We start from the raw sequence: 55454 nt of genomic DNA on the forward strand, positions 1-55454 counted from the left end.
AAATTATGGAATATCTAAGGGGATATACATCAGGACTTGCAATACCCACATATGTAATAAATGCACCAAATGGAAATGGAAAAGTTCCTGTTTTGCCTGAATATGTAATATCAAGGGGTAAGGATTATGTAAAAATAAGGACATGGGAAGGAAAGTTTTTTGATTATCCTAATTTCTGTACAAAAAATATTAAGGGCTTGTATGAAGATAAAGAATAAATTCATTTTATAGTTTCCAACAATAATTAAGTGTCCCCAGAATTATAAGTGTCCCCAGAATTAATTCTGAGGACTATATTTTTTAGCCATTTCCTGTTGATACAGGGATTTTAAATAGTATATAGGCTGTTTATAACATCTTGAAATACCTTCCCACTCACCAGAGATATTGGATTGTCTGCAAAGTTCCCTGAAATTGACTTCAATTAAATAAACATTTAAATCCTTATCAAGACCAACATCAAAGCCTAAATCACAAAGTTTTAAATTTTTATCTAATATATTACAGATATCAATGCATGCTTCCTTAATTTTTTCAATTGTTATATCCATTTTATCCTTAGAGGCTTCACGAATAACTTTTAAAGTTGAAATGGATGTACCACCAGCTGCAACATTTGTAACTGCATTATTCTGTGATGCAACCCTTGATCTTGACCATGATATATCCCAGCTGCCCTTTGAATTCTTCTGCATAACAAACCTCATATCAAAGGGCCTGCCATGATAATCTGCCAGTAGAATCCCTTGTTGAATAATATAGGTCCTTTTTCCCATAATGTCTTTTAGCTTAGACATAACTGACTCTAAATCCCCAGTTATTTTAATATTCTCTCTATCTTTGTTATAAAAGGCAGCATAACCGTACTTTTCATCCTTAATAACCTTTATAACTCTTGAGCCAAAGCTGCCGTTAACTGGCTTTAAATACGCTGCATCAAATCTTTGAAGCATCTTCTCAATATCATTTATGCCTTTAAATTTAAAAGTTTTAGGAATATATTTTTTAGTGATTTTATTTTGGGATAATATTTTTGCAACCTTAAGTTTATTAATTCTGGTATATCGATTCATGATTATAGTGCTGTTATTTAGTTTTTCAAGGAGTTTAAGCTTTTTATTCATACTGCTAAAGGGTGAAACAACACTTCTATTGTAAATTACATCAGGCAAAGGCAGAGTTTTTCTGGTTAAATAGGCATTAGAATCATCATCATATTCAACAACCCACCCCTTTACCTGCTTTTTATTTAAATCTAAATCTTTAATTTTAAAAATATAAGCGAAGGCACCTATTGATTTAGCGGTGTCAGAATAAATTTCAAATTTTTCTTTGAATTCATTTCCATCAATATACCCTTCAAGAAGATTTTTATCAGCTAATATACCTATAAAGGGCCCTAATTTAATAACTGAAGTGTGGAAAATAACTTCAACTTCAATATCATCTGGTATTAATAAAGTATCAAGTAAATCCCTATTCATACATAGAATTCTCTGAGAATAAGGACATTCCGCACATACAATTACAGTAACATCAATTTCCCTTCCACCACAGATAAGTTTTGTTTTTGTATTGTTTTTAAAACTTATTTCCTTTGCAAGGTCAGGGGATATATATACTGTATTTCCTGATGAATTTTCAAATGGACTTTTTTCCTTTATTCTGCATATTAAACTTATCAAGATTAACACCACCATTATTTTTAAACCTGATTTTATGCTAGTCTTTAGTATCCTTTGCTATTTTTTCTTCATAAAGATGTTTTAAAAAGTAAATAGGTTTATAATACATCTTTTCCCAGCCTTCCTCCTGGCCTAATTCATCATTATATTTTTTAAAGTCTCTGAAATTAACTTCAATTAAATATGGGTTTCCATTTTCATCTATGCCTATATCAAGACCTAGATCACCAATATCCTTAATCTTTTCATCTAAAGCTTTGCAGATAACAAGAGAGGCTTTATAGATTTTATTTAAGGTTAATTCTGTTTTGCTGCCAAGTGAGGGATATAATGCCTTGGTTATTTTTACTCCCCTGCCGCCAGAAGAAACGTTTGTTACAATACTACCTTCGGAAGCTACCCTTGCATACCACCTGGATAAGGTCCAGTCAGCAGAAGAATCCTTCTGCATTGTAACCCTTAAATCAAAGGGACAGTTCTCAAAGGTTGTTAATTCAATTCCCTGCTGAACAATATACAAACGTCTGCCCATTATTTTTTTCAGGTTATCTAAAATAAAGTCTATATTACCCTGGATACTTAAATTTTTACCATTAAGGTGATAATATGCTTTAAATCTATCAGAAGATAATTTTGTAACCTTGATAACCCCAAGCCCCAGACTTCTTCCAACGGGTTTTAAAATAACAAATGGAAATTCTTGAAGCATGTCTGTAATATTCTTTGAAGATTTAAGTCTTAAGGTTTTTGGTAGATAGATACTTACGGACTTATCCTTGGATAATATTTTATAAATCTTCCATTTATTTATTTTAGTAATTCGATTTATTATTTTAATATCAGGAACAGACCTTTCTAATTCAATAAGTTTTTTATCATTTATACTTCCCTTAGCTACAGCAAGTCTGTTGTGGATAGCATCAGGGACAGGGAGGGGCTGTCTTTTTATATAGGAAAAACCCTTTTTATCCCTTATCCTGACTAATCCATTAACAGATTTATTAGTAAGGTCTATATCATCTAAACTAAAAAAATAAACTAAAACACCTGATTTTAGCCCGGCTTCTGAGTAAAAATCAAGAGACTCTCTGACCTTAAGGCCCTTTGCATATCTTTGGAGAAGTTTTTTACCTAGTAAAACAGCAATAACGGGACCAACTATAAAAGTACCATTTTTAAAAACAACATCATAGTCCATAGACTTTGGAAGCAGGATTTTTTCATAAACCCCTGATGAAAGGTAAATATAAGAATTATTCTGCTCATTTATAGGTAACACCTGAATTTTAACTTTGATTTGCCTTAATCCGCACTTTAACTTTACCTCAGAGCCATTGGTCAGTGAGAATTTTCTTGCATTATAAAGGGAAATACCTATCTTATCTTCAGAGGTTGAATCTAAAGTACTTGGCAAAGATGTGCATCTTATTTTAATCATTATAACACCACCACAAAAACTAATAGGAAATAGGATTATTTTCTTTGAGATATTTACAATACTTGATTATATTGCTATATACCTCATGGATTAATTGTCTGTTATTGGAACGACGGATGCAGCTTTTAGCAGGTTTTCCGTTAACCTCAAGAAGATAGAGTCTACCATGAATGTCTAAGGCAACATCAATGCCAAGCTCCCCTAAAAGGCCATAATTTATTTCAAGACAATTACATATACTAAGGAGCATCTTGTCTAATTCCTCATTAATCTTTATATTTGAAATAGGAAAGAGCTTGGGAATAACATCTGCAAATTTTTTAACTTCCCCTCCATTGCTTATATTAGTAACAGGGGAGTGTGGTGAATTAGCAATACGAATGGACTTATCGCTAATTATCCATTTTCCTGAGGCGTCCTTTTGAACAAGGATTCTAACGTCAAGGGGTTTACCCTGAAAATGTGCTAAATTTATTCCCTGCTGGAGAATAACCTTCTTTCCATATAAGCTGCCATTTATAATTTTTGTGTAAACATCCTTAGGGCTCATTTCATTCATATAAATCTTTCCAGATTTAACATATGAAACAATTAAAACTCCATCTTCCCTTGGATAAACTTTATAAATGTTTTCGCCTCTACTGCCACCTGAATCCTTAATATATACTACACCGTATTTATTTAAAAACTTTATTAAGGTTGCAGGATGAGTACAAAGAGCAGTATCGGGTAAATATTTTCTTGTTTCCCTACAAGATAAAAGTACTTTATGGGTTTCCCATTTTGGAAAGTAATGTCTATTATTTAAGAAAGGAATTTTATACTCATTTTTAAAACGTTGTCTAGAAATTTTACCTATCTCCTTCTCCCTTGAGGAAAAAAGGGACCTGTCGTATATAACATCAGGAAAGGGGGATATTTCCAAAGTCCATTTGCCTTCCTCAGTATATACAAGTGCATTTATGCTTTTATTCCACCAATCTATATCATCAGGAGAAAAGGCAATTAACTTAATCCCTTCATTAATTGATTCTTCAGCAAGGAATTGAAGACCGGATACGTTGGCTCCTCCAGCTATTTTTTTAATCATCCTTCGGCTAAAAAGTACTCCTAAAATCATATATCAGCCTCCAGTTCCAAGTCAGATGAATGAAAACCTGTTAGAAAAACAGCATACTCTATGGGACGGTTGTAGCAGCGGTCCATTATTATTGGATTATTAAGCCATTTTAAGCTCACCTTTAAAGGTTTTCCATTTACCTCTATAATCCATATTTCACCATTAACATCTATTGACATATCAAGGCCTAGCTCAACACAATCACCAAATTCTTTTTCTATTGCGAGAACAACTGATTTTCCTATATCAATCAGATTTTCATATAAGCCATCACTTTCAGTAATATCCTCCTGAAATACTTCCCTCAGTATGGTTGAAATTTCTTCTACCGCCCCACCACTTCTAGGGCTTGTGATTATACTTCCAGCCCCAAGCCTTACTGCAATGCCGCTTACAACCCAAAGTCCCTTCCAGTTTTTCTGAAAAAGCACCCTTAAATCAAAGGGATAGCCCTTAAAGCTTGCCTTTTTAATTTCCTTTTGTATCAGATAACCACCACCTGCTGCCCTGTACTTATTAAGCAGCATATCTAAATTTTTAAGGTTAGATAAATGAATGATTTCATTGTCATGGGTATTGCGATGTTCAACAATATAATTATTTTTTTCATCTAAGCTTACTTTGAAAACACCCTTACCCTTATATAAAAGATCTGGCTTTAAATACAGGGCTTTATATTTTTTTAAAGCCAATTCAACATCTTCATAGGAATGATACTGACTGGTTATTGGAATGTGGCTTAAAAGCTTTGGGTTTTTTCTTAAAGCCATGATGGTTTCCCATTTAGCCAGTTTAGGCATGGAATTAATTATTTTAAAATCCTTTCCAAGGGCATTTCTTAATTTAAGGCTGTTTTCTCTGCCGTATTTTCCAAAGCATCGGTCGTAAATAACGGTAGGAATCGGCATAATACGGCTAACCCATTTTGTATCCTCAAGGATAAGGGCTTTAATTAATTTTTTACTCCAGTCAATATCACCAAAGGAAAAGAAGCTGCATATACTTAAGCTGCCTTGTTGCATTGCTTAATTTTTCATAAACGCTGTCACCCTTTCCCTCACCCATAATAGCAGCCTTTACTGAGCTTATAAAAACACCGATATAGGGCCCTAATTCCAGGGTGTCTTCCTTTAAAATTCTAACCTGCATTACCATATTTTCAGGTAAGTGAATAAGATTTTTAAGATCCTCTGAAAGTTTAATAGTATCTTCATCATCTTTTTCTAAAACAGTTATATCTGCATCAATTAAAAGGGAACCGAATTTTAAAGTAATAGTCTTTAAATTATCTTTAATGTCAAGTGTTTTCATTTGATTTTCAGTAAGAAAACAAGATTTAGGAAGATTAGAGGAAATATATTTAATTTTTATCTGGTTCATTATTACCGCCACCTCCTAGGGTTGCATAAAGTCAAAGATTAACGTGATTTTCAGGTGCTTTTAAAAGAACAATTGTATTTTCATTCAGATATGGGAGAATAAAATTCCTTACATATCTTCCCTTAGGTATAAATATAACCTTATCCTTATCCATACCAAGCTCAAGGGCTTTTTTCCCTATATCAACTGGAATGCTGCCAACTACAACAATGAGATCAACTCCCACTTCAACTGCCTTTTTCCCCATTTCAGCATATTGCTCCATGGCGTATTGGCTGGTACCAAGATTATACATATACCCTAAGATTGCTATTTTCTTCTTCTTTCCTGCAATATCCTTTAAAACCTCTAAAGCTGCCTTTAATGCAGGAGGAGTGTTGTTGTAATTATCATCAATAATTATAGAACCCTTTGGACCTTTTCTAAGCTGAAGTCGGTGTTCAACGGGGTTAAAGCTTTTAAGGGCACTTAAGGCATCGGGGATGCTTATACCCAGGGAAGATACAGCAGCTATTGAAGCAAGGGCGTTATATACATTATGCTTTCCAAGACCTTTAATAAAGCCTTGGTAGATTTGATTCCTATAGTAAAATGAAAATTTTATTCCATTTTTATAATAATCAGCAGCTTTAATCCTGAAATCAGAGCTTTGGTCATATCCAAAATAAATAATTTTTTTAGCCCTGCTGATATCTATTGTTTTTATTCTTTCATCGTCGGCATTTAAGATTAAAATATCATCATCTTTCATTCCATGAAGTATTTCAGATTTAGCTTTAACATAGGCCTCAGGTGTTTTGCAATGCTTCAGGTGATAGACGCCTATGTTTAATAGAATTCTTATCTGAGGCTTAAAGTGTCTCACTGTATATGACAGATTACCAGGTGAATTAACTGCCGCTTCATATACCCCAGCCTCAGTCCTTTCGTCTATATCTAATAAATAGGAAAGGCTGTTATAGGCACTGTTACGGTTTTTTACAGTTCCTTTGACATTGTATTTCCTTCTCAATATGTGCTTAATCATTTCCCTTGTAGTTGTTTTTCCACAGGTTCCGGTTATAGCTACTATTGGTATAGGAAAAAGATTTCGGTAATAATCCACAAATCTCCAATAGGCTTTTTTAATATCAGGAACTTTAACTATAGTTGTTTTATTAAAAATTTCTTTAAAAATCCAGGGATTTTCAGTGATAATAGCAACAGAACTTAAGTTATTCAGTACATCTGCTTTTATTTTTCTGCTTTTATTGAAATGAAAGTATAAAGTATTATCATAAATTCCATAAGGTTTTGTGGTAACATTTTTAACAATGAAGTTATCATTTCCCGAAAGAACAACTCCCCCAATTTTTAAAACAATATCCTTAAGCTGTAAAGGCTTCATCAAACCACCCTTTCAAATAAATAAAAAGCTCAAAGTTGATAATATATAATACGCATATTAGACAAGAAAGAGTGACAGATAATAAAAATTCAGGGAAAGAATTTATTTTATGAAATTTTCTAAAGTAGTAAGGCTTGAGTATATTTAAGGAAACCTCAATAAATTAAGGTTGATTTTTGTAATTTCCATATTATTGTGTATAATAAGTTTGTATAGTTAAGAAAGGGAGAGATAGGAATGGTAGAACTTTTAGCTCCTGCAGGAGATTTTAACAGTTTAAAGGCTGCTGTGTTAAACGGTGCCAACGCAGTTTATCTTGGTGGAAAGGAATTTTCAGCAAGGCAGTATGCCGGTAATTTTGATAGAGAAGAGATGATAGAGGCAGTTAAGTTCTGCCACTCATATAACGTTAAGGTTTTTGTAACCTTAAACACACTTCTTGATAATTTAGAGTTAAAGGCAGCCCTTGAATATGCAGCATTTTTATATGAAATTGGGGTTGATGCTTTAATCATTCAGGATATAGGTCTGTTAAAGATTCTCAAGGAAAATATTCCTGAATTTGAGCTCCATGGTAGTACACAGATGACTGCCCATAACCTTGAAGCAGTAAATTTACTTCACTCCATGGGTTTAAAGAGAGTTGTTCTCTCAAGGGAATTAAGTCTTAAGGAAATAGAATACATATCAAAAAACACAAAGGCTGAGCTTGAGGTTTTTGTACATGGAGCACTGTGTATCGGCTTTTCAGGACAGTGTTTAATGAGCAGTATAATTGGAGGAAGAAGCGGAAACAGAGGCAGATGTGCCCAGCCATGTAGAATGGAATATTCAATAGATGATAATAAAAAACAGCATTATTTAAGTCCAAAGGATCTTTCTACTTTAGAATATATAGAGGAAATAAAAAAGACAGGTGTATACTCGCTGAAAATTGAAGGTAGAATGAAAAGACCAGAATATGTTGCTACAGTTGTTTCTTCATATAGAAGGGCACTTGATAATATGTCAAAGAAGGATGATATAGACAGGGTAACCCAAGTCTTTAACAGGGGAGGTTTCACATCAGCCTTTTTATTTACCCCACAGGGAAGGGAAATGATGAGTTACGAGAGACCAAAACATTGGGGAGTTTACCTTGGAAAGGTTATAGGCTGTAAAGAGAAATTTGCAGACATTAAACTTGAAAAATCTTTAAAGGTTGGGGATGGAGTTGAGATATTCGGAAAAAATATTGGGGCACCAATAAGCAGCATAAAGATTAACGGAAGAAATGTTGAAAGTGCAAAACCAGGGGATATAATAAACATTTATCTTGAAGGTGCTTCAAAGGGCGATAGAATATATAAAACCCTTGATGCTGAACTTTATAAAGAGGCAGAGGAAAGTTTTAAAGGAAAGGATATAAAAAGAATACCTATATGGGGTAGTTTTAAGGCTAAATCAGGGGAGATAATTGAGTTTACTGTCTTTAATCAGGATGGGATAACTTCAATTGCAACTGCAGAGGAACCTGAAATTGCACTTAAAACTCCAACAACCTGTGAAAGGGTAGCAGAAGCCCTGAATAAAACAAAGGATACTTCCTTTTACTTTGAAGGAATTGAAATAGAAATGGATGATAATCTGGCAATTCCTGTTTCAAAGCTGAACTTATTAAGGCGTGAAGCAATTGAGGGATTATTAGAAAAACTTCAGGGCAAAAGGGAAAAAATAAACGTCAATATAGACTTCTCAAAGACAAAAAAGAGTGTAATTCCCAAAATAGCAGTAAAAACAGGAAGTCTTGAAATTGCAGAATCATGTATAGATGCAGGCTGCGATGTTGTTTTCCTTGGAGGGGACCTGCTAAGGAAAAATAAAGAAGACTTTAATGAGTTTCCAAGGTTTATAAAGGAAAATAAAAAAGTTTATCCATGGTATCCTGAAATAATCCTTGAAGAGTTTGAAACACTTAAAAAACAGGCTATTGAATTAAAGGAGAAAGGTATAGATAAGGCACTGTGTGGAAATATGGGTATGTATTCCTTTTTAAGGGGTATTGGATTTGATGTATATCTTGACAGCGGCTTTAACTTATTTAACTCTAAATCCTGCGAAACCTTTAAAAATTCAGGCTGTCATCTCTCACCGGAACTTACAATAAAACAGCTGTCTAATGTTATATCAAATACAGAAAGTAAAACAATGGTTTTAGCACATGGAAGAATAAAACTTATGACAAGCAGACACTGCTTTGTAGGAAGTTCAATGGGACATGGCAAAAAAGACTGCCCTGTATTATGTAAAAATCAGGTTCATTATTTAAGGGATAGGATGGGAGAGGTATTTCCTGTTTATACAGACGTAAATTGCAGAAGTCATATCTATAATTCAAAAATATTATGCACAATAGAGCATATAAAGGATATAATTAAATTAAATGCGGATTTTCTGGTTCTTAATCTTCTAGATGAAGAAAAGGATGAAGCTGCATTAGTTGTTAAGGCATACAGGGAGGGAATTGAAAGAGCTTTTAATAATGAATTTAAAATTGGATCTTATGGAGAAGAACTTTTAGAAGAATTAAAGGGAAATATAACAAAGGGACATCTATACAGGGGTGTTCTATAAAAAGGTGGGATAAAAATGAATGAGAAAACCTTCAGGGTTTTAGAATACGATAAGATTATACAAATGCTTTCCCAAAGGGCAGTATCAGCCATGGCGAAAAATATGTGTCTTGAGCTTAAACCTTCACACAACATCTATGAAGTTAAGGAGAGACTTGCAGAAACAAAGGAAGCCTTTGAAGTTGTTTTAAAGTGGGGAAGCCTTCCCTTAGATGGTATAAAAAACATTGATGAAATAATAAAAAAGGCAAGAAAGGGAATTACTTTAACTCCAGGAGAACTTCTATATGTTTGTGATATTTTAAGATGCTGCAGAAGGTTGAAGGCATTTATGAAGGATGGCTCAAAAAATGAGTCATATCCAATCATCTTTGAAATAATCGACAGTCTGGTTCATATAAAAAGTCTTGAAGATGCAATAGAAGCTGCTGTTATAAGTGAGGATGAGTTAGATGACAGGGCAAGTGAAAAATTATACAGCTTAAGAAGGTCAATAAGGGATAAAAACAGCAAAGTAAGGGAAAAACTCCAGTCTATGGTGGTAAGCTACGGTAAATATCTTCAGGACCCAATAGTAACAATAAGGGGAGATAGATATGTTATACCTGTTAAGGCAGAACATAGAGGAAGTGTCCCAGGGTTAGTACACGACCAATCCTCAAGCGGCTCCACATTGTTTATTGAACCTATGGCAGTAGTGGAATTAAATAACGATATTAAGGAATTACTTATCAAAGAAAGAGTTGAAATTGAAAGAATTCTTGCAGAGTTAACTTCAAAAGTTGAAGATAATGCAGATGTTTTAGAACATAATAATATTAATCTTGCATTTTTAGATTTTTTAATGGCTAAGGCTAAGTTTGGTTTAGATTTAAATGGAAGTATTCCAGAAATAAACGATAAGGGTATAATTAATTTAAAAGCTGCAAGACATCCGTTAATAGAAAAGGATAAGGTAGTACCTATTGATATAAGGCTTGGTGAAACCTATAATTCATTGGTTATAACGGGACCTAATACTGGTGGAAAAACTGTAACATTAAAAACAGCAGGTTTATTGACATTAATGACAATGGCAGGTCTTGCAATACCTGTCAGAGATGGCTCTGTTGTTTCTGTATTTAAAAATGTTTTTGCGGATATTGGAGATGAGCAGAGTATAGAACAGAGCTTATCGACCTTCTCATCCCATATGACAAATATAGTGGATATAATTAAAAATGTTGATGATAAATCCTTTGTTCTGGTGGATGAATTAGGAGCCGGTACTGATCCAACGGAGGGTGCAGCCCTTGCAATGGCAATACTTGAAACCTTCTTTAAAAGGGGAGCAAAGACAATTGCAACAACACATTACAGCGAAATAAAGGTCTTTGCAATGGAAACACAGGGGTTTGAAAATGCATCTGTTGAATTCAGTATAGAAACATTAAGACCAACCTACAGGCTTTTAATTGGAATTCCAGGAAAATCAAATGCCTTTGAAATATCAAAGCGTCTTGGTTTAGTTGAAGATATTGTTGACAGGGCAAAGGAATTTATCTCAAAGGATGCGGCTAAGTTTGAGGATGTAATTCAAAACCTCCAGAATAAGACTGTTCTTGTAGAAAAGGAACTTGAAGAGGCTGAAAGGGAAAGAAGGGAAGCCTCAAGTATCAAGAAAGATTTACAGGAGAAAAAATATAAGCTTGACACCCAGAGGGATAAAATTGTTAGGGAAGCACAGGAAGAAGCAAAGCGAATAGTTAAACAGGCTAAGGCAGAAGCTGATATGATAATTAAAGAGCTGAATGAACTTAGAGGCAGAATAAATGACGCAGCCGCAATGAAGGAAGCTGAGGAGGCTAGAAAGAAACTTAAGGATAAACTAAACAGCATTCAGGTTAAGGATGTTAACACACTTCCAATTAAAGATGGCATGGTACCAGTTGAAAAGGTAAAGGCAGGAGAAGAGGTCTATGTTACAACCCTTGGTCAAAAGGCTGTAGTTTTATCTGAGGCTGATTCAAAAAATGAAGTTATGGTACAAATAGGAATAATGAAGGTTAGTGTTCCAATAGATAAATTGATGAAGGATGTTACAAAGAAGAAGGAAGTTAAGAAAACAGGAACAAGCGGATTAGTAAAACAAAAGACGATGAACGTATCATCCTCAATTGATCTTAGAGGTCAGACTCTTGATGAGGCCCTTTATAATATAGACAAATACCTTGACGATGCTTTTCTTGCAGGCCTTGAAAGTGTTTCTATTATACACGGTAAGGGTACTGGTGTTTTAAGGGAGGGTATACAATCAGCCTTAAGAAAACACCATCATGTAAAGAGTATAAGAATGGGTGATTTCAGCGAAGGTGGAAGTGGAGTTACTGTTGTGGAGATAAAAAAATAAATATAAGGACTTAAAACCAATAATTTAGCCCCATGAATGGTCTGCAGGATATCTCTTCAGAAATCTATTCATGGGGATTTTGTGTAAAGTCAGAAAAACTTAAAAGAGGTGGGAATATGTATTTAATAAGTGCATGTCTTTGTGGAGTTAATTGTAAATATAATGGCGGAAATAACTTTAATGAAAAGGTTTACAGATTATATAAGGAAAACAAGGCACTACTGGTTTGCCCAGAAGAACTAGGGGGACTGCCTACTCCAAGAACTCCCTGTGAGATTGTAGAAGGAAGTGCTATTGAAGTTTTAAATGGAAAGGGAAAAATTTTAAATAAAGATGGTTTAGATGTTACTGAAAATTTTATAAAGGGAGCTAAGGAGGTTTTGAAAGTTGCAAAGGCTGAAAATTGCAAATTAGCCATTTTAAAATCAAAAAGTCCCTCCTGTGGTAAGGGACAAATATATGATGGTAGTTTCAGTGGAAAATTAACAAATGGTAATGGAATTACCGCTGAAATCTTAATTGAAAATGGCGTAGAGGTTTTTACAGAAAACGACATTTAAAGGACAAAATTGAAATGAATAAATGTAGGCTAATTGCAGAAAATTTTGAAAATAAAAACAAAAAAGTTTTTTACAAAAAATCACTTGAAATTTTTCTCCTTATTGTATAAAATAAAAAAGTCGAAAAAAGTAATAAATTCATGAATTTCGACGAACAATAAGAGCAAGAAATACAGTAAAGGAGGAGAAACAACTATGGAACAAAAGAAACAGGTTGTTGAAACTAATGCAGATGCTGGCCTTAGTAAATCCGTAGGTCTGTTCGAAGCTATGGCGATAGTTATCGGTATGGTTATCGGTTCAGGTATCTTCGTTAAGCCAGCAATAGTTTTCAAAAATGCAGGCGCTCCAGGAATGGGTATCCTTGCATGGATTCTTGGTGGTATTATAACAATGGCGTCAGGACTTACAGTAGCTGAAGTAGGTGCTGCTATTCCAAAAACAGGCGGACTTGTAGTATATTTAAAAGAACTTTACGGTGAAAAATGGGCTTTCCTACTTGGATGGGTACAAACAATCATATACATTCCAGGATCAACAGCTGCTCTTGGACTATTCCTTGCAGCTATAGGAACAGCTTTCGTTCCAATGTCAGATACTCAACAAAAAATATTTGCTATTGGTATGATGGCATTACTAATGTTTATTAATGCTGTATCAACAAAGTTCGGTTCAAAGTTACAGGCAGTTGTTACAGTTGCTAAGCTTTTACCAGTTGTAATATTAGTTGTGTTTGGTTTTGCAAAGGGTACAGTTCACGACTTCACTCCAATGGTAGGAGAAACAAGTACAGCAGCTGGACTTGGTGCAGCTATACTTGGAACACTTTGGGCATATGATGGATGGTTAAACGTTTCAAACATGGCTGGAGAAATGAAGAACCCAGCTAAGGACCTTCCAAAGGCAATAGTTTTAGGTCTTTCATTAGTTATGGTTGCATACGTTTCAGTTAACTTAGCTGTTATAAACGTTTTACCAATGGATAAGATAATAGAAGCTGGAAAGAGCTGTTCAGCAGAAGTTGCTAACGTTCTTTTCGGAGCTGGCGGTGGAAAATTCATAACTGCTGGTATATTCGTTTCAATCTTCGGAGCATTAAACGGATGGTGCTTAACTGGTGCAAGAGTTCCACTAGCACTTGCGCAAGATGGATTACTTCCATTCTCAGGATTCTTCGGAAAGGTGAGCAACAACGGAACACCAGTAAACGCTATGATATTCCAATTCGTAGTTGCTTCATTACTAGCATTAACTGGATCAGCTGATATGGTTTCAAACCTTGTAATATTCATAATGTGGATATTCTACCTAATGGGAATTGCTTCAGTATTTATACTAAGATCAAAGCATCCAAACCTTGCAAGACCATACAGTGTACCACTTTACCCAATTACTCCAATCATCGGTTTAGTTGGTGGTCTATACATCGTTATCAGTACAATCATGACTGATACAATGAACTCACTATATGGTTTAGCAATCGCTGTTATAGGATTACCAGTTTACTACATGATTAAGAAGAAGTAATTAAATTAATAGAAGTAAAAATAGGAAAGAGAAACCTCTTTCCTATTTTTATTGCTATTAATATAAATCCAATTAATAAAAACAACTGTCCCCATTGGCAACAGTTAGTAACTGTCCCTGGTGGGGGCTTTGTGTTATAATTTCTTTGAAGGAGATGATTAAATGATAAAAGGTGAAAAGGTTTATTTAAGGGCACTTGAACTAGAGGATGCCAGAATTATTTCTGCATGGCTTAATGATAGAGAAACTAACAGGAATTTGGATATAATATATCCATTATCAAAAAGATATGCAGATTCATATGTTCTTGAAGCAGATGAAGATAGGTCTAAAAAAATCTTTATGATTATGAATATGGAGCTTAAACCCATAGGTCTTGTTGTAATAAGTGAAATTAAATGGGAATACAGAAACTGTGAAATTGGAATAGTAATATATGATAAATCCCAAAGGAGAAAGGGTTTAGCAAAGGATGCAATGAAGGAAGCACTTAACTTTATTTTTAACGAAATGAATATGCATCTTGTACATCTTAAGGTTATGGAAGATAATGAAGCTGCAATAAATTTATATAAATCCCTTGGTTTTCAGGTTGAAGGTGTGTTAAAGGACAGGTATTTTAAAAATGGCAGATATATAAATGTATTATCAATGAGCAAAATAACTGAAGGAGGTATTTAATATGAAAATAGGTATGATAAGTGATATCCATGGATATCCAGGTCAATTTAAAAAGGCATTAAAAATTTTTCAGGGCTGTGATATGATTCTCTGTGCAGGAGATATTCTATATCATGGGCCAAGGAATCCTATTCTAGATGGATACAATCCACAGGAACTGGCAACAGAAATTGGAAAAAATGAAATCCCAATGCTGATAGCAAAGGGAAATTGTGATGCTGAGGTTGACTCTATGGTTTTAAATTTACCAATATTTTCACCTGTGGTAATCTATGAAAAGGAGAACATAAGATTTTTAGTTCTACATGGTCACGATGTTGATGAAGGTAGATTAAGTGATATAGCAAGGATTTATAAAGTAGATATACTATTAACAGGTCATACCCACGTAAGATTATGTGAGCCTCATGGGGAAACCTTATTTGTTAATCCAGGAAGTGTATCTGTACCAAAGGGAGATGGAATACCTTCTGTTGCAGTTTTTGAAAATGGAGAAATTAAATTTATAAATGTAGAAACAGGAGAAATAATAGAAAAAAGATATTTATAATCCTTAAATAGTTTAAGAAATAAGAGAATTTCCCTCCGTTGAAAATAATTTGGTATTGAATGTTAACCATGTAAAAATTATACTTTAATTATAGATACAATAAATGGGGGGGATAAAATGTTTAATAACTACAATGAGCTTGCAGAATACGTTAGTATTAATGACATAAAAATGATAGACTTTAAAGTTGTTACCCTTACAGGTAAGTGGAACCATCTTACAATTCCAGCTTCAAGGCTCAGCCAGAAGATTTTTGAGGAAGGCATTGGCTTTGACGGTTCAAGCTATGGTTATGCAGTTATAGAAAAAAGTGATATGATATTTAAACCAGACATTAAAACTGCCTTTCTTGATCCCTACTGTGAGATACCAACCATAAGTATGATTGCTAATATTTATCAGATAGGTGATGAAGTAGTCAGATTTCAGGGGGATCCAAGATATATAGCAGAGAAGGCAGAAAATCACCTTAAAAATTTGAAAATTGCAGATGAGTTTATAATAGGACCAGAATTTGAGTTCTATGTTTTTGATCACATAAGCTACGAAGTTGAGCATAATCATCAGGAAGTTACAATTGACTCAATTGAAGCTCCATGGAATACAAACGATAAGGAGTACAATCAGGGGTATAAGACGCCGCTGCAGAAAGGATATCATGCAGCACTTCCATATGACATTACCAATGACCTGAGGGCAGAGATGTGTTTAAGGCTTGAAGAAATGGGGGTTCCAGTTAAATATCATCACCATGAAGTTGGAGCAGCGGGACAGCTTGAAATTGAAGTAGAGCTTGGCTCGATGTTAAAGATGGCAGACAGCACTTTAATTGCAAAATATGTTATAAAGAATACAGCCATCACCCATGGAAAAACAGCAACCTTCATGCCAAAGCCAATTTATAATGAAGCAGGAAGCGGAATGCATGTACATATGTTACTGAAGAAGGATGGAAAAAATATATTCTATGATGAAAATGGATATTCAGGCCTTAGTGAGAATGCAATGTATTTTATAGGGGGAATATTAAAACATGCTCCATCTTTACTAGCCTTTACTAATCCAAGTACAAATTCATATAAAAGACTAGTTCCTGGTTTTGAGGCACCTGTTTCAATATGTTTTGCAACATCAAATAGAAGCTCTGTAATCAGGGTTCCAGGATATGCTAAAAATCCAGAAAAGAAGAGATTTGAATTCCGCTCATCAGATGGAACATGTAACCCTTATATGGCATATTCAGCACTATTGATGGCAGGAATCGATGGAATAGTGAATAAAATTGACCCTGTTAAGGAAGGTTTTGGACCATATGATGTAAATGTATTTGATTTACCAGCAGAGGAAAGGGAAAAAATAAAGGCTCTTCCTAAGTCCTTAGAAGAATCCCTTGAGGCATTAAAGAATGATTATGAATATCTTTTAGCTGGAGAAGTATTTACAAAGAGCTTTATAGAAAATTGGATAAATTACAAATATAACAAGGAAGTAATGAAGGTTATTCCTGTTCCAACTCCACAGGAATACAGTTTATACTTTGATATATAATTGATTATTATGGCACAGTCAGAAATTTATAGTTTCTACTGTGTCTTTTAGTTTATAAAAAAATATACTAAAACATAGATATTAAAAGAGTGATGGATTTATTTCAAAATAAGTAACCTCAGCATAAAATATTATAGAAAAGGCAGGTGAAAAGTATGGAAACTGAATTTTTAAGCACAAAATCATTAACAGTTTCAAGTAAAGAGCCAAATGGAAAAATCACAGGGCAGTATATTTTAGCTGGTAATGACGGTTGTAACAAATATAGAAGTTATTTATATTTTGATTTATCAAACCTGCCGTGTAACGTAAAAATACTTTCTGCTGAGCTTAGTCTATATCTTGTAGAGAATTATTGCGTATCTAAAAGTAATTCAGTATACATCTATGGGTTAAAATCTGATTTTGGAATATTTACAAGTTTTAACAAGCAGCCTTTATATGATGAAAATTATATAATAAAGGAATTTAAAGGAATAAAATCAGGGCAACTTGATATAGGTATTTCCCCGCTGTTTTTAAAGTGGAGAAGGGGAATGATAATTAATAAAGGCATATATATTCAGGGAAGAGAAGGAGTTAAATCTATTGCAGCCTTTGGTTCAGCTTACAACAAAAACTATGATTTAATACCCAAAATTAAAGTTAGATATCTGGTTTCATCTGGAGGGACAGTTAATATGGGTGAGTTTATAGATGTAAAATATTGGTCTAAAACAATCAACTTTTTTGGAAACTACACAACAGAGGATATAATAGATGTCAGTAAAATTGTTGAAGGTACATTTTTTATAAAAAATACAGGACTTAAATCTGTAACAATATCAGTAGAAGTAAGTGGAGATGGGGAAATCTGGGTGAAGGATACCACAAAAATTCTGGAATCTGGAAATGAAAAGGTGTTTATTCCAATGTATTATGGTCAGTTTTACAGGCTAAATTTACAGTGTGATGGACATGGAAGTCTAGAAGTCTATTTCATATATCAGGTTTATAAATAAAAATGGCCACCATGAGTAATGGCAGCCCCATCAATTATAACTTTTTGATGAAAGGATTTTGTAAAGGATATACGAAGTTTCTACATCTATTTTATCAAAGAGTTTTATAGAGCGTATTATTTCTTTTGTAGACATGTCGTAAAAACCGTGTTTATAGTAAAGTTTTGAAAGGAACAAAAGAACATCATCATTTGTAATGCAGTTAAAAAGTTCTAAAGCGGTTTCGAATTTATCAAATTCCTTAACGGATAAAATAGAGTCCAGAATTTCAAGGATTATTGGTAAATAAACCTCTGATTCATCCTTTGATTCACTAAGGATGATTTTTTCCTTTTTAAGAAAAAGATTGTTTAAAGATGAATAAACCTTTATAACATCAACAGGAGCATTTATTTCATATAGTTTATTTAAAGTTTCTTCAGCACGGCTTAGCTCATCCATAAATGAAAAGCAGAGATAACTAAGCTTTAAAGATGGGATATAGCATTTATTATTCTCTGGTATTTTTGTAAATTCCTTAATGGCTTCCTGAAAGAGCCTCAGATGGTATAAACACTGTCCCTTTAAAAAGACAAGGGAATCGTTATTGATATGGTGCTCAAGTGCCATATTGATATAATTTAAAGCTAAAGTATATTGTTTTTCGCAGAACATAATATCAGCAAGCATAGTAAAGCCTTCTGGAGTTTTCTGAGGGAAAAATTGTTCTATTGTTTTCTTTATCTCCTCCTGGTCTGTGGTTACACTTGTTATAACATTTCCAATTTTGTATATAGCATCATAGAATTTTGGGTTTAATTTTAAGGTTTCATTATAATATTTCAGGGCACTGTCTAAATCTGAAATCTGATGATATATATTTCCAAGGGCATAACTTGCTAGATAACCACCAACGCCAATTATGAAACTCAATACAGGAGGTGGATCCCCAAGGGAAAGGCACTTCTCAAAGGATTTTATTGCTTTACCTAATTTACCCGTTTCGTGAAAAATATTTCCCCTGAGATATTCAAGATCAGTGTAGTTTGGATAGTATTTTAAACCTTCATCTACAAACATTAAAGCTTCTTCATATTTTTTCAGTTTTTGATAAGAGAGAACGATTCTGAAAATAAGCTTTGGAACATAAATATCCGTCATCCTGCACTTATTATAAGCAGGGATGTAATACTCAAGTGCCTTTTCAGGATTGTTTAATGCTGTGTATTCGTTTCCCATACAGAACTGATAATAGGGGTTATCAGGCTCCTCTGCCAATTGTTTCTCTAAAATACGCATATTTCGGTTTCGCTTATTTTTTTCTTCTACAACTGAATTCAAATAACCATAATGATATATATTTATATTTTCAGTCTTAACTTTTATGCTGTCATCTTTTATGGAGATATGCTCATGAATTCTACCTTCATACCTAAGGGAAGGTTTATTTCTAAAAAGTCTGATACTTACATTCAGAACCCTTTCATTTCCAGGTAAATCTCCATAATAGCATACTGTATTTAACATATAAACATCTGCAGAATCAGGATTATTTATTATATCTAATATTTTTGATGAATCATTTTTATCAAGCTCATCGTCTGCATCCATTATCAATATCCAGTTACCAGATGCCTTTTCTATAGAATAATTACGGGCTTTACTGAAATCATCTACCCATTGAAAATCATAGACCTTTGCTCCGAAGGTTCTAGCAATTTCTTTAGTATTATCCTTTGAACCTGTATCCACAACTATGATTTCATTTGCAACACTATATATACTCTCAAAACATCTTCTGATATTGTTTTCTTCATCCTTTACTATCATACAAACGCTAAGAAAAGAATTCATGTAAACACCCCATAAAATTAATTTCAGGGGCAGGTTTTACCTGCCCTGTATTTTAAAGAAGGTAGTAGATTGAGGGATTTTGTTACATTTGGCCATTGAAATATACCTCTGCTGTAAAAGCAGCTAAACTGCTGATTTTAACTCTGGTATACTTCAAAAAATATCCTGGGATTAAAACTTGTTTTTCTCCTCCAGCCAAAGGAACAGCTATGCTTTTGTCAGAAACAAAATAGCTGTCGGTATCAACGGGACTGACTTCAAGCTCTGCTGTTATGGGATTTGTACCAGAGTTGTATATATAGAAGGTATATAATTTGTACTGACTGGTATCAAATTTAAAGGAAGTGATTGTTGTTCCTTCATCGGAAGTTAAGGTTGCGTTAGAAGCAGTAAATGCATAGCCGCCTATTTGGACAGTTGGGCTATTAGCTACATCAACAGCACCTGTAACTGTAACTGTATCTGTTGTATATGATAGAGCTCTTATATCAACAGTGTTAGAAACATTAACAGCACCGGTTACAGTAATAGAGTCAACAGTGTAGGATAATGCTCTGATGTCCACAGAGTTGGCTACGTTAACAGCACCGGTTACAGTAACAGTATCAGTGGTATAAGTCAGAGCTCTTATTTCAACAGTGTTAGAGACATTGACGGCACCAGTTACAGTAACATTGTTAGCTACATTTACAAACATATTTCCACTTCCGTCAACCTGAAGTGGTGTGTTTGTGTTGCTTCCGTAAATCTGAACTTTAAGATTCTGTGCAGAATCATTAAATATAATGTTGTTAGGCATGGATTTCACCACCTTCATAACCGGATTTTTTTACAATTTATAATATGCAAAACTCATATTCAAGGAACAACAATCTTACTAAATAAATTAATCAATGGAGATAATGTCAAAGTGACTTAAAATTCATATAACAGTAAATAAATTTTAAAGCTGTATCAATAAAAATTATTACCTGTATCATTGCAACTAAATGAAATACTTAATTATAAAAAGGGAAAAATAATCAAAAAAATATCTATAAACATACTAAATTGGAAGGCAAATGAATTTAATTACAATATAAAGAAATAAACACATATATATGAATATATTTGTATAATTATAATAAAGGTTATTTCAAAAAATAAATATTATTTTCAAATATTTAAATATTTTTATTTTGTAACAGAAGCATAACATGAAGGAAACAGGGGAAAACAAGAGAATGAAACAGATAAGATAATAAAATTATAACAGCAGGTTAATACATGTAAAAAAATCCTTTAAAATCAGTATAAAATAAGTTGATACAGGTTATAAAAATATATATAATAGACTTACAAGATAAACAAAGGCGATATCAGTAGCCTAGGGAGGGTAACAATATGAGATTTAAAGAATGGAATGGATTTAATAAAGGTACATGGACAGATGAAATAGACGTAAGAGATTTTATACAGAAAAATTACACACCATATGAAGGGGATTCAAGCTTTTTAAAGGGTGCTTCACAAAGGACAAAAAGGCTTTGGGAAAAGGTAGCATCACTTTTAAAGGAAGAAGTTAAAAATGGTGTTATAGATATTGATACAGAAACTGTTTCAGGTATAACAGCTTACAAACCTGGATATTTAGATAAGGAAAATGAAGTTATAGTTGGTTATCAGGCTGATGCTCCATTAAAAAGAATTGTAAATCCTTATGGCGGTATCAGAATGGCAACACAGGCGGCAGAAAGCTATGGCTATAAAGTAAGTAAAGAGATAGTTGATATCTTCACAAAATACAGAAAAACACATAACCAGGGTGTTTTTGATGCATATAGTGACGAAATGAAATTAGCTAGAAAAGTAGGAATAATAACTGGTCTACCTGATGCCTATGGTAGAGGAAGAATAATAGGAGATTACAGAAGGGTTCCACTATACGGAATAGATTTTCTTGTAGAAAAGAAAAAAGAAGACCTTAAAAACTTAAAGGGAGCCATGACAGAAGACCTTATAAGATTAAGGGAAGAGGTTTCAGAACAGATTAAAGCCCTTAATGAGATGAAGGAAATGGCAGCATCCTATGGATATGACATATCAAAGCCTGCTAAAAATGCACAGGAAGCAGCACAATTTCTTTACTTTGCTTACCTTGCAGCAATAAAACAACAAAACGGTGCAGCAATGTCCTTAGGAAGAGTTAGTACATTCCTGGATATATATGTTGAAAGAGACCTTAAAGACGGTGTAATAACTGAAGAAGAAGCACAGGAAATAATGGACCAGTTTATAATAAAGCTTAGAATGGCAAGACATCTTAGAACACCAGAATACAATGAATTGTTTGCAGGAGATCCAACATGGATTACTGAATCAATAGGTGGTATGGGACAGGATGGAAGAACCCTGGTTACAAAAAACAGCTTCAGATTCTTACATTCATTAGTTAATTTAGGGCCTGCTCCAGAACCAAACATGACTGTATTATGGTCAACTAAGCTTCCAGAAAACTTTAAAAAATTCTGTGCTGAAATGTCAATATTAACAGACTCAATACAATATGAAAACGATGATACAATGCGTCTTGAATATGGTGATGACTATGGTATAGCTTGCTGTGTATCACCAATGACAATAGGAAAACAGATGCAGTTCTTCGGAGCAAGGGCAAACCTTGCTAAGGCATTGCTTTATGCAATAAACGGAGGTATGGATGAAAAGCACCTGGTACAGGTAGGACCAAAGCTTGAAATTCCAGAAAGTGAGTACCTTTCATATGAAGAAGTAATGAAAAATTATGAAAAGGTTTTAGAATGGTTAGCTGAACTATATGTAAATACCCTTAATATAATTCATTACATGCATGACAAATATGCATATGAATCAGCTCAAATGGCACTGCATGATGTTAACATAAGAAGAACAATGGCCTTTGGTATAGCAGGACTTTCAGTTGTTGCAGACTCATTGAGTGCAATTAAATACGCTAAGGTTAAGCCAGTAAGGGTAAATGGAGTAACAGTTGATTTTGAAGTTGAAGGTGATTTCCCTAAATACGGTAACGATGATGATAGAGTTGACAGCATTGCAATTGAAATTGTTGAAAAGTTCATGAATGAACTTAGAAAACACCAGACATATAGAAATGCTGAACACACAATGTCAGTATTGACAATCACATCTAATGTGGTTTATGGTAAAAAGACAGGGTCAACTCCAGACGGAAGAAAGGCAGGGGAAGCCTTTGCACCAGGAGCAAACCCAATGCATCAGAGGGATATAGAAGGAGCTTTAGCTTCACTTAACTCAGTTGCAAAGATACCAAACTGCCATTGTATGGATGGTGTATCCAATACATTTACAATAGTACCAGAATCACTAGGTAAAAATGAAAAGGACAGAATTAACAACTTAGTAGCAATTATGGATGGATACTTTGAACAGGAAGCTCACCATTTAAATGTTAACGTTTTAAACAGAGAAATGCTAAAGGATGCAATGGAACATCCAGAAAAATATCCATCACTGACAATAAGGGTATCAGGATATGCAGTAAACTTTGTCAGATTATCAAAGGAACAACAGCTTGAAGTATTGAACAGAACATTCCACGAAAGGATGTAATAACATGGTCACTGGCAGAATTCACTCTATCGAAACAATGGGATTACTTGATGGACCGGGAATAAGGGTGGTTGTCTTTATGCAGGGGTGCAGGTTACGCTGTGCCTACTGCCACAACCCAGACACTTGGGATACAAAGGGCGGATTTGAAATAACTGCAGAAGAACTTTTAAAAAAGGTCAGAAGGTATAAAGTATATTTTTCAAAATCAGGTGGAGGGGTAACACTATCTGGAGGCGATCCACTGATGCAGCCTCAATTCGTTGCTGAATTCTTTAAACTCTGTCGGGAGGAAGGAATTCACACAACACTTGATACATCAGGCTATGGATCAGGCAACTACGATGAGGTTTTAAAATATACAGACTTAATACTTCTTGACATAAAGCACATAGACGATGCTGCCCATAAACAGCTGACAGGCCTTGGCAGAGAAGGTTTTTTACAATTCCTAGAAGCAGCAAAGTCAAATGGCAATAAAATATGGATAAGGCATGTAGTAGTCCCAGGTATAACAAACGGCAGGGAACATATAAAAAAACTTGCTGAATTTATTAACACAATACCCAATGTAGAGAGAGTTGAATTGCTGCCATATCATGTTCATGGTGTGGATAAATATAAAGAGCTTAACATAAAATACAGGCTAGAAGGAATTAAGCCACTGCAAAAAGAAGAACTTGAAGAGCTGTATCAAGTTTTAAACAACAATCTGAATAATAAGAGTTTAACCTAGAAAAAACAAGAGATTTCATAAATTTACAGGCTATTCACAAAATTAACCATTTTTAAAGGTCATAAATAATTGCATAAGACTTCGGTCATTTCATCAAGTAAGTCTAAATTTTTCTTTGTTTTAAAAATCCTTATCATCGGCAGTGGACATCCGTGTCTCCGGCCTGGGCTCAGCACATCCATGTGCTGAATTACAGGATTTTTAAAAGTCAAAAATAAGACTTACTATGATTTATGACATGTACTTTCTGCAATTACTTCATGACCTTTTGTAATTTTGGCTTACAAATAATAATTTCAAAAATTCGGGGATTTAAAAATCTCCGGATTTTTTATGAACAAAAAGGGACAGTCAACAATTGTTTATGATAACATAATAAAAGGGACAGTTACTTATTGTCAGGAATAGGGACAGTTAACAATTTTGTCAAATGAGTCAGGAGGGATAGGATGGATTACAAAGAGGTTTTAAAAAATGCAAAACAAAATCTAAATGGAAGCTGCAGGGTTTGTCAGGTTTGCAACGGAAGGGTCTGTGCAGGTGAAGTCCCAGGTATGGGAGGGACAGGTAGTGGAATGGCATTTACTGCAAACTATGAGGCCTTGGAAAAAGTGAAGTTAAATATGAGGGTTATACATGATGCAAAGGACCCAGATACATCTATTGAGATTTTTGGCAAAAAGCTAAGAATCCCTGTTATGGCAGCACCAGTTTCAGGTACAACATTAAATATGGGAGGAAAATTTTCTGAAAGCCAGTACATATCCTGGGTAATAAAGGGGTGCCTTGATGGTGGAGTATATCCAATAGTTGGCGATACTGCTGTTGATGCCTTTTTACCTACAAACCTTGATGAATTGAAAAAAAGCGGTGGTACAGGAATTGCAATAATTAAGCCATGGGAAAACAAGAATATTATAAATAAAATCAAAATGGCAGAAGAGGCAGGGGTTTTTGCTGTTGGAGTTGATATAGATGCAGCAGGATTGATTACCTTAGCTTTATTTGGAAAACCAGTTGGACCAAAGACAGTTGAAGAAATAAAGGAACTTGTAAAAAGTACAAAGCTCCCCTTTATATTAAAGGGTGTTATGACAGTAGATGATGCCCTTTTAGCAGTTGAAACAGGAGCAGCAGCAGTAGTTGTTTCAAATCATGGTGGAAGAGTCCTGGACCAGACACCTGGTGTTGCTGAGGTGCTTCCTGAAATAGCCAAGGCAGTTAAAGGAAAAATTACTGTACTTGCAGATGGAGGAGTAAGAACAGGAGTAGATGTTTTAAAAATGTTAGCACTTGGAGCAGATGGGGTTTTAATAGGAAGACCATTTGTAACTGCTTCCTTTGGAGGAGAAAGTGAAGGAGTTAAAACATATATAGATAAAATAGCTGCTGAATTAAAATCAGCTATGATTTTAACAGGTTGTAAGGATATAAAGAGTATTAACAAAGATATTATAAGATAGAAAAGTTGGGAGTCCCTAAGTGTTTTGGGGCTTCTTTTTTATGGTTTATCATATAAATTATTAACACTTTAACGTGTTAAAATAAGAAAACAAGAGTAATTGAGACTTAAACCAATAAAATTTTAAAAAATCAAAAAATTTGAACAAATATTGTGTTTGAATATTTAAAAAATAGAAAATATTTGATAAAATAGAGATGGAGTTCTAGAAGGGAGTGTGTTACATATGGTCAGAAACTTTGGAGAATTAATTGAAATAGCAAAACAAAAGCCAAGGATGAAGCTTTCAGTTGCAGCAGCCCAGGATGACGAGGTGCTTTTAGCTGTTGATGCAGCTCGAAAAATGGGTATAGTAGAGGCAATACTGGTTGGAGATAAGGCAAAAATAGAAAAAATAGCAGAAGAAGCATCAATTGATATAACAGAATATGAAATAATAGACTGCAGAGATTTGGTTGAATCAGCAAGAATTGCTGTTTCACTTGTTTCTCAAGGCAAAGCAGATTTTTTAATGAAGGGCCTTATTGGAACTGCAGACCTTCTTCGTGCAGTTCTAGATAAAGAAATCGGGCTTAGAGGGAAAAATCTTTTAAGCCATGTAATGGTTTATGATGTACCAACATACCATAAGCTGGTTTTCTTAACAGACGGTGGAATGGTCACATATCCAGATTTAGGACAGAAGGTTCAGATAGTTCAAAACGCCGTTACAGTTGCAAAAGCACTTGGGGTAAATCCAATTCATGTTGCACCACTTTGTGCAGTTGAAGTTATAAACCCAGATATGCAGGCAACCCTTGATGCAGCTGCACTTACAAAAATGAATCAAAGGGGACAGATTAAGGATTGCGTAATAGACGGCCCATTAGCCCTGGATTTAGCAATATCAAAGGAGGCTGCAAAACATAAGGGGGTATCAAGTCCTGTTGCAGGTGAAGCAGATATACTTCTTGTACCAAACATTGAATCAGGAAATCTTTTAGGAAAATCACTGACATACTTTGCAAATGCAAAATCTGCAGGGGTAATTATGGGTGCTAAGTGTCCCATTGTACTGGTATCAAGGGCAGATACCCACGAATCAAAATTAAACTCAATAGCATTAGGAAGCTTAGTTGCTAATTTAAAATAAATTGAATAACTTTAAGGGGGATAAAACAATGAAAAAGATGATGTCAGGTAATGAAGCCATTGCCAGGGGAGCCTATGAAGCTGGCTGTACTGTGGCAGCTGCTTATCCAGGAACACCAAGCACAGAGATACTGGAAAACATTGCAACCTACAAAGGAATCTATTCAGAATGGGCACCAAATGAAAAGGTAGCAATGGAGGTTGCATGTGGCGCATCTATTGCAGGTTCAAGGTCACTTTGTGCAATGAAACATGTTGGAGTTAACGTTGCAGCAGATCCACTGTTTACAATTGCCTACGAGGGTGTTAATGGGGGACTTATTATGGTTTCGGCAGATGACCCAGGAATGCACAGCTCACAAAACGAACAGGATAACAGATTATTTGCACCCCATGCAAAGGTTGCAATGATTGAGCCTTCAGACAGTCAAGAGGCAAAAGACTTTATAAAGGCTGCCTTTGAAATCAGTGAAAAATTTGACACAGCGATTCTTTTCAGGGTTACAACAAGAATATGTCATAGCAAGGGCCTTGTTGAGCTTAATGAAAGGGAGGAAGTTGGTGTTAAGGAATATAAAAAGGATGTAAAAAAATATGTAATGATACCTGGACATGCAAGGATAAAACATTATGAAGTAGAAGAAAGACTTGCAAAACTCCAGGAATATTCAAATAACTGTCCATTAAACAGAATTGAATGGGGAGATAAGAAAATAGGTATTATAACAAGTGGTATATCCTATCAATATGCAAAGGAAGTGTTTGGAGACAAGGCTTCATATTTAAAAATAGGATTGTCCTATCCACTTCCAGACAAGATGATAAAGAAATTTGCAAAGACAGTTGATAAAGTATATGTTATTGAAGAAAACGAGCCATACTTAGAAAATTTCGTTAAGGCGCTTGGAATAGAATGTATTGGAAAAGAGTTTATTCCTGTCTGCGGTGAGTTAAATCCAGATATAATAAGAAGGGCTCTTACAAAGACAGAGGAAAAGAAATTATATTCAATAGATGTAAAGGTACCTTCAAGACCACCTGTGCTTTGCCCAGGATGCCCACATAGAGGAATTTTCTATGCAGTTAGTAAATATAAGGATGTTATTGCAACAAGCGATATAGGCTGCTACACACTTGGAATGATGGAGCCTTTAAATGTTGCAGATACAGTTATTTGTATGGGGGCAGGTTTCTCAGCAGGTATAGGATTCCAGAAGGCTGCAATGATGGGAGGAAGAAAGGATAAGATATTTGGATTTATGGGTGACTCAACCTTCTTCCATTCAGGTATAACAGGACTTATTGATGCTGTTTACAACAATAGCCCAATGGTGGCTGTAATATTAGATAACAGCATAACTGCAATGACTGGTCACCAGGAAAACCCAGGAACAGGAAAAACCCTCATGGGAGAAGTTGCACAGGTTGTTGACATCGAAAAAATAGTTAAAGCAGTTGGTATAAAGGAAGAAAACATAAGGATAGTTGATCCATATAATCTTGAGCAGACAGAAAAGGCAGTAAAAGAAGCACATGAAGCAACTGAGCCCTTTGTAATAATTACAAAACAACCATGTGCTCTGATAAAGGAAGTTCTTAAAAAGAGAGCAGGACTACACTGCAAAATAGATCAGGATAAATGTAAAAAATGCAAAGCTTGTATAAGAACTGGATGTCCTGCAATAGCATACAAAAATGGTCAGGTTGTTATTGAAAAGAGCATGTGTAACGGATGTACATTATGCAAGCAGGTATGTAAGTTCGATGCAATAGAAAGGGTTGGTGAATAATATGACTAAGAGTATTTTATTCGTTGGTGTTGGTGGACAGGGTATAATACTTGCATCAAAAATTCTAACAGAGGGTCTTGTAAAATTTGGTTATGATGTAAAAATGTCAGAGGTTCACGGAATGGCTCAAAGAGGTGGAAGTGTTACAACCCAGGTTAGATTTGGAGAAAAGGTTTATTCACCACTTATAGGCTACGGTGAGGCTGATGTACTTGTTGCCTTTGAAAAGGTTGAGGCTGCAAGATGGACGAACTATCTTAAGGAAGGCGGCACAATGGTTATAAACGATTATGAAATTTATTCCCTTCCTGTACTAATTGGAAAAGAGGAATATCCACAGGATGTAATTGAAAAAATAAGCGATAAAATAGAGCATGTGAAGGTTTTTAAGGCAGCAGAAATAGCAGAAAGTCTTGGAAATATAAAGGTTCAAAACATTGTTCTCCTTGGTGCCCTTATAAAAGCCCTTGGACTTGAAAATCTTGATTGGGCATCAGTTATAAAGGATGTTTTACCTGAAAAAATGCACGAAATTAACATAAAAGCTATAGAAGCAGGAATGAACATATAAAAAAGAAGCAGCCTCGGCTGCTTCTAATTTTTTATATACATTTTTGTGAGGAGAAAGTTCAAAAACATCATTAAAAATTGCAGAAGATACTGCTTAAATTTTACTTAAAATCAGATGCCACAATGTCCTTTGAAAGGCTTATTTGATTTTGGAAAAATCTCCTTCAGGGCTTCAGACTGTGATTTTGTAATTATACCCTTTTCCACCATTTCACTTAAAATATTCTGTTTTTTAAATTCCTTTGATTTAAAATATTTTTCTCTTTCTTCCTTAGTCATATTTTTAATTTTTTCATGTTCAGCCTGTTTTTCCTGATGTCTCTGCTCCATGTAAGATAATATCTGATTTTTCTGTTCCTTTGTTATGGTTCCCTTTTCAACAAGGGTATCTAACTGCTTGTTAAGCATATCTAATCTTTCTTTTCTTTTTGCTTCCTTCAAGGAATGAAGTCTATCTTTTATAGCATCCGCCTTGGATTTACTGATCAGGCCTTTGTTAACCATATCAGTGAAAATATCGATTTTAGTGCCATCTTTACCTTCCTTGAAATTTTGCTTCTTTTCCTGTTTCTTTGCATCTAGGTAGGCTGTAATTTTGTTCATATCCTCCTGTGTTATGGTTCCCTCCTTAACCAGTTGAGAAAGAACATTCTTTAAATCTTCATGCTTATTAATTTTTTTACCTTGTTTATTGAGGTCAAATTTTTTCTCAGTCTTAAATTTTTTGCCATTTTCCTTTGGTGATTTTTCAGTTGCAAGAGCTGAAACTCCAGTTGTAAGAATTACAGCCCCAAGCAAAAAGCCAGAGGTAATCATCATGAGCCTTTTACTTTTTAACATATAAACACTCCCTTCAGTTAAGTTTATAACCATATTATCAACAACTTATGTGTTGTTTTTGTGCAGAAAATGTTAAAAAAATGTAACAAAGCAGATAAAGTCAATAGGCAAAACAAAAGGAATATTATATTGTATAAAAATAAAAATTAATATATAATTTTTCCAATAAGTTTTAGGAGTGGTGACTTTGGATTTTGATTTGTTACTTCAAGTAGCTTTAAAACTGTTTATGGCCTTCCTCCTTGGTGGATTGGTTGGATATGAAAGGGAATATCACAGCAGACCTGCAGGACTTAGAACTCACATACTGGTTTGTATGGGTTCTGCCCTTGTTCAGATAACTGCCCTTGATTTTTACCTGAAAAATAAGGGTACCTTTGCTACGGATCCTATGAGGCTTGGTGCCAGGTAATCAGCGGAATAGGTTTTTTAGGCGCTGGAACCATTTTAAAGGAGGGGGCAAATATAAAGGGCTTAACAACAGCAGCAGGAATCTGGACAGTTGCTTGTATCGGTCTTGCAGTAGGTTCAGGGCTTTACATGGAAGCAATAATGGCAACCTTATTTGTGTTTTTAGCACTTAGAGGTGTTAAAAAATTTGAAAGAAAAACTTCCTATGAAAAAAAGTGTAAGCAATTAAAGGTTGTAATAAAGGATAGCCCAGGAAAACTCGGTGAAATAGGAGGGGTTTTAGGACAGCTTGGAATTCAGATAAATGGAGTTGAAATGCACCCTATAAATGAAGAATATGTTGAGATAGATTTAATGATAAAGGGATTATTTACAGTTAAAAATGAAGCTGTATTAGAAAAGATAATATCAATTAAAGAGGTAAAAGAGGCAAATATTTTAAATTATGAATGAAAAAAATGTGCTATAATATTCCTATAATTTATGGGAGGTATTTGATACATGGAGTTTTTTACAAAGGTTGATGGAATATATAAGGACACTGCTAAAAAATATAAAAAACTAGGAGAAGGAGAAAAAATATCCTGCCAATTAGAATACAATGGAATTAATTTCAGGGAAATAGTATACAATAAAAAATTCCTCGGTAAGACAAAAGAAGAGGTATCTGGATTGGTATTTGTAACAAATGAAGGGGCTGTCATCTCAGACAGGACAACCTTAAGGGAAATTAACGATTTAGCATATAGATTAGAAAAATTTTTTGATGAATCCTACTCAGGCAGCATTTCAAGGCTTATAACTCCAGAAAGGGACATAAAAAGAGAAGAAGAGGAGTTTAAACAGATGGTGGAGGCCTTAAATTACCTTAAGGATAAGGGTGAGAGAGGGGCAGAGGTTATTAAAGATATAATTACAAAGCTTCCTGAATTTAAAAGGGAAACCAACAGTATTTTAATGGAGTTAAATAACAAAATAAAAAATTATCATGATATGAATATACCATTAAATCAGAATACACTTGAAGGGCTAAAGGATGATTATAAAAAACTTTTATTAAAGAATTTAGAAAGAATAAGGCTAATAAACAAAGGAAGAAGATATTATGATGATATACAAAGCCAGGCTTCAAAGCTTAAAAAAAATATAAAATTGAAGGTTTTAAGTGTAAGTCTGACTACAAGTTTAACAAGGCTTGAATTTGGAATAATGAATTTAAAAAGAATATTGATGGTTTATGAAAGTGTTATAGATTTAAATGAAAATCAATATTTAGCATTTATTGAAAAGGCAGAAAAACAGAACATAGAAGAAAGATATAATAGGATAAGAATAAAATAATGATACCTCCCAGACAAGGGAGGTTTAAATTTATGTAACTAAAAGTCCATCTGATTTTTTATTTGAAGCATAAGTTAAGTTCTGCTATTATATAAATAAATTAAATCAAATTTAATATATTTATTTCAGGGGGATGAAAAATTGAGAAGATTTTTAAGAATGCTCAGCCTGTTTGTTGTTGTTGTCTTGATTTTTTCCTTTTCCGGCCCTTTAGCAAAGTCAAATCAAAAAGGAAAATCCTTGACAATTCTTTTCACCCATGACCTGCATGATCATTTCCTTCCCTTCAACCTTCTCAATCAGGGACAGATAATTAATGTTGGGGGTTATCCAAGACTTCAAAGTGCAATTGATGCAGAAAGAAAAATTGATAAGGATTTGCTATTAGTTGATGCAGGGGATTTTTCCATGGGAACTTTGTTCCAGACGATATTCAGCAGCGATGCACCCCAGCTGAGAATTTTAGGGGAAATGGGATATGATGTTGTAACACTTGGAAATCATGAATTTGATTTTAGAGCAGATGGATTGGCAGAGAGTTTAAAAAACGCAAAAAGAAGTACGGGAAGACTTCCACAAATAGTTTCTTCAAATATTACATTTCCAAAGGATAAAAATGGCTACATCAGTGAATCATTGGTGAATTTAAAAAAATCAATGGAGGAATACGGGGTTAAGGAGTATACAATACTAGAGAAGAATGGAGTAAAGATAGGTATTTTTGGACTTATTGGAAAAGACTCTGCAGATTGTGCTCCTATGGCAGGAGTAGAATTTGAAGATGTCCAAGAGAGAGCCAAGAGTATGGTAAAAACATTAAAAGAGAAGGAGAAGGTAGAATTAATAATCTGTCTATCTCACTCAGGCACATCAAATAAAAAATCCGAATCAGAGGACGAAATACTTGCCAGAAAAGTTCCTGGTATAGACATAATAATAAGTGGTCACACCCATACCAAACTGGAAAAACCAATTGTCGTTGGGAAAACAATAATAGCGTCATGTGGAGAATACAGTGAAAATCTTGGAGTAATTCGTTTAAGTCAGACTGAAAAGAAAGAATGGAATTTAGATGATTATAGATTGAGACAGATTGATGAAACCTTATCAGAGAATCAGCACATATCAGAAATGGTTAATAGCTACAAAGAGATTGTTCAAAAAAAATATCTGGATAATTTTAATATGGGCTTTGATGAAATTCTTGCCTACTCATCCTTTAATTTTACCCCAATATCTGAGATTGGGCTGAAACACCAGGAGGAACCATTAGGAAACCTTATCAGTGATGCTTATATATATGCTGTAGAAAAGGCAGAGGGTACAGAATATGAACCAGTAACAGCAGCCATTGTCCCATGCGGGACAGTTAGAAATTCTTTCGTTAAAGGGCAGATTTCAGTTTCAGATGCCTTCAATACCTGCTCCCTCGGAATTGGTAAAGACAAAATACCCGGCTATCCCTTGGTTTCTGTTTATTTAACAGGCAAAGAACTTAAAACAGCCTGTGAAGTTGATGCTTCAATTACACCTTTAATGCCATCTGCACAGCTTTATATGTCAGGTTTAAGTTATACTTTTAATCCAAAAAGATTTATTTTTAATAAAGTTACAGATGCGGTAATAAAGAAAAAAGATGGATCAGTGGAACAAATCGATGATGAAAAACTTTATCGAGTTGTTGCAAATTTATATTCTGGGCAAATGTTATCTGTCGTTGGTGAAAAATCTAAAGGAATATTATCGATAATACCGAAAACAAAGGAAGGTAAGGCTGTTATAGATTTTGAAAAACAGATAATTTATGACAAAGGCAGTGGAAAACCAATTGAATTGAAGGAATGGCTAGCCGTTGCAGAATATTTAAAATCCTTTGAAAAGAAAAATGGAATATCTCAAATACCAGAATATTATAATGGAACCCAGGGAAGAAAGGTAATTAATAACAACAGCAATATATTTTCACTGCTCAGCAAACCAAACAAAATAACTTTAACTGCCTTAGCAGTTTTGTTGATAATTCTATTTATTTTAATATTTGTAATATCAATGATAATAAAAAGAAAGAAACACAAGGAACGTGTAAATTCTATAAAAGGTTAAAAAACCCCCCTTCAAGGTGAACTTTGAAGGGGGGTTTTTTCACAAAAAATTAAGGTTTTTTCGGGGACAGTAAGTAACTGTCCCCTGTTGGGGAAGGGGCGGCTAAGCCCCATTTATAAAACAACCTTTATTTTTTCAACACCAGGGTCCTCAGTTCCTTGAACGTAAAGACCAGCATCCTTAAGAGCCTGAACGTAATCAATTATTTCCTGAGTTATAATTTCCCCAGGGCAAACGATTGGAATGCCTGGAGGGTATGCAAGTAAAAACTCACCAGAAACCTTTCCAACACTCTCTGAAAGTGATACAGGAGTTTTTGTGCTGTTAAAGGCCTGTCTTGGAGTAATTGCTCTTTCAGGAATAGCAGGAATATCAAGAACATCACCCTTAACAGGTCTAGTTCCATAGTATTTATCGCTTATTTCCCTTAAGGCATTTAACAATGCATCCATCTTTTCTTTAGTATCACCAAAGGAACCAACGCAAAGTATATTATAAAGGTCTGATAATTCAACCTGTATATGATATTCGTTTGCTAATATTTGGTCTAACTCATATCCAGTTAATCCAAGTCCCTTAGCCGTAATTGTAATTTTAGTTGGATCAAAGGCATAAGCTCCTGGTCTGCCTATTACCTCATGACCAAAACAATATAGACCTGGAATTTTATTAACTTCATTTCTTGTATATTCGGCAAGCTCAATAGCCATATCTAGCAATTCCTTACCTTTAGTTGCAATCTGCATTCTTGCAACATCAAGTGAAGCCATTAATGGATATGAAGGGCTTGTTGTTTGAAGAAGGTTCATAACCTGTTGAACTCTGTTAATATCAACTCTGCCAGCTCTAACCTGAAGGAATGAGCTTTGTGTCATTGAACCAATAATTTTATGTGTGCTTTGTGCACAGATATCTGCTCCAGCCTGCATTGCAGACATTGGTAATTTTTCGTTAAATCCAAGATGGGGACCATGTGCCTCATCAACAATTAGAGGAATGTCATAGCTATGAACTATATCTGCTATTTTTTTAATGTTTGTTGCAACACCGTAGTATGTTGGGTTTATAACAAGTACTGCCTTTGCATCTGGGTGTTTCTTTAATGTAGCTTCAACAGTCTCAGGTGTTACACCATGTGCTATACCTATATTTTTATCAACCTCAGGCTGCATAAAAACAGGCGTTGCACCACTTAAAATAATTCCAGCTGTTACGGATTTATGAACATTTCTAGGAACGATAATCTTATCTCCCTCACCAACAACGCTCATAATCATAGCCTGTATAGCACCACTTGTGCCATGAATAGAAATAAAAGCCATGTCTGAACCGTATGCATCAGCTGCAAGCTTCATAGCTTCTTTTATAGGGCCAGTTGGATGATGAAGACTGTCAACAAGTTTAAAAACCGTAACATCCATTGAAAGAATATTTGTTCCTACAAAGCTTTTAAACCTATCATCCATGCCGTCACCTTTTTTATGTCCTGGCACATGAAAAGGAATAGTTTCTCTGTTAACATATTCCATTAAAGATTCAAAAATTGGTGTTCTAGTTTGATCCATCTTGTACAATGTAATATACACCTTCTTCCTTCAGAATATATATGTTATAGCCCTTGAGACACAAGGGTTAGACCAGTTTTTACAACCTAATTAATTATAGAATAAGACATTATAAAATGCAATGATTTTATTGCCAAAATCAAAATAAATTTTTTCGCAAAAATATGTTTAAAAAATTAAATTATGGGAAAAACTTCATAAGGTAAATGTATATTTTGTAGGAGGGAAACTAATGTTAAATACTCTACACGGAAACATGAGGGATTGTGCCTCAAAGGGAAATAACCATAGATTAAGAAACTCAGGAAGAATACCAGCTGTTGTCTATGGACTTAACAATCCAAATCTGTTAGTTGAATTTGGTGAGCTGGAAGTACATGATGTCATTAAAAAAACTGGTGAACATGGCATAGTAGAATTAGACCTAAATGGTGCAAAGGAAAAGGTTATGCTGAAGGAAGTTCAACGTCATCCAATTACAAAAGAAATAGTACATATGGATTTTCAAAGAATAAACTCTTCAGAAAAGGTACATGCAAAGGTTCCTATAGTTATAAAGGGGGAAGAGAGAATAAGTAAAAATGGAGCAATAGCTCAGATTCAAATCAACGAAGTAGAGGTTGAATGTACTCCTGATGCTCTTCCAAGATATTTTACGGCAGACCTGTCAAAGGTTCCAATTGGAGGTAGATTTACAGTAGGAGACCTTGAAGTTGCAGAGGAAATTTCAGTTCTTAACGACTACAATACAATAATTGCCTCAGTATCCTATATTAAGGAAAGAAAAGAAGAGGAAAATCCGGATAATGCTATGGCAATCCACCAAGATTAAGCCCTGTATGGGCTTTTTTTATCTTCCAAACAGGGCAATCATCTTGCAGGTTAAAATTCCATCTTGACAAGTTAAAAAATTATTTACTATTCACCTATAATTAACTGGCTTTGGTTATTAAAGAATGTTTTATAGCCCAATTGAACAAATATAATTATAGTCAGTGATACACTTCCAAGTATTCCAAGCATAATCGCAATTTGATATTCTATTGCTGTAATAGGTGAAGTTCCGGACAATATTTGACCTGTCATCATACCTGGTAAAAAAACAATTCCCATACCAACCATAGAATTAATGGTTGGTAGGATTGCGGAATCAAATGCATTATCAACAATTTGTTTTGCTGCCATTTTTGGTGTTGCTCCAAGCATTAAGGCACCTTCAACAAAATCTTTATGGGTATGCATACCATCAACCAGACGGCTTACTCCTAAAGATATGCCCGTCATTGAATTACCTATCAACATACCTGCAATGGGGATAAAATAGCGTGGGTCATACCAAGGGGTTATACGTACAACTATAAGTAAAAAATAAAATAAGCAGGATACTGTGCCTATGCACATTGATAAAGCAATTATCTGTTTAAGTTTTAAAGATAGGTTTCTTTTAGCTCTCTTAATGATGTTGTAAATAGAAAAAACCAGCATTGCAATTAAAATAATAATTGTGTAAACAGGAGATGGGGTATTAAAAAGGTACACCAGTAGATAACCTGTTAGAATCAGCTGTATTGTCATTCTTATAGAGGATATGAATATTTCCTTTTCTCTTGGAATTCCTTTTAATTTAACGATAAAAATTAATATTAAAACAAATAAATAGGCTGATAACATTTGCCACAGCTGTAGGTGAATTATACTGTTCATTTGCTAAACCTCCTTAAAATTTACAACTTTACCTTTATTAATTTCGATAATATTTTCTGAATAAGTATGGGCTACTTTTTTTGAATGAGTAACCATAATTAAAGTTTTATTTGATTCCTTTGTGTATGCAACTAATTTTTCAATAATTATACTTTCTGTTTCTTCATCCAGGGCAGAAGATGGTTCATCAAGCAAAAACACCTCTGGATCAAGAAGAATCAGTCTACCTAAAGCAAGTCTTTGTTTTTCCCCACCAGACAACATCTGGCTGTCCTCATCAAGTTTTTTATTTAGATGAACTAAATTTAGAATATAATGGAGTTTTTCATCCCCAACAGGTAGCTTTTCTGCAAATTTTAAGCCTATTAGAAGGTTATCTCTGACAGTCCCTGGGAAAATAACTGGAAGCTGTGGCAGCATAGAAACTTTTCTTCTTAATTCTACAGAATCAATAGTATTTAATAGTTGATTTTCATAATAGATTTCTCCACTATCGCAACTTATAAGCTTATTTAGAAGACGCAAAAGTGTAGACTTTCCGCTGCCACTTTCTCCTACAATACATGTAACTTTATGTTTCTTAATATTAAGATTATCTATATCAAGAATATGTTTGTATTTAACTTTTTTTAACGAAAACATTAAAATCAACTCTCCCTTTGTTAATCCTTTATTTCTTTAAATAGTTCATAGGCTTTTTTTTGTGCTTCCCTTAAAACATCAATACCAAGTTCAGTTATCCTGTAGTATTTTCTGATTTTTCCATCTACTGTTCTTTCTGCTTTTTCCAATAACCCACTGGATTCCATACTATGAAGAAGAGGATATAAGCTTCCTGGACTCATATCGTAACCGTGTTCACGAAGCTCTTCTATCATCCAGACACCATAGAAAGGCTCCTTTTCAGCATGATGGAGTATATGGATTTGAACAAAACCTAGAAAGAGTTTTCGCATGATTTTATCTTGCATTTCTTATCACCTCTGAAAAAATATATATCAAAAATCGATATCGAAATATGATATAATTATATAACTAAATATTTATTTTTACAAGTTCTTTTATTTTATTTATAAATACCATCTCAGGTGAAGAAATTAAAGTAATTTTATGTTTCTTTTTAATAAAGAAACATAAAATTCATCCATCTGACAAAACTAAATACAAGGCAGGTGATGTTATGAAAAAAAGAACAGGGATTTTAATATTTACGATAATATTATCAATTCTTCTTACTGGTGCATACATTGGTTTTTCTTATTTTAAAAGACTGCCAAGAAAGGAACTGCCAAAATCTAATGAGGAACTTGGAATAGTTCCTGAGGGTAAAATAGATAAAGAAATATATAATATTGCCCTCTTTGGCCTTGATGCCAGAAACCCAGATGTAAGTTCACGTTCAGATAGTATTATAGTTGCATCAGTAAACAGGAAGGCAAAAAATATTAAGATAACCTCATTTATGAGGGATTTATACATTCCAATACCTGGACATGGTGAGAACAGAATAAATGCAGCTTATGCAATAGATGGGGCAAAACTGGCAGTAAAAACCATTAACCAAAACTTTAATCTAGACATAAGGGACTATATTACAGTGAACTTTGAAGGACTGGAAAAGTTGGTGGATGCCATTGGAGGGGTTGAGATATATGTAAAAAAAGCTGAGATTCCAGTTCTTAATAAATATCTTTCGGAGCTTAATAAGTTGCAGGGCAATACCGTAGCAGATATTAAAAAAGAAGGGCTTCAAATATTAAATGGAAGACAGGCGGTGGCATATTCCAGAATAAGATATGTTGGAAATGGAGATTATGAAAGAACAGAAAGACAGCGAAGGGTTTTAAATCAAATCTATATAAAAATAAAAGCCCAGGGTATGTCAAAACTGCCTGAAACCATTTCTAAGGTTTTTCCATATGTTGAAACAAGCTTAAGCAATACACAGATTCTGACATTAGTTACAGACATCATGGGTTTTAACTTAACAGAGCTTGAGGAATATAGAATTCCAGTTGATAAAACCTTTACACCTAAAAAAATAAAGGGAATGGCTGTTTTGGTTCCAGATATTCCAAAGAACAAAGAACTTCTCCATAAGTTCATATATGAAAAATAAATCTAAAGGCCAAGGATTAAAGTTTCTTGAAATAGAAAATAATATATGATATAGTTAATGTGCAGTAGAAAAAAGACTTTTAATAACAACAGATTAATAAGCAGGTGCTGATTACGCCTGCTTTTTCGTTATTAATAACTAACCACAAGTGAGGTGTAGATATGGATTTTCAAAGTTATCTAAAGACTGAAATAGAAAAGAGCGTCTTTATAGAAATATCTAAGGACTTAACATTAAATATAAAGGGAAACCCTATTTTAAAAAGGGGCGACTATCCATTACTTCCAGAGGATATTGTAACCTTTGCAAAGGAGGGCATTGAAAACCTGCCGACTCTTGCAATAATCAAAGGGATGCTTTACATGATAGCATGTGACCCGGATTTTAAGTACTCAAAGGACTATAAAAACATACTTTCTTTAATTGAAGGTATAGAAAACTACATAATAATGGAGATAGAAAAAAACAAAGAAACCAACACCAAAAAGGCTGTTATATTAGCAACTGCCTTGATTAAAATAAATCCTAAAAAAGAATTTCAATACAATAGAATACTGCTTATTATGAAGCTTTACGACAAAACAAACCTTCAGTTTCTTGAGGATGAAATAGTGGCCAGCCTTGAAAGATTAAAGGAGGATTTTCCTAAATATTCAGTTGCAGATTTCCATTTAGGTGAATATTATTTAAACAAAGACATGGACAAGGCAAAGATTTATTTAAGAAGATGCCTTGAGGATCCAGCAACATCAGAGGAAGCTTCTATACTTCTGGAGAAAATAAAAAACGTTGAGGAGTATGACAAAGCAGTTGATTTAGTAAAAGAAGGACAAGGACTTGAGGCACTTAAAATCTTAATTCCATATATTGAGGATAACCCTGAAAGACTTGATGCACAGTATTATGCAGCAGTTGCCTACAGACAAATAGAAAATCATCATAAGGCACTAATGTATTTAAATGAACTATTGACAATAGGTGGAGAAAGACTTGAGGTTTACAGTGAAATAGCTTTAAATCTGGCTGCCCTTGGTGATTTTGAAGGAGCCCTTGTATATTTTAAAAAGGCACTGAAGATAATGCCTGATGATGCAGGAATAATATGCAACATAGGTGTCTGTCATCTGAATCTTGGAGAAATAGAAGAGGCAAGGCGTGCCTTTGAGCTCTCCACAAGGTTGAATCCCAAGGATGAAATTCCAAAGATTTGGCTGGAAAGGCTAAAAAATTTAATATAAAACCAAAAAGCATTATGGAAGTTATAAAAAATACATCCATAATGCTTTTTTATTTAAATTATGGTAATTTAAGAAATTAACAACCAAAGAAACCAAAATTAAGTAAAAAATTTAATTTAATTAAAAAATAAATTAAAAATTACGTAATAAAATATTCAAAAAACTGTTTATATATTATATAATTACAAATAAGAAAAATGTCGAAACTGCAAATAATTTAAGGGGGGATAATATGGAGTCGAATTTGATTTATCAGGAACTGGTCTTAAAGGAATACAGAAAAAGTGCTTTCTATGAAGCTGCAAAGAGGCTTATAGATGTATCAGGAGCAATTATAGGCCTGATTATTCTCCTTCCGGTTTTTATTGCAGTTGCAATTGCAATAAAACTTGATTCAAAGGGTCCGGTTATTTTTGTTCAAAAACGCTGTGGTAAATACGGTAAAAAATTCAATATGTATAAATTCCGCTCCATGACAACAGATGCAGAGGAAAGGCTTAAGGAATTAAAGGATAAAAATGAAATGTCAGGACCGGTATTTAAAATTAAGGATGACCCCAGAGTTACCAGGGTAGGAAAGTTTATCAGAAAAACAAGCATAGATGAACTTCCTCAGCTTATAAACATTTTAAAGGGTGAGATGAGTTTTGTAGGTCCAAGACCTCCAATAGATAAGGAGGTTGAGGAATATACCCAGTATCAGAAACAGAGACTTCTTGTAAAACCAGGCCTTACATGCTATTGGCAAATCAGCGGTAGAAATAATATCGATTTTGATGAATGGGTAGAGCTGGATCTTAAATATATAAGGGAGAGAAACATAATTCTTGATTTGAAGCTAATATATAAAACGTTTTTGTCCTATTTGGAGACAAAAATGCATGCTAAAAAATAATATAGGAGAAAGAGATGAAAAAGAATAGATTTATAGTAATAATCAATTTGACAATATTTCTTTCTATTTTTGTTATAAATAATGTTGTCAGAATGTCAGTTGCCAGCAAAATTGCAGGATATACAAAATATTCTGCACTGATAAATTTATTATTTTTGTGTTCCTTTGGACTATTATTTATTAACAGATTAGTAAAAAGGAAAATAAATTTTATAAGATTGTTTTTTATAATTCTTTTTTCAATTTACTTTATATACAACATTATAAATTCATCTAATGGAGAGATAAGTTCTGTTATACAGGTAATAACTTCATATATAATTCCCGTTTTTTTACTTTCATTTATATATGATAAGGATGAGTATAACACCTTTGTGCCATATATTATAAGGGCATTTAATTATTATACTGTTTTTATTTTAATCTACGGATTAATAGACTATGGATTAAAATACAGCCTTCAGAATATATTTATAAACTATACCTATTATGATATGGCAAGATTGATTCAGATAGAGCAGATTATGGGTATTTACAGGTTGTATTCAATCTTTGGTGGTCCATTATACAATGCATATGTATTTATTCTTTATTTCATATTAAACAACATCTTCAGGGAAAGTCAGGAAAAAGTAACCCACAAGAGCTACACATCTATATTAATTTTAATCATTGGTATTGTAATAAGTGGAAGTAAAACAGGGCTGATAATTGCTGCAGCACTATTGATATTTATATATAAACCAAAAAACTATAGGTTTTCATATTATATTATTCTTCTTTTAATAGGAGTTGCAGTTTATAAAAGCAGTCTTTTCCAGGACAATTTGATGCAAAGATTTATGTATAAAAGTTTTGGTTCCGGAAGAAACGAACTCCTGAAGGAACTTTTAACTGGCAATTATGAACTTCCAAAATTTATTTTAGGCAAAGGTCTTTATTACTCTAAAACAGTTGCAAAATATATAGGTGTTATGGGAATGACAAACTTTGAATATCCAATAATAATGCTGAGCTACGATTACGGAATAATAACTACTTTATTAATATATTTAATAATATTTATAACCCCATTGATAAAAATATTAAGGACAGGGGATTACAAAACAGCAGTATTGTTCTTAATGCTGCATGTATTTATAAATGGATTTAACGCCCTTGCAGATATCAATGACCTCTTTGCCCAGCTGATTTTTATTCAAATTATAATACTGAAGGCAGTTAAATTTACCTCACTCTCGCCCTGCTGTAAGGAAATAAAACAAAAGGGGTGCATATATGAACTTGCTGGTTGTAACTAACCAATATCCAAGCAAAGAAGACTATTACAGAAACGCCTTTATTCATACAAGGAACAAAGAATATATAAGAATGGGAAAAAAGCTTTCAGTCTTTGTTTTAAAGAAGGAAAGTAAATCTTTATATAATTATGAATATGAGGGTGTTCAGGTTACAGAGGGGAATGCCTTAGAACTTGAAAGCTTATTAAAAAAACATCAGGGGTTAAGGGATATAGTTTTAGTTCATTTTATAGATGTAGATATGATGAGGGTAATCAACAAATTTTTAGATAAATTAAAAGTAATAGTATTTATACATGCTATGAGGCCTTAGGTTGGTATAGAAGGTTATATGACTTTAACAAAGCTTTCATTAAATATATATTTACAAATACCATTCAGTTATATAATCTAAGGAAGTTTATAAAAAAATCCAGAAATTACACGGTAAAATTTATCTTTGTTTCCAATTGGATGCTTCAGATAACCCAAAGGGATACATTTACAAAGATATATAATTATGAAATCATTCCAAATGCAGTGAACACAGATATGTTTAAGTATTTAGAAAAAGACGAAGAAAAAAGGAAAAAGATATTATCAATAAGGCCCTATTCCTCAAAAAAATATGCAAATGATATAAGCATAAAGGCTATTCTTGAACTTAGGGAAAAAAGCTTCTTCAATCAGATGGAGTTTGCACTATATGGAAAGGGAAAATATTTTAAAAAGCTTACAAAAGAATTAGAGGGTCTTGAAAACGTGAAGATTTACAACAAATTTTTATCCCAAAGGGAGATATCCCAGATTCACAAAAACTATGGAATATTTCTATGTCCAACACGACAGGATGCCCAGGGGGTTTCCATGTGTGAAGCTATGAGCAGTGGACTTGTTCCGATTTCGTCAAATAACACAGCTATACCTGAGTTTGTAAAAAATAAGGAAACAGGAATATTAACGGAAAATTATAAAGAAATTGCTGGGGCTCTGGAATACCTTTATAAAAATCCAGAGGAATTCAAAAAAATCTCCAAATCAGCTTCAGAGTGGATAAAAGAAATTTGCAGCCATGAAAAGATAATTTTAAGGGAATTAAAGATAATGGAAGAAATATAGGAAAAATAAGGGGAAATAAAATGCAGGAAACATCAGGAGTTTTTATAAAAAGATTGATGGGCTTTTCCTTAGGCCCTGTGGCAGGTGCTTTTTTAGGATTTATAAACACAATACTTTTAACTTGGTTTTTGATTCCCATGGATTTGGGAAAGGTGTCAATGTACACCCTGTTTTCAACCCTCTTGTCCTTAGGGATATATCTTGGACTGGACCAGGCCTTTATGAGGGAATACAACGGCAGTAAAGATAAAATAAAACTTTTTTGGACAAGTATAACCCTGCCACTGATTATTTCAATAATAACAGCTTTAATCTTGCTTGTTGTATATAAACCTGCATCAAAAATATTTTTTGCTGAGGAAAGTTTTATATTGATATTAATCCTTGGAGCATCAATACCCCTTTATATAATTGAGAGATACAGCTTTCTTATACTGAGGATGCAGGAAAGATCAATTCAGTACTCAATGCTGAATATATCCAATAAACTTAACAACCTTGTTATGTCCTTTATATTTTTAAAATTTGTAAACAGAAGTTATATTGGCATGGTGGGGGCAACTTTTACTGCACTGATTTTAAATTGTATTTTTCAGGTGCTTTATACAAGGGAATTCTGGTTTAAAAAAGTACAAATAGATAGGAAGGTTTTAGCTACATTGCTAAAATACGGACTGCCTCTGGTTCCCACCATGTTAATAGGTTGGCTCTTTAATTCTGCGGATAGAATGACAATGAGATATCTATCAAATTTCAGTGAAATTGGTATATATTCTGCCGCATTTAAAATTGCATCCCTTATGACAATAGTACAGCAGTCCTTTACAACCTTTTGGGTTCCAACCTCATTCAGGTGGTATGAAGAAGGGGTTAGTAATGACAGATTTATAAAGGTCAGCAGATATTTAACTTCAATTATCCTTATCCTTTTTGCAGTAATTATTTTATTTAAAAATGTAATAATACTGATTTTATCTGCAGACTATTCAGAGGCTGGAAAAAGCGTTGGCTTTTTACTCTTAGTTCCTGTAATGTACACAATTTCAGAAACTACAACAATTGGCATAGCCTTCAGTAAAAAAACAAAATATAATCTTTTAGTTTCCCTTATATCCTTTGTTTTAAATTTAATTGGAAATTTAATTTTAGTTCCAAAATACGGAGCTCTTGGGGCTTCAATTTCAACAGGGCTGTCCTATATTGCCTTTTTCTTTATAAGAACTATGATATCAAAAAAAATCTGGTATGACTTCTCCATAAAATTTTATTTAATTAACACAGCCTTAGTAATATTACTTGTATTTACAGATTTAATCATAAAGAGATGGCAATTAAATCTTGGAATTTTTATAGCAATAGGAATATATAACTTAAAAAATCTCAGGGAAATAACAAAAATTTTATATAGAGTTATAAGTCAAAAGTGAAAGAAGGAGAAAGATGAAAAGGGTTATAATAGGTGATTTCGTAGAATATAACGATAAGATCAGCAAACTTGGGAACTATCATTATGCAAACTGTTTTGTAAAGGATGGCTGGGAAGTTTTATGGATGTCAAATCTATTTAATGAGCTTATATACATTAAGGATAAGAAGGGCTATAAATTCAAAAAAAGCATATCTTCGCCGGAAAGACATGAACTGGCAAAGAATATCTACGGCTTTGCACCATATTCATTAAGGCTTTATGGAAACTACCTATTTTCAAAGGATGAAAAAATAGTTTTAAATAACCAGAAATATATAGTTCCAGATATTAAAAAAAGCCTGAAAAAAATTGGCTTTGACAGGGTAGATATACTTTGGATATCAAACCCAAAACATTATTATTTAACCAATGTCTTAGATTATGACAAGCTTATATTTAGAATACCTGATGATTTTTCACACCACAATGGATTTCCTGAAAGTGTAGTTGAAATAGAAAAAAGGCTTATAGATAAGGCTGATGTTATATTTATAACTTCAAAATTTTTAGAGAACAAAGTTTTAGAAAGAAATAAAAAGCCCTATCTTTTAAATAACGGGGTGGATTTTCAGCATTTTAACAAACAAAACCTGACTGTCCCTAGGGAGTATCATGGGAAGGAGAAGAGGGTTGTTTATGTAGGTGCAATTGATGAGTGGTTTGATGTTGGACTAATCAGGGAAATTGCAGATGGATCAGATGCAAATATCTTTATAATAGGCAGACCTAGAATAGATCTTTCAAAGATAAAAAATTTAAAAAATGTGTATATTTTAGGCCCAAGGCCCTATGAAGAAATACCCTCCTACCTTAAAAATGCTGATGTTGCAATTATTCCATTTATTAAAAATCAACTTACAGATGCAGTAAGTCCAATAAAGCTTTATGAATATGCTTCATCAGGTATACCGGTGGTTTCAAGTAATTTGAAGGAAGTTAAAAACACAATGGCCCCTATATATGTTGCAAAGGATACTTCGGATTTTTTAACTGGAATAAAAAAGTATTTAAACAAGGAATATAACAGAGAAGATATTATAAACTTTGGCTTTAACAATTCCTGGGGGGCCAGATATGAATATGCAATGAAAATTATTTATGGAAGATAAATTAAGATTCCCCTTAAAGGAGGATTGGAATGTGCAAGGTAAGTGTCATTATCCCATATTATAACAGAGAAAAAACTCTCATAAGGGCTTTGCAGTCAGTTGTTAATCAAAGCTTTAAGGATTTTGAAATAATATTGGTTGATGACGGTTCAACTGATAACAGTCACAAATTAGCTGATGAGTTTATGGAAAATCACAAAAATATATGCTTTAAACACATATATCAGAAAAACTCAGGACCTTCAAGGGCAAGAAATGAGGGTATAAGGGCTTCAGAGGGACAATATATAGCCTTTTTAGACTCCGATGACAGTTGGGAAAGAGATAAATTATGCCTTCAGATAGGCTTTATGGAAAAAAATAAAGATATAATGATAAGCAGCACAAATTACAACATTATTAAAAATGGTGATATATGGACAAAAGAGAATTTTAAAAAGCCCATAAAAAAATCTAATTTCTACAAAATGCTCTTTAAGGTTTTCTTTTGCATTCCAACAACAGTTGTAAGAAGTGAAGTTTTCAGAAGGGATGGCCTTTATTTCCTTGAGGGAAAACATCAGGCTGAGGATAACCTTTTTTTTCTTCAGGTGGCAAGGAAATATAAAGGGGCTAAATTAAGTCAGCCTCTGACAAATATCTATAAAAGGGAATTTGGTGAAGGAGGTTTATCTGGAGATTTAAGTAAACTGAGACAAAATGAATTTGACAACTTTATAAGGCTATACAGAGATAATAAAAATAATAGTAAAAAAATAAACATCATTTTATTACTTGTAGTTTTATTAGCATCTGAAATCAGGCATTTAAAAAGATTAATATTAACAAGGATTAGGAGATAGATATTATGAAGAAACTCTTTGGTCTGAATTTTTATGATAAAAAACTGGATGAGCTGAAGTTACAGTTAGAAAAATATTTGTTGAATAAAAATAATGAAACCGGCTGTATGTGTATCTTTACTCCTAATGTTGACCACATAATAACATTATATAAAAGAGAAGAAGTATATAATGCCTATAGGGAGGCGGGGCTTATAATTGCAGATGGATGGCCCATTGAATTTATTTCAAAACTGAAGGGTGAGAGGGTTTATCAGATAACTGGTGTTGATTTGATGGACAGTCTATTGGAGGTTTCAGATAAGCATTCACTGAATATATATTGTTTAGGCTGTCAGGATGAAACTCTTAAACTTATGAAGGAAAATATAATGGCAAAGTTTAAAGGTATAAAAAATATAGCTTTTCACAATGGTTATTTTAAAGAGGAAGAGGATGCTGAAATTTTAAAGGATATAAAGGAAAATAAAACTGATATCCTATTTGTTGGAATGGGACACCCAAAGCAGGAGCTCTGGCTTCATAAATATAAAAATGAACTAAAATCATGTATAGCCCTTGCAGTGGGAGGGGCATTTAAGATTTATTCAATGGAAGTAAAAAGAGCCCCTATGATAATTCGAAGGCTTAAGCTTGAATGGTTCTGGAGGTTTTTAAATGAGCCAGCAAGGCTTTTCAGCAGATACTTTATTCGTTATCCAAACTTTATAAAAATAGCCCTGATGGAATTAAAATAAAAAATCCTTCGACAAATCAAAGTTTTATAAAGAAAAATTAAATGAACTAAAGAACAAAACATCGAAAAACTTAAAACTTTGAAGGGAAAGTTAAATAACAGAAGATGGATAAAGGAATTTATAAGTAAAGGAAGAAAATGTTAAATATTTACAATTAATCAAGGAATTAAGTGAAATATCCTCTTTTTTTCTTATGTTACAGAAATGATATAATCAAGGTGTCATTTTGTAAAAATTGGAAATAATGCAAAGGAATGTTTGATTTCAAAACATAAGGGAAAGAGAGGATTTTTGCATGGAAAAACCTAATATAATAACCGTTAAAAAGCCAAAATCACCTATTTCGGAAGCCTACAGAACCTTAAGGACTAACATACAGTTTTCTTCATTTGACAAGGAAGTAAAAACAATAGTTATAACCAGTTCTGCTCCAAATGAGGGAAAAACAACTACAGCAGTAAACCTTGCGGTAACACTTGCACAGTCAGGGCATTCTACAATAATAGTTGACTGCGACCAAAGAAGACCAAGTCTTCACAGGGTATTTAATATATCAAATGAAAAGGGGCTTTCAAATATTTTAATAGGAGAAGTCTCCTTTCAGGAGGCTGTTAAAACAACCGAAATACAAAATTTAAGTCTGATTACATCTGGAACGGTTCCGCCAAACCCTGCTGAACTTCTGGCTTCAAATAAGATGGAAAAATTCATGAATTTTTAAAGGAACAATATGAATACATAATTATTGATACACCTCCTGTTTTGATGGTTACAGATGCCCAGATATTATCCAAATATTGTGATGGATGCCTTCTTGTTGTAGCTTCAAGGGAGTCGGAAAAGGCAGGAGTCCTCAGGGCAAAGGAGTTATTAGAGCAGGTTAATGCAAAGATATTAGGTGTAGTTTTAAATAAATATACAGCAGCTAAGGGGAATTATCATAATTATTATAAATATTATCATGCTGAGGAAAGGTCAGAAGGAAGAACCAGAAGTTTTTTTGGGGTATTTAAGAGAAAAAGAAAATATGTTGATGTTAATCAATAAAACTCGGATAGCTTTGGATTCTGCTATTTAATCAAGAACAATTTTTTTTATTTAAAATGTAAGAATAGGTTAAATGGCGAACAATAAATAGAAAAAAATGGATAAACATATAGAAAAATAGTAAAATTTCAATTAAAATCAAACAAAAGTGTTGATAAATATTGTAAAGTTAAGTAATATTTATAGTAGAATATAAGCTTTTATAAAACATTAAAGAAAGGGGGAGGCAAAAGATGAAAGCAAAGAAACTCATCAGTAGGTTTATGGTTGTAGCCTTTATGGCAACAACTTGTTTCAGTTTTGCGCCTGTTAACGCAGCAACAAAGAAAAACACAAAGGCAGTAGTTGTTAAACCTAAGGTTCAATTAGCCTCAGTTCTAAAGAAGGAATACAGCATAGGAGAGAAGGTGTTTTTCCAAGTTAAAACACCAAATTACAGTGGAAAGGTTCAATACACTGTTAAGCTTTTTAATTCAACAAAGAACAAGGCTATAACATCAAAATACTACACTGATTTATCAGTTGCAAATGGTGCAAAACCATATTCAATTGGCTGGAGAATCAGCGAGCCAGGTACATACTTTATGACAATTTACGTAAAGAGGTCTGGTGTAAAGGTTTCTTATGACAGTTATGTAAAGACAATTTATTTCTTGGTTAAGAAGCCAGCTCCTGTTGAAACAGAAAAGAAAATAAGTGTTGTATTAGATAAAGAAGGACAGGTTTATGATGGAAGTTTAATAGCAAAGAACATAGTAATAGAAGATGTAACAATAAAGGCAAACAACGTAACAGTTAAAAATGTAAAAACTCAGGGAACTGTAACTGTTGATCCAGGCACAAATGGCAACGCTGACCTTGAAAACGTTGAAGCTTCAAAGGTTGTTGTTTTATCTGGTGGAGCAAACAGTATACATTTAAACAACACAAAGGCAAAGGATCTTGAAGTTAAATCAAAATCAAATGTAAGGATAGAAATCAAGGGAAATACAGAATTTGAAAAAACCAGGGTAGAATCAAGTTCAATACTTGAAGCTAAGGCTGGTAACTTTGGAAAAGTTGAAATTGCTCCACAAAATAAGGAAGATAAAATAGTTTTTAAGGGTAACTTTAAAACTATTGAAATCTTAAAACCTGCTGTAATCGAAATTGCTGTGGGCTCAAAGGTTGAGAAAGTTGAAGCAAAATCAGAAGCAAAGGTTACAATTGCTAAGGATGCTGTTGTTGATAGCTTAAATTACAACAATAATAAAGTGGAACTTACAAATGATGGAACAATAACTAAAGAAGAACAAAAGCCATCTGACAACACTGGAGTTGTTGTACCACCAGCTCCACCAACAGTGTATACAGAAAATGATATACTTAACAACAATATAAAAGCATTAACAACAAAATTACTTACTTTAAATATTGTAAACAGAAACATAGCAATTACAACAACAGGATTAAAAAGCAGCAATCTTGAAACAAGTGTTATTGATATTACTTTAAACGATAGCTATAAAGACAAGACTCTTACTGAGTTAGCTCTAATACTTAGAGATAAGATTAGGGATGAAGGAAGAGACATAGATGCTGTAAAATTGACAAAACTTAGTGAAGTTTTAACAAGCGTTAAGATTGGAGATAAAACTGTAAATGTATACCTTGCTGACAAGCTTCAAAACAAGCCACATGGAGCAACTATATCAGAGTTTTTAAGAAAACTTGACCAAGACTCATACAGAAATATGTATGATAAGATGTTCTCAGAAAACTTTGATTCATATTCAGAAATAGTTGCGGCAGTTAAGGAAGTTATTGATTTAAATCAGGAAATACTAGTATCAGACTACAAAGCCTTTGGTTTGACAATCAAGAAAGTAAAAATAGGGGATAAGACTGTTTTTGATGTTGCAAAGGATGCTTCAGTAAGCATTAATGACATAAAAACAGCCCTTGGAATAGCTTCAGATGAAGAGTTATTAGGAAAAACTTTAAATGAATTAGTAAATTCATATAACACAGTTGAGATAACATTTGCTTCAGACAGTAACATATATTATAACTACAAGGTTAATGTAAAACTAGGTCAGATAACTCAAAAATAAAATAAAGCTGCCAGAAGGCAGCTTTATTTTTGAAAATTTAAAATGAATTTGAATAAAATTAAAATTTACATAAAAATATTGAAAAAATATTGCAAGTCTTTGGAATTTCTTCTATGATTGAAATGTAAGTAACTGAAGGGGTGATGATATGAGGAAAAACATAAAGAGGATAGCAGCAGGTTTATTGGTATTATTCACATTAACAATTGTTCTTCAAAACTGTTTTGTTTCTGCAAAAACTGTAAAAATAACAAAGCCAAAGGTTATACTGACTTCAAATTTGAAAAAGGAATATAAAGTAGGGGAAAAAATAACTATATCCTTTAAATCTCCAAATTATTCTGGAAAGGTACAATATAGAGTTAAGATAATTGATTTAAACAAGGGAACATCAACAGAACTTTATAAAAACTTTCCAAGGTCATATAACAAAACCTATGTAAATGGCAACCTTAATCAAAAAATTACTATACAGCAAAACAAGGCTGGTTCCTACAGAGTTGTAATATACATAAAAAGGGCTGGAACATCTGTTTCCTACGATGGATATGTTCAATCATCTTCCTTTATAGTTAGAGCAGCTGCTGTAAATAAACCAGCTGATAACCAAAATAACAACGAAAATAAGGACAAAAAGGAAGAAAACAAGGGAAATGGAGAGGCTACGCAGCCTGAAGGAAGTACACCACCTTCAGGAGAGATAACCCCTCCTACAGGAGAAACAACACCATCTTCAGGTGGGGTAACTCCTCCACCAACAGGAGGGACAAATCCAGTTGGTAAAATTGAACTAACACAGGTTTATCTTCTCCTTAACGATAATAAACAGGGAAGCACAAAGTATCAGATGAACTTTAATAAGGATGGGGAAAATTCATACAGCATTGATTTGTCAAATGTACCAGATGCCACTAGCTTAACAAATGTTTGCCTGGCAACATCAGGTAAGGCAAAATTGACTATTGACTACACTGGACTTACAAAGGATTTTACAACAGAGGCAAATGTCCTTAAAAGTATTAGAATACCATATGACTTTATGGGATGGGATAACCCGCCTGAAGGGGCAACCCTTGCAAGCTGTAGAAGTGAGGTTGATTCTTCCGGTAACGTCATTATATCAATAAAGGCAGTAGATTTATCTAACTCTGCTAATACAAATACATTCACACTTAAAATTAAGGTTAAATAACAGGAAAAATATATTCAAAACAGATAAGAGGTGAAGGAATGAAGAAAAAAAGAATAGCTATTGGATTTTTTTCTGTGCTGCTGATTTTTTTAGGAACATTAGCTGTAATTACCTCAATGATTTTTCACAAATATGAAGCTCCTGGGGTTAAAGAGTCCGATGCTTTATTTGAAAAGATAAAGGATGTTCAATTTAAAGGTGGAACAATTGAAATAACAGATGATGATATTAATAGTCAGATAAAAGCTCTGCTAACAGAGGGAATAAAAAAGGATAATTTTGAAATCAAGGATATATTTACTGAAATATCAGAGAACCAATTAAGTGTTTATGCTGGGGTAAAATATGACAAATATGTATTTTATCCTAATGTTTCAGGAGAAGTTTCATATGAAAATGAGAAATTGATATTTAAACCTTCAAAAATAAGAATTGGCAGCCTTCCCCTATCTAAATCAAAGGTTTTAAGTGAAGCAGGGAAATATGTAAAGGAAGGAATAAATATAACAGATGAAAAAATCGAAATAGCAAGAGGACTTCTACCTTTGAAAATTAAATCTGTAAAAATAGAGGATGAAAAAATAAAGTTAGAAGTTGAAAAATTAAAATTAACAGATATAATATTTGAAACTATAACTGCTGAAGAAAATAAAGAATCTACGAATAAGGCAGACAGCAAAACGAATCAGAAATCACAGGGAACAACAAAAACTGAAGGGAAAGCTGCTGACAATAGTGAAGCTGCATCACTTTTAAAAATCAGGGGTCAGCTAAATAAGGTTATGGGTTCTTTATCAACTTCAAAACAAAAAAATATTGTATCTAGAATCCAATCAACATTAGGAAAAGTAGCTAGCAACCCGGATTATCAATATAAAAGGGATGCTCAGGCTGTTCAAAGTATGTATTCAAGCCTTTCAAATGATGAAAGAAGAGAGCTTAAAACAGCCTTGATAAAAAATGTTGATATAACTACTGTTATGAAATTGGTTAATATATTTGGCATGTAAAACTGTAAAATAATTACATTCTTTAAAAAATATTTAAATATATATTTAAATATTGTATAATATAACAGTGGAGAAATGGAAATGAATTTACAGATAACGTGATATTTAGACAAAAGGGGGAATGAATTTGGAACAGGAAATGACGCTGGATTTACATGATATTTTTGAAGCAATAAGAAAAAGATTATGGATTATAATCTCTATTACAATTGCCTGTGTTGTTTTAAGTGGGGTATTAAGCTTTTTTGTTATAAAGCCAACATATGAGGCAAAGGTAAGTATAATAATTGGAAAGCCTCCAGCTACAGAGGAGGGCTCAAAGGTTGACTATAATGATGTTATGATGTATCAAAAGTTAGTAAAAACCTATAGCCAGATAGCAAAATCAAGAAGCGTTGCAGAAAAGACCCTGACAAAGCTTGGAAGTACAATAACCCCTGAGGATTTTCTTAAGAAAATAACCGTTACCCCTCAGCTGATACACAGATAATGGAGATAAAGGCACAGAGCAAGGATCCTCAAGAGGCAGCAAATATGGTAAATAACCTTGTAACAACATTTATTGAAAGGGCTCAGGAGGTATACCCAACAGGTAATGTTCAGATAGTTGACCCTGCTGTTATACCTGATTCGCCAATTAAGCCTAAAAAGGTTTTAAACCTTGCAATAGCCTTTGTGCTAGGTATTATGATGTCACTTGGAATTGTTTTTATTCTTGAATATATGGATAATACAATAAAAACTGAAGGCGATGTAGAGAAATATTTAGATTTGCCTGTAATAGGAATTATTCCAAAAAACTTAGAAGAATAGAGGGATAAAATGTCAGAATTGATTATGCATAGAAAGCCTAAATCACCTGTTGCAGAGGCATATAGAACCCTTAGAACCAATATACAATTTGCTTCCTTTGATAAGGATATTAAAACTGTGGTTGTAACAAGTTCAGGACCAACGGAGGGAAAGTCAACAACTGCTGGAAACCTGGCTATTTCAATGGCAGAGATGGGGAAAAAGGTCCTTCTGATTGATTGTGACCTTAGAAGACCATCAATACACAAAAAATTTAAGATTTCCAATCAGGAAGGGTTATCAAACCTGTTAGTTGAAAATGCTAAAGTAGAGGATGTCGCTGTTAAGTTTATGGACAACCTCCTTATTCTGACTTCTGGTAAAATTCCTCCAAACCCAGCGGAGATGCTCTCATCTAATAAGATGAGGAATTTTATTAGTGAAATGAAGGAAGAGTTTGACTTTATAATTTTAGACACACCTCCTGTTATTGCAGTAACAGATGCCCAGATACTTTCAACAATGGCGGATGGAGTTCTTTTAGTTGTTTCATCTGGTCAGGCTGAAAGGGAGGCTGTTGAAAGGTCAAAGACCCTTTTGGTTAACGTTGGAGCTAATATTTTAGGTGTTGTTTTAAATAAGGTTGAAATTAACTCAAGAAGAGGCTATGGCTACTATTACTATTATGGTAATGAGAAAGAGGGAAATAAGGTAAAATGATAGATATACACTGTCATATACTTCCTGGGATTGATGATGGGGCTAAGGATTTGGATGGAACAATTGAAATGCTTAAAATAGCAGAAGGAGACGGAATAAAAACCATCATTGCAACACCCCATTATTTTCCTGGATATTTTGAAACACCCTATGATGAAGTTGTAAAATTAACTGAAATGGTAAATAAAAAAACCAGAGAATCAGGAATAGAAGTAGAAATATACCCAGGACAGGAGATATTTTTAAATCAAAATATAATTGAAGATTATAGAAATGGGATAATCGGAAAGCTTTGGGATACTGATTTTATGCTTATTGAACTTCCAGTTGACGAAATGCCTAAAAACACAATAGATTTGATTTACGAGCTGAGAATCATGGGAATTACACCCATAATCGCCCACCCAGAACGTTATAGATATATAATTGAAAAACCCCAAAGGCTTAATGAATTTTTAAATGAAGGATGTCACCTTCAGATTAACGCAGGGAGCTTAACAGGTTTATTTGGAAGGGAAGTAAAAAAGACAGCAGAAAGGATAGTTGAAAACAGAGCCTGTAGTTTTATTGCCACCGATGCCCATACAACGGGGAAACGTTCTCCTGAACTTAAAAAATCCTTCGACATTATCAGTCGAATAGATAAAGAATTGATAGATAATTTAATACTATCAAGGGAAAGTTTGAAAAAATTTGCTGAAAAAAATTACAAAACCTTAAAAATTAAAGAAAAGAAAAGTATTTTCAGTATATTTAACAGAAAATAGAATATATTTTAAAATAATGAAAAATAAACAAGCATTATGCTTGTTTATTTTTT

Annotated in this window: 49 protein-coding genes and 2 pseudogenes (1 of these 51 only partly in view); 38 read left to right on the forward strand and 13 right to left on the reverse strand. The window is 33.5% G+C overall.

The window, feature by feature from the left end; genetic code table 11:
• On the forward strand, window positions 1-218 hold the end of the coding sequence (gene eam / locus Q428_RS02270; RefSeq protein ID WP_035377789.1) for a glutamate 2,3-aminomutase. It extends 1051 nt beyond the left edge of the window; the window shows 218 of its 1269 coding nt (coding positions 1052-1269); the start codon falls outside the window, past its left edge; the stop codon is at window positions 216-218.
• 60 nt (window positions 219-278) lie between these two features.
• Here eam and Q428_RS02275 read toward each other — a convergent pair whose 3' ends face one another.
• The 6 genes from Q428_RS02275 to Q428_RS02295 are packed head-to-tail and all read right to left on the reverse strand — an operon-like array spanning window position 279 to window position 7010.
• Window positions 279-1685: a YheC/YheD family endospore coat-associated protein gene (locus tag Q428_RS02275; protein ID WP_035377791.1), complete on the reverse strand. Its 1407-nt coding sequence runs from the start codon at window positions 1683-1685 to the stop codon at window positions 279-281.
• 37 nt (window positions 1686-1722) lie between these two features.
• The gene (locus Q428_RS02280; protein ID WP_035377793.1) at window positions 1723-3123 is read right to left on the reverse strand and encodes a YheC/YheD family endospore coat-associated protein; all 1401 of its coding nucleotides are present in this window, start codon (window positions 3121-3123) and stop codon (window positions 1723-1725) included.
• A gap of 19 nt (window positions 3124-3142) precedes the next feature.
• Window positions 3143-4243, reverse strand: a complete 1101-nt coding sequence (locus Q428_RS02285; RefSeq protein WP_035377795.1) for a YheC/YheD family endospore coat-associated protein — start codon at window positions 4241-4243, stop codon at window positions 3143-3145.
• A complete protein-coding gene (locus Q428_RS02290) occupies window positions 4240-5265 on the reverse strand; it encodes a YheC/YheD family endospore coat-associated protein (RefSeq protein ID WP_051514825.1) in 1026 nt (341 codons plus the stop codon). The genes Q428_RS02285 and Q428_RS02290 overlap by 4 nt, the downstream gene beginning before the upstream one ends.
• Complete coding sequence (locus Q428_RS14335; protein ID WP_051514826.1) at window positions 5219-5623, reverse strand: hypothetical protein; 405 nt, start codon at window positions 5621-5623, stop codon at window positions 5219-5221. Before Q428_RS14335 ends, Q428_RS02290 begins: the two co-directional genes overlap by 47 nt.
• 31 nt (window positions 5624-5654) lie before the next feature.
• On the reverse strand, window positions 5655-7010 hold the full coding sequence (locus Q428_RS02295; RefSeq protein WP_051514828.1) for a UDP-N-acetylmuramoyl-tripeptide--D-alanyl-D-alanine ligase: 1356 nt from the start codon (window positions 7008-7010) through the stop codon (window positions 5655-5657).
• Window positions 7011-7247: 237 nt separating this feature from the next.
• On the opposite strand from Q428_RS02295, the gene Q428_RS02300 reads away from it, so the two are divergent.
• From Q428_RS02300 to Q428_RS02335, 8 genes are all read left to right on the forward strand, one after another.
• Entirely contained in the window at window positions 7248-9623 is a 2376-nt protein-coding gene (locus Q428_RS02300; protein ID WP_035377797.1) for a U32 family peptidase, read from the forward strand.
• A 15-nt stretch (window positions 9624-9638) separates the two neighbouring features.
• Window positions 9639-12011, forward strand: a complete 2373-nt coding sequence (locus Q428_RS02305; protein ID WP_035377799.1) for an endonuclease MutS2 — start codon at window positions 9639-9641, stop codon at window positions 12009-12011.
• A 116-nt stretch (window positions 12012-12127) separates the two neighbouring features.
• Window positions 12128-12571 carry a 2-thiouracil desulfurase family protein gene (locus tag Q428_RS02310; RefSeq protein WP_035377801.1) on the forward strand — a complete coding sequence of 148 codons (444 nt, stop codon included), beginning with the start codon at window positions 12128-12130 and terminating at the stop codon, window positions 12569-12571.
• 195 nt (window positions 12572-12766) lie between these two features.
• On the forward strand, window positions 12767-14098 hold the full coding sequence (locus Q428_RS02315; protein WP_035377803.1) for an APC family permease: 1332 nt from the start codon (window positions 12767-12769) through the stop codon (window positions 14096-14098).
• Window positions 14099-14260: 162 nt separating this feature from the next.
• Window positions 14261-14779 (forward strand): GNAT family N-acetyltransferase, encoded by a 519-nt coding sequence (locus tag Q428_RS02320; RefSeq protein WP_051514833.1) that lies wholly within the window; start codon window positions 14261-14263, stop codon window positions 14777-14779.
• 1 nt (window position 14780) lies between these two features.
• Window positions 14781-15329, forward strand: coding sequence for a phosphodiesterase (yfcE, locus tag Q428_RS02325; RefSeq protein WP_035377806.1), 549 nt, complete (start codon window positions 14781-14783; stop codon window positions 15327-15329).
• 117 nt (window positions 15330-15446) lie between these two features.
• A complete protein-coding gene (gene glnA / locus Q428_RS02330) occupies window positions 15447-16877 on the forward strand; it encodes a type I glutamate--ammonia ligase (protein WP_035377809.1) in 1431 nt (476 codons plus the stop codon).
• A gap of 155 nt (window positions 16878-17032) precedes the next feature.
• Window positions 17033-17878 (forward strand): DNRLRE domain-containing protein, encoded by an 846-nt coding sequence (locus Q428_RS02335; RefSeq protein WP_035377811.1) that lies wholly within the window; start codon window positions 17033-17035, stop codon window positions 17876-17878.
• Window positions 17879-17908: 30 nt separating this feature from the next.
• Here Q428_RS02335 and Q428_RS02340 read toward each other — a convergent pair whose 3' ends face one another.
• Both Q428_RS02340 and Q428_RS02345 read right to left on the reverse strand, forming a co-directional pair.
• Window positions 17909-19711 (reverse strand): TPR domain-containing glycosyltransferase, encoded by a 1803-nt coding sequence (locus tag Q428_RS02340; RefSeq protein ID WP_035377813.1) that lies wholly within the window; start codon window positions 19709-19711, stop codon window positions 17909-17911.
• An 82-nt stretch (window positions 19712-19793) separates the two neighbouring features.
• Entirely contained in the window at window positions 19794-20510 is a 717-nt protein-coding gene (locus Q428_RS02345; RefSeq protein WP_035377815.1) for a DUF6385 domain-containing protein, read from the reverse strand.
• Between the two features lie 584 nt (window positions 20511-21094).
• On the opposite strand from Q428_RS02345, the gene pflB reads away from it, so the two are divergent.
• From pflB to Q428_RS02375, 6 genes are all read left to right on the forward strand, one after another.
• The gene (gene pflB, locus Q428_RS02350; RefSeq protein WP_035377817.1) at window positions 21095-23320 is read left to right on the forward strand and encodes a formate C-acetyltransferase; all 2226 of its coding nucleotides are present in this window, start codon (window positions 21095-21097) and stop codon (window positions 23318-23320) included.
• A gap of 4 nt (window positions 23321-23324) precedes the next feature.
• Entirely contained in the window at window positions 23325-24056 is a 732-nt protein-coding gene (gene pflA / locus Q428_RS02355; protein ID WP_035377819.1) for a pyruvate formate-lyase-activating protein, read from the forward strand.
• A 449-nt stretch (window positions 24057-24505) separates the two neighbouring features.
• Window positions 24506-25519 (forward strand): alpha-hydroxy-acid oxidizing protein, encoded by a 1014-nt coding sequence (locus Q428_RS02360; protein WP_035377821.1) that lies wholly within the window; start codon window positions 24506-24508, stop codon window positions 25517-25519.
• Between the two features lie 225 nt (window positions 25520-25744).
• The gene (ptb, locus tag Q428_RS02365) at window positions 25745-26650 is read left to right on the forward strand and encodes a phosphate butyryltransferase (RefSeq protein ID WP_035377823.1); all 906 of its coding nucleotides are present in this window, start codon (window positions 25745-25747) and stop codon (window positions 26648-26650) included.
• 28 nt (window positions 26651-26678) lie between these two features.
• Window positions 26679-28439, forward strand: coding sequence for an indolepyruvate ferredoxin oxidoreductase subunit alpha (gene iorA, locus Q428_RS02370; RefSeq protein ID WP_035377825.1), 1761 nt, complete (start codon window positions 26679-26681; stop codon window positions 28437-28439).
• A 1-nt stretch (window position 28440) separates the two neighbouring features.
• Window positions 28441-29010: an indolepyruvate oxidoreductase subunit beta gene (locus tag Q428_RS02375; RefSeq protein WP_035377826.1), complete on the forward strand. Its 570-nt coding sequence runs from the start codon at window positions 28441-28443 to the stop codon at window positions 29008-29010.
• Window positions 29011-29120: 110 nt separating this feature from the next.
• Here Q428_RS02375 and Q428_RS02380 read toward each other — a convergent pair whose 3' ends face one another.
• Window positions 29121-29849 carry a hypothetical protein gene (locus Q428_RS02380; RefSeq protein ID WP_035377827.1) on the reverse strand — a complete coding sequence of 243 codons (729 nt, stop codon included), beginning with the start codon at window positions 29847-29849 and terminating at the stop codon, window positions 29121-29123.
• 187 nt (window positions 29850-30036) lie between these two features.
• Here Q428_RS02380 and Q428_RS16255 point away from each other — a divergent pair, with 187 nt between their 5' ends.
• The 4 genes from Q428_RS16255 to Q428_RS02395 all read left to right on the forward strand — a co-directional run bounded on the left by Q428_RS16255 (window position 30037) and on the right by Q428_RS02395 (window position 33704).
• Window positions 30037-30261 (forward strand): MgtC/SapB family protein, encoded by a 225-nt coding sequence (locus tag Q428_RS16255; protein ID WP_051514834.1) that lies wholly within the window; start codon window positions 30037-30039, stop codon window positions 30259-30261.
• Window positions 30262-30314: 53 nt separating this feature from the next.
• Window positions 30315-30713 carry an MgtC/SapB family protein gene (locus Q428_RS16260; protein WP_278244857.1) on the forward strand — a complete coding sequence of 133 codons (399 nt, stop codon included), beginning with the start codon at window positions 30315-30317 and terminating at the stop codon, window positions 30711-30713.
• Window positions 30714-30761: 48 nt separating this feature from the next.
• Complete coding sequence (locus Q428_RS02390; RefSeq protein ID WP_035377828.1) at window positions 30762-31601, forward strand: hypothetical protein; 840 nt, start codon at window positions 30762-30764, stop codon at window positions 31599-31601.
• 141 nt (window positions 31602-31742) lie between these two features.
• Entirely contained in the window at window positions 31743-33704 is a 1962-nt protein-coding gene (locus Q428_RS02395; protein WP_242847749.1) for a bifunctional metallophosphatase/5'-nucleotidase, read from the forward strand.
• 113 nt (window positions 33705-33817) lie between these two features.
• Here Q428_RS02395 and Q428_RS02400 read toward each other — a convergent pair whose 3' ends face one another.
• Entirely contained in the window at window positions 33818-35278 is a 1461-nt protein-coding gene (locus Q428_RS02400) for an aminotransferase class I/II-fold pyridoxal phosphate-dependent enzyme (protein WP_035377829.1), read from the reverse strand.
• Between the two features lie 223 nt (window positions 35279-35501).
• On the opposite strand from Q428_RS02400, the gene Q428_RS02405 reads away from it, so the two are divergent.
• Window positions 35502-36101, forward strand: a complete 600-nt coding sequence (locus tag Q428_RS02405) for a 50S ribosomal protein L25 (RefSeq protein WP_035377830.1) — start codon at window positions 35502-35504, stop codon at window positions 36099-36101.
• 86 nt (window positions 36102-36187) lie between these two features.
• Here the strand turns inward: Q428_RS02405 and Q428_RS02410 are convergent, their stop codons facing one another.
• Genes Q428_RS02410 through Q428_RS02420 form a run of 3 tightly spaced genes read right to left on the reverse strand, consistent with a single transcriptional unit; the run spans window position 36188 to window position 37944 of the window.
• Entirely contained in the window at window positions 36188-36973 is a 786-nt protein-coding gene (locus Q428_RS02410; RefSeq protein ID WP_035377831.1) for an ABC transporter permease, read from the reverse strand.
• Window positions 36974-36976: 3 nt separating this feature from the next.
• Entirely contained in the window at window positions 36977-37615 is a 639-nt protein-coding gene (locus Q428_RS02415) for an ABC transporter ATP-binding protein (protein WP_035377832.1), read from the reverse strand.
• 20 nt (window positions 37616-37635) lie between these two features.
• Window positions 37636-37944: a PadR family transcriptional regulator gene (locus Q428_RS02420; RefSeq protein WP_035377834.1), complete on the reverse strand. Its 309-nt coding sequence runs from the start codon at window positions 37942-37944 to the stop codon at window positions 37636-37638.
• A gap of 209 nt (window positions 37945-38153) precedes the next feature.
• Here Q428_RS02420 and Q428_RS02425 point away from each other — a divergent pair, with 209 nt between their 5' ends.
• The 18 genes and pseudogenes from Q428_RS02425 (at window position 38154) to Q428_RS02500 (ending at window position 55401) form a co-directional block, all read left to right on the forward strand.
• A complete protein-coding gene (locus Q428_RS02425; protein ID WP_051514836.1) occupies window positions 38154-39092 on the forward strand; it encodes an LCP family protein in 939 nt (312 codons plus the stop codon).
• Window positions 39093-39253: 161 nt separating this feature from the next.
• A complete protein-coding gene (locus Q428_RS02430) occupies window positions 39254-40330 on the forward strand; it encodes a tetratricopeptide repeat protein (protein ID WP_035377838.1) in 1077 nt (358 codons plus the stop codon).
• A 232-nt stretch (window positions 40331-40562) separates the two neighbouring features.
• Window positions 40563-41218 (forward strand): annotated as a pseudogene (locus Q428_RS02435) (sugar transferase).
• A 21-nt stretch (window positions 41219-41239) separates the two neighbouring features.
• Window positions 41240-42526: a hypothetical protein gene (locus tag Q428_RS02440; RefSeq protein ID WP_035377840.1), complete on the forward strand. Its 1287-nt coding sequence runs from the start codon at window positions 41240-41242 to the stop codon at window positions 42524-42526.
• Entirely contained in the window at window positions 42504-42839 is a 336-nt protein-coding gene (locus tag Q428_RS14350; protein WP_051514838.1) for a hypothetical protein, read from the forward strand. Before Q428_RS02440 ends, Q428_RS14350 begins: the two co-directional genes overlap by 23 nt.
• Before the next feature lie 140 nt (window positions 42840-42979).
• A complete protein-coding gene (locus Q428_RS14355) occupies window positions 42980-43624 on the forward strand; it encodes a glycosyltransferase family 4 protein (RefSeq protein ID WP_051514840.1) in 645 nt (214 codons plus the stop codon).
• Window positions 43625-43644: 20 nt separating this feature from the next.
• The gene (locus tag Q428_RS02450) at window positions 43645-45051 is read left to right on the forward strand and encodes an oligosaccharide flippase family protein (protein ID WP_035377842.1); all 1407 of its coding nucleotides are present in this window, start codon (window positions 43645-43647) and stop codon (window positions 45049-45051) included.
• A 13-nt stretch (window positions 45052-45064) separates the two neighbouring features.
• A complete protein-coding gene (locus tag Q428_RS02455; protein WP_035377844.1) occupies window positions 45065-46201 on the forward strand; it encodes a glycosyltransferase in 1137 nt (378 codons plus the stop codon).
• 29 nt (window positions 46202-46230) lie between these two features.
• Window positions 46231-47043, forward strand: coding sequence for a glycosyltransferase family 2 protein (locus Q428_RS14360; RefSeq protein WP_051514841.1), 813 nt, complete (start codon window positions 46231-46233; stop codon window positions 47041-47043).
• A 5-nt stretch (window positions 47044-47048) separates the two neighbouring features.
• Window positions 47049-47780: a WecB/TagA/CpsF family glycosyltransferase gene (locus Q428_RS02465; RefSeq protein WP_051514842.1), complete on the forward strand. Its 732-nt coding sequence runs from the start codon at window positions 47049-47051 to the stop codon at window positions 47778-47780.
• A 295-nt stretch (window positions 47781-48075) separates the two neighbouring features.
• A pseudogene (locus Q428_RS02470) lies at window positions 48076-48827 on the forward strand (CpsD/CapB family tyrosine-protein kinase).
• 233 nt (window positions 48828-49060) lie between these two features.
• Window positions 49061-50920, forward strand: a complete 1860-nt coding sequence (locus Q428_RS02475) for a hypothetical protein (protein WP_035377846.1) — start codon at window positions 49061-49063, stop codon at window positions 50918-50920.
• A gap of 148 nt (window positions 50921-51068) precedes the next feature.
• The gene (locus Q428_RS02480) at window positions 51069-52112 is read left to right on the forward strand and encodes a hypothetical protein (protein WP_035377848.1); all 1044 of its coding nucleotides are present in this window, start codon (window positions 51069-51071) and stop codon (window positions 52110-52112) included.
• Window positions 52113-52150: 38 nt separating this feature from the next.
• On the forward strand, window positions 52151-53122 hold the full coding sequence (locus Q428_RS02485; protein WP_035377850.1) for a hypothetical protein: 972 nt from the start codon (window positions 52151-52153) through the stop codon (window positions 53120-53122).
• 121 nt (window positions 53123-53243) lie between these two features.
• Window positions 53244-53612 (forward strand): YveK family protein, encoded by a 369-nt coding sequence (locus Q428_RS16470; RefSeq protein ID WP_341348994.1) that lies wholly within the window; start codon window positions 53244-53246, stop codon window positions 53610-53612.
• Window positions 53612-53935, forward strand: a complete 324-nt coding sequence (locus Q428_RS16475) for a YveK family protein (RefSeq protein WP_341348995.1) — start codon at window positions 53612-53614, stop codon at window positions 53933-53935. The genes Q428_RS16470 and Q428_RS16475 overlap by 1 nt, the downstream gene beginning before the upstream one ends.
• Before the next feature lie 9 nt (window positions 53936-53944).
• Complete coding sequence (locus tag Q428_RS02495) at window positions 53945-54634, forward strand: CpsD/CapB family tyrosine-protein kinase (RefSeq protein WP_035377852.1); 690 nt, start codon at window positions 53945-53947, stop codon at window positions 54632-54634.
• Window positions 54631-55401 carry a tyrosine-protein phosphatase gene (locus Q428_RS02500; RefSeq protein ID WP_035377855.1) on the forward strand — a complete coding sequence of 257 codons (771 nt, stop codon included), beginning with the start codon at window positions 54631-54633 and terminating at the stop codon, window positions 55399-55401. Before Q428_RS02495 ends, Q428_RS02500 begins: the two co-directional genes overlap by 4 nt.
• Window positions 55402-55454: the final 53 nt, after the last annotated feature.

This window comes from Fervidicella metallireducens AeB (assembly GCF_000601455.1).
Lineage (GTDB): Bacteria > Bacillota > Clostridia > Clostridiales > Caloramatoraceae > Fervidicella > Fervidicella metallireducens.

Excerpts from the sequence above, each read along its gene's own strand:
- Q428_RS02280 (WP_035377793.1), bottom strand. The coding sequence starts at position 3,123 with ATGATTAAAATAAGATGCACATCTTTGCCAAGTACTTTAGATTCAACC.
- Q428_RS02285 (WP_035377795.1), bottom strand. The coding sequence starts at position 4,243 with ATGATTTTAGGAGTACTTTTTAGCCGAAGGATGATTAAAAAAATAGCT.
- Q428_RS02290 (WP_051514825.1), bottom strand. The coding sequence starts at position 5,265 with ATGCAACAAGGCAGCTTAAGTATATGCAGCTTCTTTTCCTTTGGTGAT.
- Q428_RS14335 (WP_051514826.1), bottom strand. The coding sequence starts at position 5,623 with ATGAACCAGATAAAAATTAAATATATTTCCTCTAATCTTCCTAAATCT.
- Q428_RS02295 (WP_051514828.1), bottom strand. The coding sequence starts at position 7,010 with ATGAAGCCTTTACAGCTTAAGGATATTGTTTTAAAAATTGGGGGAGTT.
- Q428_RS02300 (WP_035377797.1), top strand. The coding sequence starts at position 7,248 with ATGGTAGAACTTTTAGCTCCTGCAGGAGATTTTAACAGTTTAAAGGCT.
- Q428_RS02305 (WP_035377799.1), top strand. The coding sequence starts at position 9,639 with ATGAATGAGAAAACCTTCAGGGTTTTAGAATACGATAAGATTATACAA.
- Q428_RS02310 (WP_035377801.1), top strand. The coding sequence starts at position 12,128 with ATGTATTTAATAAGTGCATGTCTTTGTGGAGTTAATTGTAAATATAAT.
- Q428_RS02315 (WP_035377803.1), top strand. The coding sequence starts at position 12,767 with ATGGAACAAAAGAAACAGGTTGTTGAAACTAATGCAGATGCTGGCCTT.
- Q428_RS02320 (WP_051514833.1), top strand. The coding sequence starts at position 14,261 with ATGATAAAAGGTGAAAAGGTTTATTTAAGGGCACTTGAACTAGAGGAT.
- yfcE (WP_035377806.1), top strand. The coding sequence starts at position 14,781 with ATGAAAATAGGTATGATAAGTGATATCCATGGATATCCAGGTCAATTT.
- glnA (WP_035377809.1), top strand. The coding sequence starts at position 15,447 with ATGTTTAATAACTACAATGAGCTTGCAGAATACGTTAGTATTAATGAC.
- Q428_RS02335 (WP_035377811.1), top strand. The coding sequence starts at position 17,033 with ATGGAAACTGAATTTTTAAGCACAAAATCATTAACAGTTTCAAGTAAA.
- Q428_RS02340 (WP_035377813.1), bottom strand. The coding sequence starts at position 19,711 with ATGAATTCTTTTCTTAGCGTTTGTATGATAGTAAAGGATGAAGAAAAC.
- Q428_RS02345 (WP_035377815.1), bottom strand. The coding sequence starts at position 20,510 with ATGCCTAACAACATTATATTTAATGATTCTGCACAGAATCTTAAAGTT.
- pflB (WP_035377817.1), top strand. The coding sequence starts at position 21,095 with ATGAGATTTAAAGAATGGAATGGATTTAATAAAGGTACATGGACAGAT.
- pflA (WP_035377819.1), top strand. The coding sequence starts at position 23,325 with ATGGTCACTGGCAGAATTCACTCTATCGAAACAATGGGATTACTTGAT.
- Q428_RS02360 (WP_035377821.1), top strand. The coding sequence starts at position 24,506 with ATGGATTACAAAGAGGTTTTAAAAAATGCAAAACAAAATCTAAATGGA.
- ptb (WP_035377823.1), top strand. The coding sequence starts at position 25,745 with ATGGTCAGAAACTTTGGAGAATTAATTGAAATAGCAAAACAAAAGCCA.
- iorA (WP_035377825.1), top strand. The coding sequence starts at position 26,679 with ATGAAAAAGATGATGTCAGGTAATGAAGCCATTGCCAGGGGAGCCTAT.
- Q428_RS02375 (WP_035377826.1), top strand. The coding sequence starts at position 28,441 with ATGACTAAGAGTATTTTATTCGTTGGTGTTGGTGGACAGGGTATAATA.
- Q428_RS02380 (WP_035377827.1), bottom strand. The coding sequence starts at position 29,849 with ATGTTAAAAAGTAAAAGGCTCATGATGATTACCTCTGGCTTTTTGCTT.
- Q428_RS02390 (WP_035377828.1), top strand. The coding sequence starts at position 30,762 with ATGGAGTTTTTTACAAAGGTTGATGGAATATATAAGGACACTGCTAAA.
- Q428_RS02405 (WP_035377830.1), top strand. The coding sequence starts at position 35,502 with ATGTTAAATACTCTACACGGAAACATGAGGGATTGTGCCTCAAAGGGA.
- Q428_RS02410 (WP_035377831.1), bottom strand. The coding sequence starts at position 36,973 with ATGAACAGTATAATTCACCTACAGCTGTGGCAAATGTTATCAGCCTAT.
- Q428_RS02415 (WP_035377832.1), bottom strand. The coding sequence starts at position 37,615 with ATGTTTTCGTTAAAAAAAGTTAAATACAAACATATTCTTGATATAGAT.
- Q428_RS02420 (WP_035377834.1), bottom strand. The coding sequence starts at position 37,944 with ATGCAAGATAAAATCATGCGAAAACTCTTTCTAGGTTTTGTTCAAATC.
- Q428_RS02425 (WP_051514836.1), top strand. The coding sequence starts at position 38,154 with ATGAAAAAAAGAACAGGGATTTTAATATTTACGATAATATTATCAATT.
- Q428_RS02430 (WP_035377838.1), top strand. The coding sequence starts at position 39,254 with ATGGATTTTCAAAGTTATCTAAAGACTGAAATAGAAAAGAGCGTCTTT.
- Q428_RS02440 (WP_035377840.1), top strand. The coding sequence starts at position 41,240 with ATGAAAAAGAATAGATTTATAGTAATAATCAATTTGACAATATTTCTT.
- Q428_RS14350 (WP_051514838.1), top strand. The coding sequence starts at position 42,504 with ATGAACTTGCTGGTTGTAACTAACCAATATCCAAGCAAAGAAGACTAT.
- Q428_RS14355 (WP_051514840.1), top strand. The coding sequence starts at position 42,980 with ATGCTTCAGATAACCCAAAGGGATACATTTACAAAGATATATAATTAT.
- Q428_RS02450 (WP_035377842.1), top strand. The coding sequence starts at position 43,645 with ATGCAGGAAACATCAGGAGTTTTTATAAAAAGATTGATGGGCTTTTCC.
- Q428_RS02455 (WP_035377844.1), top strand. The coding sequence starts at position 45,065 with ATGAAAAGGGTTATAATAGGTGATTTCGTAGAATATAACGATAAGATC.
- Q428_RS14360 (WP_051514841.1), top strand. The coding sequence starts at position 46,231 with ATGTGCAAGGTAAGTGTCATTATCCCATATTATAACAGAGAAAAAACT.
- Q428_RS02465 (WP_051514842.1), top strand. The coding sequence starts at position 47,049 with ATGAAGAAACTCTTTGGTCTGAATTTTTATGATAAAAAACTGGATGAG.
- Q428_RS02475 (WP_035377846.1), top strand. The coding sequence starts at position 49,061 with ATGAAAGCAAAGAAACTCATCAGTAGGTTTATGGTTGTAGCCTTTATG.
- Q428_RS02480 (WP_035377848.1), top strand. The coding sequence starts at position 51,069 with ATGAGGAAAAACATAAAGAGGATAGCAGCAGGTTTATTGGTATTATTC.
- Q428_RS02485 (WP_035377850.1), top strand. The coding sequence starts at position 52,151 with ATGAAGAAAAAAAGAATAGCTATTGGATTTTTTTCTGTGCTGCTGATT.
- Q428_RS16470 (WP_341348994.1), top strand. The coding sequence starts at position 53,244 with ATGAATTTGGAACAGGAAATGACGCTGGATTTACATGATATTTTTGAA.
- Q428_RS16475 (WP_341348995.1), top strand. The coding sequence starts at position 53,612 with ATGGAGATAAAGGCACAGAGCAAGGATCCTCAAGAGGCAGCAAATATG.
- Q428_RS02495 (WP_035377852.1), top strand. The coding sequence starts at position 53,945 with ATGTCAGAATTGATTATGCATAGAAAGCCTAAATCACCTGTTGCAGAG.
- Q428_RS02500 (WP_035377855.1), top strand. The coding sequence starts at position 54,631 with ATGATAGATATACACTGTCATATACTTCCTGGGATTGATGATGGGGCT.